We start from the raw sequence: 57018 nt of genomic DNA, 5'->3' as shown, positions 1-57018 counted from the left end.
CCCGAGGACTACTGGACCGGCGGCTCCACCGTCACCCTCAAGCTGAACCTCGACGGCGTCGAGGGCGCGAGCGGTGTGTTCGGTGTGCAGCAGAAGACGGTCACGTTCAAGATCGGCCGTAACCAGGTCTCGATCGTCGACGCCAAGACCAAGACCATGAAGGTCACGCAGGACGGCAAGACGATCAAGACCATCCCGATCTCCGCCGGTTCGCCCGAGAACAAGACGTACCAGGGCGTCATGGTGATGTCCGAGAAGTTCAAGGAGACGCGCATGAACGGCGCGACCGTGGGCTTCACGGACGACGACGGCAAGGGCGAGTACGACATCAAGGACGTGCCGCACGCCATCCGCCTGTCGGCCTCCGGCACCTTCATCCACGGCAACTACTGGGGCGCCAAGTCCGTCTTCGGCAGCGTCAACACCAGCCACGGCTGCGTGGGCCTGTCGGACACCAAGGGCGCGAACGACCCGAACACGACTGCCGCCTGGTTCTACAACCACTCGATGATCGGCGACGTGGTGGTCGTCCAGAACACCGGCGACAAGACCATCGCCCCGGACAACGGCCTCAACGGCTGGAACCTGGACTGGGCTGCCTGGAAGGCCGGTTCGGCCGCCTAGTACCCGGTGCCCCGCTTCATTCGAAGGCCCGCGCCCGCCTGGGTGCGGGCCTTCGTGCTGGGCTCCCGCACAGGCTTGCTCGGTGGCGCACAGGTGAAATCGTGCTCCGCCACAGCCTTCTCATCATTCTCTTATCTCGGCCTTATGCCTTCATCACGAGCCGTACCTAGCTTTCGGCCATGTTCTTCACCTACCTGAGGCGCGAACTGCGCCGCCGCAGAAAGGCGGCCCTCGTCGTCGCCTCCGGGCTCGCCCTGGGCATCGCCCTGGTCATCGTGGTCAGCTCCGTGTCCTCGGGCATGGAGAAGGCCCAGGGCAAGGTCCTCCAGTCGCTGTACGGACTGGGTACGGACATGACGGTCACCAAGGCCGCCGCGGCCCAGACGGACACCAGCCAGCGCCCGCGCTTCAACTTCGACGCGAACGACGGCGGCTCCGAGCAGAGCAGCGACCGTGTGATGGTCCAGGGCTTCCAGACCCTGGCCTCCAGCACCGTCACCAAGGTCGACTCCCAGGCGGGCGTCGCGGACTCCGTCGGAGGGCTGAGCCTCCAGGTCATCAAGGTCAACGGCCAGTTCCAGCAGGGCCAGTTCCAGCAGGACGAGGGCGCGTCGGCCGCCCCGGGCGGCCGTGGGGGCGGCACCGGTGCGCCGCAGGGCCGTGTCGAGGGTGGTGGCGCCGAGTTCGACGTCAACCAGTACACCGTCTACGGCACCGACGTCACCAAGCCGGAGCTCGGCCCGCTGACCTCCTCGAAGATCACCAGCGGCCGTACGTTCACGACGTCCGAGACGGATGCCAAGGTCGTCGTCGTCGACGCGGCGTACGCCAAGGAGAAGAAGCTCGCCCTCAACGGCACGGTCACCATCAAGAGCGTCAAGTACAAGGTCATCGGCATAGCGACGCCCGACAGCGGTGACGCGGCGGCCAACCTGTACATCCCGCTCAAGCAGGCGCAGACGCTCAGCGACTCCAAGGACAAGGTCACCACGATCTACGTCAAGGCGTCCGACTCGCAGCAGATCGACAGCGTCAAGAGCACCATCCAGAAGAACATCTCGGGTACGACGGTCACCACCTCCGCCGACCTCGCGAGCACCGTCTCCGGTTCCCTGTCGACCGCCTCCGACCTCGCCTCGAACGTGGGCAAGTGGCTGTCCATCGCGGTGCTCATCGCCGCGTTCCTGGTCGCCGGCCTGCTCACCTCCTCGGCCGTCTCCCGGCGTGTGCGCGAGTTCGGCACCCTGAAGGCGCTCGGCTGGAAGTCGGGCCGGGTGACCCGCCAGGTGGTCGGTGAGGCCATCGTCAACGGTCTGGTCGGCGGCGTGCTCGGTATCGCACTCGGCCTCGCGGGCGCGTTCGTCGTGACCGAGATCAGCCCCACCCTCCAGGCGGAGGTGGGGAGTTCGGGCGGTGCGGCGGCCGGTCCCGGCGGCGGTGGCGGCTTCGGGGGCGGCGGTGGTGGTGGTGGCTTCGGCGCCGCCCGGCAGACCGCGTCCCAGGCCCTCGACGTCGCACTCACCGCTCCTGTCAGCGTCAACACCATCGTCGTCGCGGTCGTCCTCGCCGTCGCCGGCGGTCTGATCGCCGGCGCCTTCGGTGGCTGGCGTGCCTCCCGGCTGCGTCCCGCGGACGCGCTGCGCCGCGTCGAGTAGTCCGGCCCCCGCACGGCTCACGCTCTCGCGGCCAACCCCCTTACGTACAACCAGGAGTTGTTCCATGTACGAACTCAGAGGCGTCATCAAGCGCTATGCGCGGGGCAAGGACACGATCAACGCCCTCGCCGGTGTCGACCTGACCATCGCGGACGGCGACCGGCTGGTCATCCAGGGCCCCACCGGAGGCGGAAAGTCCACCCTTCTCCAGATGCTCGGCGGGCTCGACCGGCCCACCGAGGGCAGCGTCGAGCTCGACGGCATTGACATGGCGAAGCTGTCCGAGGCGAAGCTCACCAAGGTGCGTGCCGAGAACATCGGTTTCGTCTTCCAGAGCTTCAACCTGATTCCCACGCTCACCGCGCAGGAGAACGTGGAGACCGCTCTCGTACCCCTCGGGGTGAAGGCGAAGGAGCGGCGGCAGCGGGCCGCCGACGCACTGGCGTCGGTGGGCCTGGATGAGCGGCTCGGGCATCTGCCCGCCGAGCTGTCCGGCGGTCAGCAGCAGCGCGTCGCGATCGCCCGCGCGCTGGTCAAGCAGCCGAAGGTACTGCTCGCCGACGAACCGACCGGCAACCTCGACGAGTCGATGCGCGACGAGATCATGGACGTACTGGAAACCATGTGGAAGGAGCACGGGCTCACTTTCATCATGGTCACGCACGACTCCTCTATCGCGAAAAAGGCCCCGCGAGTTGCGACGATCCGCAAGGGCAAGCTAACCGTCAAGGAGAACGCGGGGGCGTAGAGGAGCACAGAAGAGGGGCTTCGGGAGTGCGGCGGAAGATGGCGGTCAACTTCCCACCTGTGTCCCGCTATTGAGAAGCCGATCACCCCCCGGGCATACTTACGTATTCCGGGGGGTGCGCGTATGCGCGTGCGGAACTTCCTCCGGCCGGATGAATGGGGATTCGTCCGGATCTCATCTCAGGGGGAGTTTTGCGCAGACAAGTGAAAAAAGCGTGCCTGGCGACGGTCGCCACGGCGGCCGCTGTGGCCCTGGCGGCGGGAATGACCACCCCGGCGTCGGCGGAGTACGCGAGTGGCACAACTGCCACGGGGCATTCCAAGCAGGCCGCGCTCACGGCCAAGCACTACATCACGCTGATCACCGGTGACCGGGTGGCCGTCGACGCCAAGGGCCGTGTCGTCGGCGTCGAGCGTGCCAAGGGCCGCGAGAACATGCCCGTCCGGACCCGCGAGGCCGACGGCCACACCTTCGTGGTGCCGGCCGACGCGCAGCGTCTGATAGCCACCGGCAAGATCGACCAGCGGCTCTTCGACGTCACCGAGCTGAACACGGCGGCGTCCCTCAAGTCCCAGAAGCAGGGACTGAAGGTGATCGTCGGCTACAAGGGCACGGCGACGGCGGCCAAGGGCGACGTCCGTGACGCGGGCACCGTCCGCAGGACCCTCAAGTCCCTGAACGCGGACGCCGTGCTGACGCCCGAGCAGGACGCCACCGAGCTGTGGGACGCGGTCACCGAGGACGGCGGCACCGCTTCCGGCGTCGCGAACGTCTGGCTGGACGGCGTGCGCGAGGTCAGCCTCGACAAGTCCGTACCGCAGATCGGCGCTCCCAAGGCGTGGGCCGCCGGTTACGACGGCACGGGCGTCAAGATCGCCGTCCTGGACACCGGAGTCGACGCGACCCACCCGGACCTCGCGGGCCAGGTGGCCGAGTCCAAGAACTTCTCCACCTCGCCCGACGCGACCGACAAGTACGGCCACGGCACGCATGTCGCGTCGATCGCGGCCGGCACGGGCGCCAAGTCGAACGGCAAGTACAAGGGTGTCGCGCCCGGCGCGAAGATCCTCAACGGCAAGGTCCTCAGCGACCAGGGCTACGGCGAGGACTCCGGCATCCTCGCCGGCATGGAGTGGGCGGCCGAGCAGGGCGCCGACATCGTGAACCTCAGCCTGGGCGGCGGGGACACCCCCGAGATCGACCCGCTCGAGGCCGAGGTCAACAAGCTGTCCGAGGAGAAGGGCATCCTCTTCGCCATCGCCGCCGGCAACGACGGCCCCGGCGAGCAGACCGTCGGCTCCCCGGGCAGCGCGGCCGACGCGCTGACCGTCGGCGCCGTGGACGGCAGCGACAAGCTGGCGTCCTTCTCCAGCCGCGGCCCCGGCCTGGACGGTGCGATCAAGCCGGAGGTCACGGCCCCCGGCGTGGACATCACGGCGGCCTCGGCCGCGGGCAGCGTCATAGCCAAGGAGGTCGGCGAGAACCCGGCCGGCTACGTGACCATCTCGGGTACGTCGATGGCGACCCCGCATGTCGCGGGCGCGGCGGCGATCCTCAAGCAGCAGCACCCGGACTGGACGTTCACCGAGCTCAAGGGTGCGCTGACCGGCTCCGCGAAGGGCGGCGCGTACACGCCGTTCCAGCAGGGTTCGGGCCGGATCCAGGTCGACAAGGCCATCCAGCAGACCGTGATCGCCGAGACCTCGTCGGTGAGCTTCGGCATCCAGCAGTGGCCGCACACCGACGACACCCCGGTGACCAAGCAGGTCACCTACCGCAACTTCGGCACGGCCGACGTCACCCTGAACCTCGCGGCGACGGCGACCAACCCGAGCGGCCAGGCGGCTCCGGCGGGCTTCTTCACGCTCGGCGCGAAGACGGTCACCGTCCCGGCGGGCGGCACGGCCTCCGTCGACCTGACGGTCAACACGAAGCTGGGCGGCACCACGGACGGCGGCTACTCGTCGTACGTGACGGCGACCGGTGGCGGCCAGACCGTGCGCACGGCGGCGGCGGTGCAGCGCGAGGTGGAGTCCTACGACGTCACCGTGAACTACCTCACGCGCGCCGGTGAGCAGCCCATCCACCTCACCGACCTGTGGGCCTACTCGGGTCTGGCCAACGGGCGGGACTTCTACCGTGAGGGCACCGGCGCCACCGACACCGTCCGGGTGCCCAAGGGCACGTACATCCTGGACACCATCCTCGTGAAGGACCTCGTCACGATCGAGGGCGGCCTGGACTGGCTGGTCCAGCCCAAGCTGAGCGTCACCAAGAACACCACGGTGACGATCGACCAGCGCACCGCCAAGAGCGCCGACATCACGGTGCCTGATGCGGCGGCGAAGCAGCTCTCCGCAGGCGTCTCCTACTCGTACGACGCTGCCGGCGTCGGTACGGGCATCGGCGTGGGCTCCTTCGCGGACCTGCGGGTGGCGCACGTCGGCCCGGCGATCACCTCCGGTCTCAACCAGAGCTGGTCCGGCACCTGGGTCAAGGGCGCCGCCACCGAATACGACATCTTCACCGGCGGCAAGGTCACCAAGCTCCAGGGCGTCAAGACCAAGCACTACAAGGCGAGCGAACTCGCCACGGTGAAGGCGAACCTGGGGGCCTCGGTCTCCGGCAAGACGGGTGCGGTCGCCGCCTACGGAGAGCTGCCCAACGACTTCTCCTTCGGCGTCGCGGTCGAGCAGAAGCTGCCGGGCACGCGCACGCTCCACGTGTCCACCGGGGACAAGGTCAAGTGGGGTCTCGACTTCGCGCAGTACGGGCCCGTCGGCGCGGACGGCTACCCGAGCGTCGAGGCCTACTACACCCTGGGCGACCCGCTGACCTTCGCGGCGGGCAAGACCTACTCGAGGACCTTCAACACCGCGGTCTTCGGCCCGAAGCTCAGCAGTCTGTACGGCGTCTACCGCAGCGGCGACTACCTCTACGGCTACCTGCCGATGTTCGCCGATGGTGCGGGTCACGCCGGTGATTCGCTCTACACCTCGGTCAAGACGACCCTCTACCGCAACGGCACCAAGATCGCCGCGAACGCCGATCCGCTGGACGGCAGAGGCGAGTTCAAGGTGCCGGCGGCGGACTCGCTGTACCAGCTGTCCACCTCCATCACACGTTCCTCGAAGGTGGCCACGGCCGCCACGAAGATCAACGCGAGCTGGACGTTCCGCTCGAAGAAGGTCGCCGACGCGAAGCTGCCGCTCTCGACGGCCCGCTTCGGCGCCTCCGTCGGCCTGGACGGCCGTGTCACGGCCGGCAAGAAGGTGACCATCCCGGTCATCGTCCAGGGCTCGGCCGCCGGCAGCAACCTCAAGTCCCTTTCCGTGTCCGTCAGTTACGACGGCGGCAAGAAGTGGACCAAGGTCACCGTCAAGAGCGGCAAGGTCACCTTCAAGAACCCGGCGAAGGGCAAGGGCATCTCGCTCCACGCGACGATCACCGACAAGAAGGGCAACAAGTCGGCCGTCTCGATCTACAACGCGTACTACGGCAAGTGAGCCCGTACGTGAAGTGAGCCCACAGCGAACGGCCCGTCGGAGGGAGAGCCTCCGGCGGGCCGTCCGTGTTTGTGTGGGGGCATGACTGTTCAGACCGTCGAGTACATCCGGTACCGCATCCCCGAGCAGCAGTCGGCGGAGTTCCTCGCCGCCTACACCCGGGCAGCCGCCCATCTCGCGGCGGCGCCCGAGTGCGTCGACTACGAACTGGCGCGCTGCGAGGAGGACTTCGAGCACTTCGTCCTGCGCATCACCTGGACGTCGACCGAGGCCCACGAGGAGGGCTTCCGCAAGTCGGAGCTCTTCGCCGACTTCCTCGCCGAGATCCGCCCCTACGTCTCCAGCATCGAGGAGATGCGTCACTACAAGCCGACGGCGGTACGGGGCACGGGCGCGGCCGTGCCCACGCTGTACGCCTGGGCGGGCGGCGCCGAGGCCTTCACCCGCCTCACCGAGGTCTTCTACGAGAAGGTCCTCAAGGACGAGGTCCTGGCGCCGGTGTTCGCCGACCTGGCCCCCGAACACGCGGCGCATGTCGCGCTCTGGCTCGGGGAGGTCTTCGGAGGCCCCGCCGCCTACTCCGAGACGCAGGGCGGCCACGGGCACATGGTCGCCAAGCACCTGGGCAAGGGCATCACCGAGGTCCAGCGCCGCCGCTGGGTCAACCTCCTCCAGGACGCCGCCGACGACGCGGGCCTGCCGACCGATGCCGAGTTCCGCTCGGCGTTCGTCGCGTATGCGGAGTGGGGGACGCGGCTGGCCGTCTACTTCTCCAGCCCCGACGCGGTGGCTCCCGGGGAACAGCCGGTGCCGCGGTGGGGGTGGGGGACGGTGACGCCGTATCGGGGGTGACGGGGGTGGGTTTTTCGCCCCCTCCGCCCCTGCCCATTCCCGTCCCTTGGGGGCTCCGCCCCCCAAACCCCCGCTCCTCAAACGCCGGAGGGGCTGACCCCCCAGGAACAAGGGACGGGCAGGGGCGGAGGGGGCGAGCCGCATCCTTCAGCGGCTCCGCCGCGGGCTACGGCGGTGACCCCGCCCCGGCACGGGTCGCGTCCCGCCCCCAGCTGGCCAGCAATCGGAGCGCCTCCTCGGAGGCCGACCCGGGCTCCGCGTGATACGTGACCAGCACCTGCTCACTGTCACCGGCCAACTGGAAGGACTCGTACTGGAGGGAGAGGTCCCCCACCAGGGGATGACGGAGCCGCTTCACCCCGTGGGCCTTCTCCTTGACATCGTGTGTGGCCCACAGCCGCCGGAAGTCCTCGCTCTTCACGGAGAGCTCACCGACCAGCGCGGACAGCCGAGGATCGTCGGGATGACAGCCCGCGTCCATGCGCAGCAGACAGACGATGTCGATCGCCTTCTGCTCCCACTCCACGAACAGATCCTGGTACTCGGGCCGGAGGAACACCATCCGCGCCCAGTTCCGCTCCTGCGCCGGCAACTCCGCCCAGTCGCCGAACACGGCCGCGGCCATCCGGTTCCACACGAGGACGTCGGAACGCCGCCCGGTGATGTACGCCGGCACCCCGTCCAAGGTGTCGAGCAGCTGCCGCAAGGCACCCCGCACCTGCTGCGGCCGGGCCCCCTGCTTCTTCTTGTGCTGCTTGGGCTTCGCGAGGTGGGTGAGATGCGCGTGCTCGGCGTCCGTGAGCCGCAGGGCGCGGGCGATCGCGTCGAGTACCTCCGACGACACGTTCCGCCCGTTGCCCTGCTCAAGGCGCGTGTAGTACGCCACCGACACCCCGGCCAGCTGCGCCAGCTCCTCGCGGCGCAGCCCCGGCACCCGCCGGTGCCGTCCGAAGTCAGGCATCCCCACGTCCTCCGGCTTCAGCCGGGCTCGGCGCGTGCGCAGGAACTCGCTGAGCTCGGCGCGCTGGTCCAGCGGCTGCCCCGCCGCGCCCGCGGGCTGCTGAGAAGGCTGTGGGTCCATGCCTCCAGTATTCACGGTCCATTCCCGGTCGTACGCGCAGGAGGCTGACCCCGCCAGTAGTAGGACCAGCGAACGTACGTAAGGCGGTGACCTGGGTGAATGTCGCGCGAGCGGGCACGCTGGACGACGTACCCGGTCAGAAGGTCAGCAAGGTCAGAAGGCAGCCGGGTACACGACCACTCCTTAGGAGAACCCCGGCATGACCACTGTTGCTGCGTACGCCGTCCCCGCCCCCAAGGCGCCGTTGGAGCGCACCACCATCGAACGCCGCGAGGTCGGCGAGTTCGACGTCCTGATCGACATCAAGTTCGCCGGTATCTGTCACTCGGACATCCACCAGGCCCGCGAGGGCTGGGGCGAGGGCATCTTCCCGATGGTCCCGGGCCACGAGATCGCCGGCATCGTCACCGAGGTCGGCCCCGGCGTCACCAGGTTCCAGGTGGGCGACCGCGCGGGCGTCGGCTGCATGGTCGACTCCTGCCGCGAGTGCGAGAACTGCAAGGCGGGCCTGGAGCAGTACTGCGTCAAGGGCAACATCCAGACGTACAACGCCATCGGTGTGGACGGCACGCCCACCTACGGCGGCTACTCCACGCACATCGTCGTCGACGAGAACTACACCGTCCGCGTCCCCGACGGCATCTCCCTCGACGAGGCCGCACCGCTGCTCTGCGCCGGCATCACCACGTACTCCCCGCTCAAGCACTGGAACGCCGGTCCCGGCAAGAAGGTCGCCGTCCTCGGCCTGGGCGGCCTCGGCCACATGGGCGTCAAGATCGCGCACGCGCTCGGCGCCGAGGTGACCGTCCTCTCGCAGTCGCTCCGCAAGAAGGACGACGGCCTGAAGCTGGGCGCCGACCACTACTACGCGACCAGCGATTCGAAGACCTTCGAGGAGCTGGCCGGCACCTTCGACATCATCCTGTCGACGGTCTCCGCTCCGCTGGACTTCGGCGCGTACCTCTCCCTGCTGAAGACGGACGGCGCTCTGGTGAACGTCGGCGCCCCGGAGGAGCCGATCTCCCTCAACCTGTTCTCCCTGCTCTCGGGCCGCAAGACCCTCGCCGGCTCCGGCATCGGCGGCATCCAGGAGACCCAGGAGATGCTCGACTTCTGCGCCGAGCACGGCCTGGGCGCCGAGATCGAGGTGATCACCGCCTCCGAGATCAACGAGGCGTACGAGCGGGTCCTCGCGAGCGACGTCCGCTACCGCTTCGTGATCGACACGGCCACGATCTAGCCAGGCCTGCGGTAGGCCGCTGAACCCGGGTCCGGTTCTCCGGGCCCGGGGTCAGCGCCTGCCCGAACGCCCCAGCAGCCACAGCAGATACGGCCCTCCGACCAGGGACGTGAGCGCCCCCACCGGGATCTCCAGCGGCGGCAGCAGCGTACGGGCCACGAGATCCGCGGCGACCACGATGACCGCTCCCGTCAACCCGGAGGCGACGAGCGGCAGTTGAGGTGTGCGGGTGATGCGGCGGGCCAACTGCGGCCCGGTGAGGGCGACGAAACCGATCGGGCCCGCCGCACCCGTCGCGACCGCGGCCAGCACCACGCCCAGGAAGGTCAGCCCGAGTTGGGTGCGGTGCACGCGCACGCCGAGCGCGGCGGCCGTCTCGGGGTCCAGGCCGAGTGGCCGCAGCGCCCGGTTCGCCCACACCAGCGCGGGCAGCGAGAGGAGCAGGACCCAGCCGAGCGGCCCCGCCTGCTCCCAGCCGCGCCCGTTCAGGCTGCCGGTCAGCCACAGCTTGAGCGCTTCGGCCTGGGAGAGTTCGCTCTCGGTCAGATACAGCTGTACGACGGCCGAGAGCGCCACCCCGATCCCGACTCCCGTCAGCACGAACCGACTTGGCTGCATCCCGTGCCGCCAGGCCAGCACGTACACCAGCGCGGCGGCCACCAGACCGCCGGTGACGGCGACGGCGGGGAGCGCGCCCGGTGAGGCGACGGTTCCGGTGGCGAGCGCCAGGACGGTCGCGGCGGCGGCGCCGTGCCCGACGCCGATCACGTCCGGGCTGGCGAGCGGGTTGCGCGTGACGGTCTGCACGAGCGCTCCGGACAGCCCGAGCGCGGTGCCGACCAGCGCGCCGAGCACGATCCGCGGGACGCGCAGCTCACCGACGATCAGCTCGTACGGGCCACCCTGACCACGCAGCACCCGCCAGACCTCACCCGGCGGAATGTACGTCTGCCCGACGCACGCCGACAGCAGCATCACGCCCGCGAGGACCAGGACGAGTGCGCAGACGACGGCTGCCGAGCGCCGGTGCAGGAGGACGGAGAGGCCGCGGTGGCGGACGGCGGAGAGGCCCGCTGACTGGGGGTAAGTGCCGGTGCTCATCCGCCCACCGACTTCCGGCGTACGAGCACGATCAGTACGGGTACGCCCACGAGCGCGGTCATCACGCCGGCCGGGACCTCAGCTGGGGCGCGGACCACACGTCCTGCCACATCCGCCGCGAGCAGCAGGGCGGCGCCGAGAAGGGCGGACAGCGGGAGGGTCCAGCGGTGGCCGCCGGAGACGAGGCGTCGGGCGAGGTGGGGTACGGCGAGGCCGATGAAGGCGATCGGCCCGGCGGCGGCGACCGCGGCCGCGGTGAGCACGGTCGCGCCGAGCGCCGCACACCCTCGTACCAGCGCGACCCGGTGGCCCAGCGCCCGCGCCGTGTCGTCGCCGAGCGCGAGCGCGTCCAGGCCGCGGGCACAGGCAAGGACCAGGAGCGCGCCGGCGATCAGGAAGGGCAGCATCCGCCCGACGGTCCCCGCGTCCCGTCCGCTGAGCGCGCCCACCTGCCAGAACCGGAACTGGTCGAGGGTCGCCGAACTCGACGTCAGGACAACGGTGGTGGCCCCCGCCGTCATCGCGGACAGCGCGGTTCCGGCGAGCGCCAGCTTCACCGGCGAGGCGCCACCGCGCCCGCGCGAGGCGATGGCGTACACGACACAGGCGGCGGCGACGGCCCCGGCGAAGGCGTACCAGACGTAGCCGGAGAAGCCGTTCGCCCGGCCGAGCGCGATCGCGAACACGACGCCCGCCGCCGCGCCCTGGCTCAGTCCGAGGATCCCCGGATCGGCGAGCGGATTGCGGGTGACCGCCTGTAGCGCCGCCCCCGCGAGCCCCAGCGCCGCCCCCGCCGTCAGCCCGATCGCGGTCCGCGGCACCCGCAGCGACCGTACGACCAGCGCGTCCGGTGAACCCCCGCCGTGCACCAGGGCGTCGAGGACCGTGGACAGGGGGACGGGGCGGGTGCCGACGGCGAGACTGAGCGCGACGGCGGTGACCGTGAGGAGGAGGGCGGCGGTGAGCCAGGCGGTGCGCCTGACGGCCGTACGCCTGCCGACCGTGTGCCCGGCGGCCGTGCGCCCGCCGGCCGTCGTACGGCTGGTCGCTTGCCGGTTCACTTGCCGATGGTGTCCGTGAGCTGCTTGATGACGAGCCGCGCGGCGGTCGGACCGGCGTTGAGGTACCAGGGGTCGTCGTCCACCTTCACCGCCCGGCCCGCCTCGACGGCCTTCATCGACTTCCACAGCGGTCCGGCGAGCACGCTGCCCGCGTCGGTCTTGGACGCGTCGCCCTGTACGGAGTAGAAGATCCAGTCGCCGTCCGCGGTGTCGATGCTCTCCGCGCCGATGTCCTGCGAAATCGCCTTGAACTGCTGCGACTTGGGCCGGCCGAGCCCCATGTCGACGGCGATCGACCCGGTGAAGGAGGACACCCCGAACATCCGCGTACGGTCCGGCGTGAACCGCAGCATCGACACGGCCGGGTCGCCGAGGCTCTTGCCACTGGTGGCGGCGTCGTCCGCGATGTCGTCGAGCAGCTTCTGCGCCTGCTCGCCCTTGCCGACCGCGTCGCCGACGAGCAGCAGGTCCCGCTTCCAGTTGATGCCGTTGCCGGCCGTGACGACGGTCGGCGCGATCTTCGACAGCTTCGGGTACAGGTCACCGAGCGAGTCGTTGAGCAGGATCAGGTCGGGCTTGGCGGCGGCCAGCGTCTCCAGGTTCGGTGCCTGGCGGGTGCCCGCGTCGGTCATCTCCGCGAGCTGCTTCTTGTCCGCGGGGAAGGCGTCCGCCAGGTAGTCCGGGACGAGCCCGGCGTTGTCGGCGCGCGTCGTGACCGTCGGGACGATCCCAAGGGACAACAGGTCGTCCAGCTGTCCGGTGCTGAGCACGGCGATCTTCTCGGGCTCGGTCTTGATCTCCGTCCTGCCCTCGAAGTGCCCGACCGTCCGGGGGAACTCGCCGTCCTTGGCGCTCCCGGCGCCCATACCGGCTTCGACGGCGCTGGGGGCCACGGAGGGTCCCGCGGAGGCGCCGGCCACGAGATTGCGGTCCGAGTCGGAGGAGGCGCTCCCGCTCTGGGAGGAGGCCTCATCGCTGGATGAGCATCCGGCCAACAGCCCGCCGACGACGGCAACGGCCAGTACGGCCTTTGATCCCCAGGTGCGCACAGCGACTCCGATCGATGAATTAGGTAAGGCTTACCTTAAGCTCCCTTGTCGGGGTGGTCGGAACCGGGGGCCCAGCCAGAGCAACGTCGGAGACCGGCGTCAGGGCGCGTAGTAGGCGGCGTAGAGGGCTGAGCGGCTTTCGACGCTGAAGTCCTCGAAGTCGTCGGCCGCTTCGCATCGGAGCAGTTGTTGCAGCGCCGCTTCGGCTTCGGGCAGGTGCTGACTCGACAGGTACGCCTTGGTCGTGGCCAGGCCGCTGCCGCACAGCAACTGGACGTCGATCGAGCAGTGCGCGTCCATGCTGGCGGACTTCGCCTGCCAGATGAGGAGGATGTCTTCGAGCGTTCCGGCGTTGAACAGCTGTACGCAGCACAACTTCATCAACGCCGTGTCGCCATCTCCCTGAGCGCGCCCCTCCAACCGGGTTTGTACGGTGAGCAGAGCTCGTACTTCGTCGAGGTTCGCCCCGACGGGGTGCAGGCCGTACTGGCGCAAGCTGTCGTCTTCATCCATGGCCGTGCCTTCCTGTGGGAGAGCAGGACTCGGTCATTCGGCCAGGCCGGCGTGACGACATCCAGAGTCCAACCGTCCGCGGTAGTGGTGTGAGGCCCGCCGCCGAAAAGCCCTGCTGTCCTCTTCGGCCACTTCGTCACGGCGCCATGATCCACGCCTTGGGACTCGACCAACAGATTTCATGAACGGTGCAGCGTTCAGGCAGGTGCCCTTGTCACCTGTGAACGCCGCTTGATGACCCACGCCAAGACCAAGACTCGTTCACGGTCCTCTTCGCCGGACGTGGCCGGAGCAGTCGTAGGAAGCCGGGTCTGTTCTGTGACGTGGGGGATTCCGGGGTTGTGTGACCTGTACCGGCTATCAGTGCAGGTCACGGCGTATGCCGGTCAACTACCGGGATTCAGCCGGAGGGCGAGGTCGTGGGCGGTGGCGCTGGTGAGTTCCCCGGCGAAGGCCCCGACGATTTCGAGTCGACCGCCGGTGAGCGAGGCGGCCACGTAGGGATTGCCCCAGAGCTTGCCGTCGATGACGATGGCGATTCCGTTGAGCGGGGACGGTTTCGAGGCGAGGGAGCCCGTGAGGGCGGCGAAACGGGTCCGGTCGGCGGAGTTGAGGGTCACCTCGACCAGCCAGGCGCCCTCGACGCTGCTTTCGGAGGCCTTCGCGGAGGCTGCACGGACGTCGGTCATGCCGCCGGCCCGGTCGGCTTGGATGCAGAGCCCCGGGTGGCTCTCGCTCGCCTCCACGGTGTAGCCGCCGCTGCCTGGGGCGCAGGCGTGCTCCGTGGACGAGGTGACCGGAAGGATGGAGAGCAAAACCCCCTTCTCGGTGTTCCCCGTGCCCTCTGCGGCGGGCTGAACGCGGTGCGTCTGCTGGGTCGCGCCGTCCGGGATGGTCACCCAAGCGGTGGCGATCACCACGGCGGCGGCGATGCCGACCCCGGCGCGGGCCAGCCGCTGCCGCCGCCGGGCGACCCGCAAGGCGCCGTCGGCCAGGCCGACCAGATAGGGACCGGCGGCATTGCCCCCGCCCTGCTGGACATGGGTGTGCAAGGCATCGTGCAGCAACGTTTCGTGCAGCGGGTGTTCGGTCGAGTCGGTCATGCGATGACGCCCCTTCCGGAGACTGTGGAGGAGGAGGTGGCCGACGGCGCTGCCTCGGCCAAGGCGCTGCGGAGAGTGGCGAGGGCCTTGTGGGTCTGGCTGCGGACCGTCCCCTGGGCGACGCCCAGAATCGCGGCGATCTCGGCGTCCGGCTGGTCCTCGAAGTAGCGCAGCACGATCACCGCGCGCTGGCGCTTGGGCAGTCGCCGCAGCGCGGCCATGATGTCCTGCCGCTGGACCACGGTTTCGGCCCAGTCACCGCCGCCGACCTGCCCGGACGGCTGCTCCGGCAGGGTGTCGGTGACCGTCTCCCGTCCCCAGCTGAGCAGTCGGAAGCGGTCCACCTGAGCGTGGTAGATCGCCCGGCGTACATAGGTCTCCGGCTGCTGCCGGTCCCGCAGCTTCGACCAACGCCGAGCGGTGGAGGCAAGCGCGGTCTGGAGCAGGTCACGGCCCTGCTCCCAGTCCCCGGTCAGCAGATAGGCCGTGTGCAGCAGCGATTTCGACCGCGCCGCCACGAACTCGCGGAACTCACGTTCCTCGTCGGCGTTCAATGTGCCCTCCCTCGTTCCCCCGTAAAGAACGGGTGCGGAACGGAGTTCGACTGCCTTGCCGGTCAGACTTTTTCGACCACGATGCTGCCAGGCCCCTCGTGCGGTACGTCGTGGCGGTTCATGCGGCCTGGTCCTGTCGCGCGATCACGACCGACCCTCCCCGCTCTCCTCCTACCGGCCCCGAAGCTGTGACCCGGACCCGTTGGGGCGCTCTCGGCCAGCACGCCACGGGGTCCGTCCGCACCGTTCCCGCGGCTCCGCCCGCCAGTCCCCGGACCCGCTGGGGATCTGTCGGTGGCCGGTGTCGCGGGGGCCGTCCTCACCGCTCCGCGGCTCCGCCCGCCAGTCCGATGAACATCGTGCGGTGCAGTGTCCGAACGTGCCGGCACGCGATGTCCGCCGCCAGTGCGGCGTCGCCCGCGCGCACCGCCTCCACCAGCGCCCGGTGCTCTTCGTTGGACTCGCGCAGGGCGGCTAGGGGATAGGGGAGGTAGTACTCGTAGAGCTTGCGCAGGACGGTGCCGTAGGTCTCCACGGTCGAGTCGAGGCCGGCGGCGCCGGCCAGGGCGAGATGGAACCGTTCGTCGCAGGAGTGGAACTCCGCCCAGCTCTCCGCCTCGTCCATGGCGGCGACGAGCCGCTGGAGCTCATCAAGGGCGGCGGCGGTCGCGCCGCGGGCCGCGAGATGAGCGATCCCGCACTCCATGACGACTCGTTCGTCGATCAGGCGGTGCACCTCGGAGGTCTGACCGCGATACACCTCGGCCGCGTCGACCGCCTCCCGTGTCGGCTGCTCGGCCACCAGGGTGCCGCCGTTGCGGCCACGCCTGCGCTCCAGGACGCCGTCCGCGCACAGGGAGCTGAGCGCGCGGCGCACGGTGATCTCTCCGACGTCGAGCGCCCGGGCAATGGCACCGGTCGGCGGCAGCCGCTCCCCGGGGGAGAGCAGTCCGAGATCGACCGCCATGGCGATGCGGGCGCGCACCGTGTCCAGCGCCGTCAGCCGTCGAATGCCGTTCAGCTTGGGCGAGTTGAGAGAGAGAACGGTCTCCTCGGCACGGGCCGGTGCGGATTCGTTCGGGGTGCCAGCCATGCGCTCAAGGTAGCGGCCAGTTAAATCGCTCATAATGAGACCATTGTATAAGAGCTCATCTTGAGTTAATTTCCTGCGTATGTCCCGACCCCTCCCCGTCGCTCTGGTCCAGGCCCCTCCCCGCCTGGCCACGGACCCCCTGTCCGGATTCGCCGAAGACGTCGAGGGAGTGCTGGCGCGCTTCCCGCAGACCCGGCTGATCGCCTACCCGGAGCTGCACCTGTGCGGCGTCGACGGCCCGGCCGCCGAATCGGAGAGCCGGTTGCAGGCCGCGGCGGAGCCTCTCGACGGCCCGCGCGTGAAGCTGCTGGCCGAGCTCGCGGGTGATCTGGGCATCTGGCTGTTCCCGGGCACCGTGTGCGAGCGCGGTGCGACCGGCGAGCTCTTCAACACCGCCCTCGCCTTCTCACCGCAAGGGCACCTCGCCGCGCACTACCGCAAGATCTTCCCGTGGCGGCCCTACGAGCCGTACGCCGCCGGTGACCGCTTCGTCGTCCTGGACCTCCCGGAAGCCGGCCGCATCGGTTTCGCGATCTGCTACGACGCCTGGTTCCCGGAAGTGGCCCGTCACCTGGCCTGGATGGGAGCCGAGGTGATCGTCAATCCGGTCATGACCACCTCGTCGGACCGCGCCCAGGAACTCGTCATCGCCCAGGCCAACGCCATCGTCAACCAGGTCTACGTCGTCAGCGTCAACACCGCGGGCCCGATCGGCACCGGGCGCAGCCTGGTTGTCGATCCCGAGGGGCGCATCCGTGTCCAGGCGTCCGACTCCGGGCCGACCGTGCTGACCGACGTCCTCGACCTGGACGACGTCACGCGGGTACGCGCCTTCGGCACCGCCGGCCTCAACCGCATGTGGGACCACTTCACCGACACCGACGCCCCCATCGACCTGCCGCTCTACGACGGCCGCCTGGACCCCCGCCGCTGGCGGCCCGCGGACCACTGATCCGCTCCCCCCGGCGCCTCCTCCCCGTCCCCAGGCACAAGGAACACCATGTCCCCACCCACTCCCACCCCTGCTCCCACCCTCACCCGCAGCCTGACCCTGAGATCCGTCGTGGTCTTCGGGCTGGCCTATATGGCCCCGATCATCGTGCTGGGCACCTATGGCGTCGTCGCCGACACCACCCACGGCGCCGTACCGACGGCCTACCTGCTGGCGCTGGGCGCCATGCTCTTCACCGCGCACAGCTACGGAAAGATGGCCGCGGCCCACCCCGTCGCCGGGTCGGCCTACACCTATGTGCGGCGCTCCATCGACTCCAGGGTCGGGTTCCTCGTCGGCTGGGCGACTCTGCTGGACTACTTCTTCCTGCCCATGGTCATCTGGCTGATCGGCGGGGCCTATCTTCAGGCCGAGTACCCCTCAGTGCCGTTCTGGGTGTGGATCATCGCGTTCATCACGATCACCACCGCGCTCAACATCAGAGGCATCAAGACCGCGGAGCGCGTGAACGACCTGCTGATGGTCTTCCAGGTCCTGGTCGTCCTGATCTTCGCTCTGCTGTGCCTGCGGCATGTCTTCCAGGACCAGGGAGCGTCGGGACTCGTCAGCGCCACACCGTTCGCCAATCAGGCGACCACCCTCGCGGGAGTCTCTTCCGGCGCCGCCCTCGCCGCCTATTCCTTCCTCGGATTCGACGCGGTCACCACGCTGACCGAGGAGACCGTCCAGCCGCAGCGCACCATTCCCCGCGCCATCCTGCTCATCGCCGTGATCGGCGGCGGCATCTTCGTCGCGGTCGCCTACGCCACGCAACTGGCGCACCCCGGGTACGCGTTCACCGATCCCAGCTCCGCCGCGTTCGAGATCGCGAAGGAGATCGGCGGCGACCTGTTCTCCTCCTTGTTCCTGGCCGGCCTGGTCGTCGCACAGTTCGCCTCCGGAATCGCCGCGCAGGCAAGCACCTCGCGGCTGCTCTATGCGATGGGCCGCGACTCGGTACTGCCCCGGAAGATCTTCGGGCGGATCCACCCCAAGTACCACACCCCTGCCCTGAACATCCTCCTGGCGGGTGCGGTAGGCCTGATCGCGCTGCGCATGAATGTCGCCACGTCCACGTCCTTCATCAACTTCGGTGCCTTCACCGCCTTCACCTTCGTCAATCTCTCCGTCATCGCCACCTACGTCCGCGAGCGCCGTAAAGGCCACCGCCCCGCCCTGTGGTCCTACGTCCTGCTTCCCGCCGTCGGTGCCCTCGTCGACCTGTGGCTGCTGGTCCACCTCGACAGCAAGGCCCGTACCCTCGGCCTCATCTGGCTGGCCATCGGGATCTGCTACCTCGCCTACCTCACCAAGGGCTTCCGCAAAGCCCCACCGGAAATGACCTTCGACGAAGAACCGACCCCGGCATCGGAGCCACAGCCGACCGGCCGGCAAGCACAGTGACGGCGCTCCACACGGCACTGAGCTGCCCAGCGGTGTAGGGGGCCATGGCTGCTCCCATGGGCGCGACCGTCCACTCGTCCGCGTACCGTCGTACGGCCCACCGGGCGGCCCGAGTTGCAGGGAGCGAGCCGTACGGCGATGAGCAGTACGTCATCCGGGCGTCCGTGCCGCGCTCTCCTGGGCTTCGAGGAGCTCGTCACCGTGCTCGACGGCCCAGTGTCCGAGTGCCGTCATCGGGCCCTCGACGAGACTCCGGCCCAGACTGGTCAGGCCGTACTCGACACGAGGGGGCGCCTCGGCATGTGCGTGACGGTCGATCAGACCGGCGGCGAGCAGGCGGTGCAGGGTGTCGGTCAGCACCTTGTCGCTGATGCCGCCGATCGCGGCGCGCAGCGCGCGGCGTCGGCGCGGTCCCGTGCGAAGAGCCGCCAGCACAACGGGATCCCAGGTGTGGGCGAAGAGATCGGTGGCCGCACGCAGACGGCAATCGGCGACCAACTCGTAGCAGTGGGTTTCGGGATCAGTCATCTCGCCGCCCATCGTCGCGCGTTGGTCACGCACTGATCGGTGCGTAACGCCTTCCCTACCGTAACTGCCCTACTGGCTACGGCCTGCCATGGCCTGCTACGGCGCGAGAGAGGCAGCAACGATGCGCATCGGAATTCTGGGAACAGGGACACTGGCGGCGGCCCTGGGCGAGGGCTGGGCACGTGCAGGTCACGAGGTGCTGATCGGCGGGCGGTCGCAGGTCAGGGCGGAGAAGCTTGCCGAGCGGCTGGGCCACGGAGTGCTCGCCGTCGCGCCGCGTGAGGCGGTCACCGGGCGCGATGCGGTGCTGCTCGCGGTGTCATGGGACGGCGTCGAGGACATGCTGCGACTGGCCGGCGCGTCCGACGGTCTGCTTGAGGGGACGCCGTTGATCGATCCCACGAACGCTGTCGCGCATGGCGTCGGTGCTCTGCTCACCCAACCCGGTGAGCCGATGGCGAGGCGGATCGCCGAGCTCGCTCCGGGGGCCCACGTCGTGAAGGCGTTCCACCTCTTTCCCGCCGATCAGTGGACGAGCCAGTGGACGAGCCAGTGGACGAGCCAGTGGACGGGGCAGCGGGCGGGGCAGCGGGCGGCGCGGCGGACGAGCCCTCCCGGTGCTGCCGGGTCTCGCGTGACCGTCGCGATGTGCGGCGACGATACGGCGGCACTGCGCATCGTCGGCGAACTGGTGCGCGGCGTCGGCGGGACACCGGCGACCCTCGGGGCGCTGGATCGCGTCCACCAGTTGGAAGAGGTGGCGGGATTTGTCATCGGGCTGGCGTTCGCAGGATTCGACCCCAACTCCGCGATTCCGCGCGTTCCTTCGTCGCCTGCGGTGGACTGACCTGGCGTCCAGCCGATCCGTCGTCGACCGACAGCAAGTCGAGGCGGCGGTCGCGTTCTCCGGGGGGTTGTGCCCGTTCTATTGACATGGACCCGACGTGAGGAACACGCTCCTGAGAGCGCTCTCACCTCCACCCATAGGGACGCCGCCTGACGGAGCAGCGCCAAGTGGCCGCCCCTCGCCCCCCACGAGGGGAAGGAGCACGGATGTCCATCAAAGGCACGCGCTTGCACCTGTTTTCGAGCCGAAGAGGCAGGCGGCGAACGGGCGTTGGCATACTCGCAGCGGTATCGGCCGTCGCGACGGTCGCGTTGGCCGGTGCGCCCGCCGCCCAGGGAGCCTCCAGTCAGGGAGCCTCCGCTCAGCCCCCGGCGACGGCCATCGCGGCACAGCCCGCCGCGGCGGCCGCCCCCGCGGCCGTACCGACCGCACCCGCCGGATTCACCACCACGTGGAGCGACGACTTCACCGGCGCCGCCAACACCGGTCTGGACACCGGGACGTGGCGCTACGACGTGGGCGAGGGCTGGACCTTCGGCACCGGTGAGGTCGAGACGATGACCAACAGCACGGCCAACGTCTACCAGGACGGCAGCGGCCATCTGGTGCTCAAGGCCCTGCACACGGGCACCGACCCGGTAGCCGGCTGGACCTCGGGCCGGGTCGAGACGCAGGCCGACGGCTTCGGCGCGCTGCCCGGCGGCGCGGTGCGGATGCAGGCCTCCATCCAGCAGCCGAACGTCAGCACGTCCAACGGCCTCGGGTACTGGCCCGCGTTCTGGATGCTGGGCTCCCCGCTGCGGGTCGGAACGGTCTGGCCCGGCTCCGGCGAGATCGACATCATGGAGGACATCAACGGCCGCAGCTCCACGTTCGGCACCCTGCACTGCGGCACCGCTCCGGGCGGCCCGTGCAACGAGAACACCGGCGTCGGCAGCGGCGAACGCGCCTGCTCCGGCTGCCAGACCGGGTACCACACGTACGCCGTGGAGATCGACCGCTCGACCTCTCCCGAGCAGATCCGCTGGTATCTCGACGGCGCCCTCTCCTACACGCTCAGCTCCAACCAGGTCGACGCCACCGCCTGGTCCAACGCGGTCGACCACAGTTTCTTCATCATCTTCGACCTGGCCATCGGCGGCGCCTTCCCCGCCGCGTACGGCGGCGGCCCCACCGCGGCCACCGTGTCCGGCGGTTCGCTGAACATCGACTACGTGGCCGTCTACAACAAGGCGCCGGCCGGCACCACGGGCACCAACATCGCCCAGGGCAAGCCCACCACGGCGTCGACGGCGGAGAGCGCGTCGTTCTCGGCGGCCAATGCCACCGACGGCAACATCAGCACCCGTTGGTCGAGCACGTTCAGCGACCCGCAGTGGCTCCAGGTCGACCTCGGCGCCACCTACACCCTCACCCACGCCTCGGTGATCTGGGAGGCGGCGGCCGCATCGGCCTACCAGATACAAACGTCCACGAACGGCACTACGTGGACCACGATCTACTCCAACAACAACAGTCCCCAACTCCTCCAGGACACCGCGCTGTCGGGCTCCGGGAGATACGTGAGGATCTACGCCACGGCCAGAAACTCGACCTACGGCGCCTCTCTCTACGAGTTCCGGCTCTACGGCTCGACGTCCGGCGGGGGTACCGGCACGCTCCTGTCGCAGGGCAGGACGGCCACCGCCTTGTCCTCGGAGAACACCAGCTTCACCGCTCCGATGGCGGTCGACGGCAACACCGGCACCCGCTGGTCCAGCGCGTTCAGTGACCCGCAGTGGCTGCAGGTGGACCTCGGCGCCACCCACACCATCAGCTCGGTGGGGCTCAACTGGGAGGGCGCGTACGGCACGGCGTACCAGATCCAGACCTCGGCCGACGGGACGACCTGGACCACCGTCTACTCGACCACGGCGGGCAGCGGCGGCAACCAGACACTGACCGCCACCGGCTCCGGGCGGTATGTGCGGATGTACGGAACCGCGCGCGCCACCCAGTACGGCTACTCGCTCTGGGAGTTCCAGGTCTACGGCACCTGATCGCGCCCCGACTCGGTGGCGCGCCCTCGCGGACGCCCTGGTACCCGCCGACGTACCAGGGCGTCTGCCCCGTCCGCCCTACCGGCATTCCGTCCCGCAGAACCAGGCCGGTGCACCCTCCCGGCGGCCGACCGCAGGGCCTGCCCGGGCGGGCGCGGAATCGCTCGGAACCCTCACGCGTTGAGGGGAGTGGGTGAGATGCCGGTGGTGCGTGAGCCGAGCAGCCCGAGTGACCGAGCTGACAGATATTGGAGGGCCGCAATGGCTGCGCAGACGCAGAGGGCCGTGCTGGCGGGCGGATGCTTCTGGGGGATGCAGGACCTGATTCGCCGGCTCCCGGGCGTTACGGCGACCCGGGTCGGATACTCCGGGGGTGACGTGCCGAACGCGACGTACCGTAACCACGGCACGCACGCGGAGTCCATCGAGATCCTTTTCGACCCCGAGAAGACCGACTACCGAGCGATCCTGGAGTTCTTCTTCCAGATCCACGACCCGAGCACCAAGAACCGCCAGGGCAACGACATCGGCCTCAGCTACCGCTCGGCGATCTACTACGTGGACGACGAGCAGAAGCGGATCGCCGAGGACACGATCGCGGATGTGGACGCCTCCGGACTCTGGCCGAACAAGGTCGTCACCGAGGTAGAGCCGGTCGGCCCCTTCTGGGAGGCCGAGCCCGAGCACCAGGACTACCTGGAGCGCTACCCGGACGGCTACACCTGCCACTTCCCGCGCCCCGGCTGGCGGCTCCCCACCCGCACGGCGGGCTGACCCCGCAAGGCGGCCCGGCGGGGCACGGAGTCTGACTGACCGAACCTCCGCAGCCGGTCCGGGCCGCCCCTGCACCTGACCGGCGTTGCTGCTTCTCCCTCAGCGACCGCCCGGCCGACTGGACAGCCAGCCGGTGTGCGGACCGCGCAGCCGGCGACGGGAGGACCCGACGGACGCCGCTCCCTCCAGAAGGCCGCCAGGAGAGCGGGGGCTACGGCGAGACTCATCCCAGGAGGTGGGCAAGAGGTTCCTCTCCAGCGGGATAAGGGCGTTCCTGGGGCAGCAGCCGGGTGGCGGAGTCCAGGTCGCCGCCGCTGACGAGAGCGTGGATCTCGTGGGCGAGGGGAGTGACGTCGCGGATGGCGACCGTCCACTCGTCGGCGTAGCGTCGTACGGCCTCGCCGGAGAGACCCACTTGCAAGGACCGGTACGGCAGGGGCTGGAGGTGCAGGTCCCGCTCGGGGTCCCACTGCACGCGAGCGGGCGCACGCCTCAGCTGACGCTGCCAGGTGGCTCGGTCCGGGTGCACCCCGCGGACGTAGCTCGACAGACACGCGTGCCGCAGTGCCCACTCGAAGCCGTCACGGCGGATCTCGACAGCGAGGACGGTCTCCTGCCCCGCTTTCGCGCCCCAGCCACAGCGGTACATCATCCACAGGAACGACGGCTTGATCCATGTCATCCTGTCCCGCTTCCACCCGCCGGGAAAACGGCCCTCGCGGACCGCGGGCAGGCCGATCTCCGGCGAGTACGCCTGGTAGACGGTGATCGTGGATTCGGCGTAGGTAGCACGGATCCCGCGTTGGGGTTCTTCCATGGCTTGCAGCGTGGGGCCGGCCCGGTCAGAAGGCTACTGAATTTCGGCCGCCGCACACTGTGTCGGCCTGCGGTCTCAGTGCGGCAGCGTCGCCGGGCTCCCCCCGTTCGCCTCGTACCCCGCCACCGCCAGGGCCCGGTACACCGCGTAGTCCGCCGCAGGGTCGGACGTGAGGGTCCAGGGCAGGGCGCCGACGTGGCCGTCGATGTGCACCAGTTGGTTCATGGCCTCCGCCCAGCGCTCGCCGCGGACGAGGAAGAAGACCAGGAGGTGGCGGACGTGGGCGAGCATCGGGTCGTCGGGGCGGGCCGCGTGCACCGCGTAGAGGGCGCCGTGGACGGCCTTTGTCACGACCTCGCTCTGGTAGAAGCTGCGGATCAGATTGACCTCGGGGAGGTGCTCGAAGACCGCGAAGAGGGGCATGGCGGCCAGCAAGGACCCTTGTGGGGCGCGCGCTGCCGCCGCCTCCGCGAACGAGTACGACATCTCGCGCGAGCCGTGCCACTTCTCGCACCAGTAGTGCAGGGCCGCGAGATGCGCTCCCATGTGGGCGGGCGCGCGGTCCAGGATCTTCAGCCAGAGCTTCTCGAACTCCGGCTGGGAGTAGGCGAGTCCGCGGGCCACCGACAGCTCGATGATGTACGGGATCGGGTCACCGGGGGACAGCAGCGCGGCCTCGTCGCACGCCGACCTCGCCTCCTCCATGATGATCCGGAACTCGTCCGTCCCCGGCGTCGACGTACGCCACGCCTGCTGCACCAGGAACTCCGCGTGCACCGCCGCGCCGCCCGCGTCCTTGGGCTTCTCGGCCCGCCACACCCGCAGCCACTGCCCGCCGGGAGTCTCGCTGACTCCACCGGGGCGCTGCCGCAGCTCCAGCGACGCGGCGCCCGCGAAGGCCTGCACCCGCTGCCAGCGCCGCTCACCCTCTGTCTCCGTGCCCGCGAGCAGCTGTGAGGCGGAGCGGTAGTCCTGCGTGCGCTGCACCAGGTCCAGCACGTCCAGCAGGTCCCGGTCGGGGCCCGGCATGCGGATGTCCAGCTCCTCCTGGAGCAGGAACCCGTAGTTCGCCGGGTCCGCGGCGTCCGGGTCGCCCGGCGAGACCAGCTGTATACCGGCACGCCTGCGCCTCAACACCGGCAGCAGGACCAGACTGAACATGGCCAGCGCCATCAGGACCCAGAGAATCTCCATGCCTCAAGCGAACCAGACGGGTCGGACAATTGGCCAACTCGGTCGACGTACCGGCGGTCCGGAAAGCCGCTCGCCCCTCCGCTCCACCGGGACGGGACGCCATAAGCCCCGCGAGCGCATTACCCTCGGGACGCATGAGCGACAGGCACATCAGTCAGCACTTCGAGACCCTCGCGATCCACGCGGGCAACACCGCCGATCCCCTCACGGGTGCGGTCGTCCCGCCGATCTACCAGGTCTCGACCTACAAGCAGGACGGCGTCGGCGGGCTCCGCGGCGGCTACGAGTACAGCCGCAGCGCCAACCCCACCAGGACCGCCCTGGAAGAGAACCTCGCCGCCCTGGAGGGCGGTCGTCGCGGCCTTGCGTTCGCGTCCGGACTGGCGGCCGAGGACTGCCTGTTGCGTACGCTGCTCAGCCCCGGCGACCACGTGGTGATCCCCAACGACGCGTACGGCGGCACGTTCCGCCTGTTCGCGAAGGTCGTTTCCAAGTGGGGGGTGGAATGGTCGGTCGCCGACACCAGCGACCCCGCGTCCGTGCGGGCGGCCGTCACCCCCAAGACCAAGGTCATCTGGGTGGAGACCCCCTCCAACCCGCTCCTCGGCATCACGGACATCGCCGTCGTCGCGCAGATCGCACGCGACGCGGGCGCCAGGCTGGTCGTCGACAACACCTTCGCGACCCCCTACCTCCAGCAGCCGCTGGCGCTCGGCGCGGACGTCGTCGTGCACTCGCTGACCAAGTACATGGGCGGCCACTCGGACGTCGTCGGCGGCGCGCTGGTCGTCGGTGACCAGACGCTGGGCGAGGAGCTGGCGTACCACCAGAACGCGATGGGTGCGGTCGCCGGGCCCTTCGACTCCTGGCTGGTACTGCGCGGCGCCAAGACGCTCCCCGTCCGCATGGACCGGCACAGCGAGAACGCCGGCAAAGTCGCCGAGATGCTCACCCGGAACGCGCGCGTGACACGTGTTCTGTACCCGGGCCTCCCGGAGCACCCCGGTCACGAGATCGCCGCCAAGCAGATGAGGGGTTTCGGCGGCATGGTCTCCTTCCAGGTCGCGGGCGGAGAGGAGGCGGCCGTCGAGGTCTGCAACCGTGCCAAGGTGTTCACGCTCGGCGAGTCCCTGGGCGGTGTCGAGTCCCTGATCGAGCACCCGGGGCGCATGACGCACGCGTCCGTCGCCGGCTCCGCCCTTGAGGTCCCCGCCGACCTCGTACGCCTCTCCGTAGGCATCGAGAACGTCGACGACCTGCTTCAGGACCTTCAGCAGGCGCTCGGCTAGGTCCTGTCGTCGCGAGGCAGACGGGAAGGTGACGACAGGGCCTAGGACCTGGGTCGCCGGCCCGTCGGACCTGGGTCACCAGCCGGTCAGCGGTGGAGTCGTCTCCGACGGCGGCTCCACCCAGGGCTGTGCCATGATCGCCCAGACGACGAACGCGACCGCCGCGGCGAACAGCAGCAGCCACATCAGGCGGCGGGCCGCCGTCCTGCGGCGCAGGATGCGGCCCCCGCGACGTACGACGTCCGCGTGCAGTTCGGGCGGCACCGGGGGCGGCGTCTGCTCCAGCAGCCGGCGTACGGCCGCCTCGCGATCGCGAAGGCTCATGACGGCACCGCTTTCGCCAGGGCCGGGGCCGGGCCACGCGGCGGGTGCAGCAGGGTCGCCATCGCGCGGGCGCAGATCGCCCCTACCCGTTCCGTGGGCAGTCCCAGCAGCGCCGCCGTCTGCTCCTCGGCGACCCCTTCGTACAGCCTGAGGACCACGATCAGCCGCTCCTGGGGCGTCAGGAGGGCCAGCACGCTGTCCGGTGACGGGCGGGCCCGGCCGAGGCTCCCGTGCTGGTGCCAGGCGCCGTGCGCGAAGCGGTCGGCCAGGTGCTGGCGGGCGTGGTCGTACGGGTCCTCGCCGCGCAGGCGGTCCCAGGAGGCGTACGTCTGGGCCAGGGCGGATGTCAGCAGGCGCCGCGCGCGCGGGTTGGCGTTCGCGGGCTCCGCCGTGAGCAGCGTGGCGGCATGCAGCAGCCGCCCTGCCGCGCCCGCGACGAACGCTTCGAACTCCCGGGCCCGGCGGGCGCCTTGGGACGCCTGCCGATCTCGCACCACGCCTCCCGCCCGAGGACGACCCTGAGGGAAACGGGGCCCCGGCCGCGTACGAGATGCCGCACCGCGTATGCCGCACCGCGTATGCCGCACCGCGTACGACAGAGGCCCGATCTCATATGAGACCGGGTGTGGCCTTCCGGTCAAGAGCCCGGCGCACATGCACGCGCGCGTGGGGCACGAAACGATCCACGCGCGCGTGGGGCACGACAACGATCCACGCGCGCGTGGACGGGAGGCCAGCCTCGCGCACGCGCGCGCGTGTACAGGCGCCCGAGGGATTGAGGGATTTACGGATTGAGGGATCTGAACGCCCGACCCGGCCGCTGTCCCGCTCGCTCAGGAAGTCGGCTGCGACTCGTCCACCGGCACGCCCTGGGCGGCCTGGCGGGCCGAGAGCGCGCTGTTGAAGCGCGTCAGGAGCGTGCAGAACGCGTCGCGCTCCTCCGGTGCCCAGTCGTGTGTCAGCTCGGCCATCAACTGACGCCTGGAGGAGCGCACTTCGTCCAGGCGGGACTGGCCGCGCGGCGAGAGCTGAAGCACCACCGCGCGCCCGTCCTCGGGGTGCGACGTGCGCTTGACGAGTCCGGTGTCGACCAGCGGGGCCACCTGCCGGGTGACTGTCGAGGAGTCGATCCCCATGCTCGCGGCGAGCGCCTTGACGCCCATCGGGCCTTCCTTGTCGAGGCGGTTGAGCAGCAGGTAGGCGGCGCGGTCCATGGAGTTCCGCACCTGCCCCACTCCGCCGAGCCGGGTCTGTTCGGCACGGCGCGCGAATACCGCGACCTCGTGCTGCAGTGTGTCGAGGAGACCGGTGTCACCGACGGTCGTCATGTCCATCGACATCTCTGGTGTTGTGGGCATGGCCGGGGGCTCAATTCATGCGTGGGAGCTGGGTTGGGGGACAGGGTACGCGGCCGGGGGGCGGGCCGTACCGACGCTGCGTAAACCAGTCTCGGAGCGTGGTCACACCGGGAGGAGGCCCGTGTGAACTGCGAGACTGGTCGTCATGAGCTACAGCACGGCTGACCCCTTGCCCAGCGTGACTCTCGACGACGTACGCGGTGCGCAGAAGATGCTCACCGGTGTGGCGCGGATGACCGCGATGGAGGGCAGCAGGTATCTGTCCCAGCTGGTGGGCGCGCCCGTGCACCTCAAGTGCGAGAACCTCCAGCGCACGGGCTCGTTCAAACTGCGTGGCGCGTACGTGCGGATCGCGGGTCTGCTTCCCGAGGAGCGCGCCGCGGGTGTCGTCGCCGCGAGTGCCGGAAACCACGCCCAGGGTGTCGCGCTGGCCTCCTCGCTCCTCGGTGTGCGGTCCACGGTCTTCATGCCCACCGGGGCGCCGCTGCCGAAGATCGCGGCCACGCGCGACTACGGCGCCGAGGTGCGACTGCACGGGCAGGTGGTGGACGAGACGCTGGCCGCCGCGCAGGAGTACGCGGAGCGGACAGGGGCCGTGTTCATCCACCCCTTCGACCACCCGGACATCATCGCGGGGCAGGGCACGGTCGGCCTGGAGATCCTGGAACAGTGCCCCGAGGTGCGCACGATCGTCGTCGGGATCGGCGGCGGAGGCCTCGCCGCGGGCATCGCGATCGCGGTGAAGGCGCTGCGCCCCGACGTGCGGATCGTCGGCGTGCAGGCGGCGGGCGCGGCCGCGTATCCGCCCTCGCTGGCGGCCGGACGCCCGCTGTCGATAGAGAACCCGGCGACGATGGCCGACGGCATCAAGGTCGGGCGGCCGGGCGATGTGCCGTTCCGGATCATCGGCGACCTGGTGGACGAGGTCGTCACGGTGACCGAGAACCATCTGTCCAGCGCGCTGCTGCTCTGCCTGGAGCGGGCCAAGCTGGTCGTCGAACCGGCGGGCGCCAGCCCTGTCGCCGCGCTGCTGGCCGATCCGGGCGCCTTCGAGGGCCCGGTCGTGGCGCTGCTCTCGGGCGGCAATGTGGACCCGCTGCTGATGCAGCGCATCCTGCGGCACGGCATGGCGGCGAGCGGCCGCTACCTGGCGGTCACCCTGCGTCTGACGGACCGTCCCGGCGCCCTGGCCACTCTTCTCGGGGTGTTGTCAGTGGCCGACGCTAACGTCCTCGATGTGAGCCACGTACGGACCGATCCCCGGCTCGGGCTCACGGAGGTGGAGGTCGAGCTGCACCTGGAGACGAAGGGGCCCGAGCACTGCGCCGAGGTGCACCAGGCGCTGCGCGGGGCCGGTTACACGGTCATCGAGCTGAGGCCCGCTGCGGTCCGCTGAGCGCATCTGCGGGTATCTCTCCAGGTCAGGGCCATTGTCAGAGCGAGGTGGAAAAATCCGTTGAGTAACGCGATACATCGCGTTACTGTGTGTCTCTCGCCACACATGCCACCACAGGTCTGTCCGGGCGGTCCAACCCTTTTTGAACGCCGGCGGGACAAAACAGCAAAAGGCAAGCCCTTTCCTAGTAATTCCCCGACCACTTGGGAGACCCCACATGCCAGGCGCCATCTATGCCGAAGGCCTGGTGAAGACCTTCGGCGACGTAAGGGCTCTGGACGGCGTCGATCTCGATGTCCCGGAGGGCACCGTGCTGGGCCTGCTCGGGCCGAACGGCGCGGGCAAGACGACCGCCGTCCGCTGTCTGACGACCCTGTTGCGCCCCGACAGCGGCAAGGCGGTCGTCGCGGGCATCGACGTGCTCAAGAACCCCGACGCGGTGCGCCGCCGGGTCGGCCTGTCCGGCCAGTTCGCCGCGGTCGACGAGTATCTGACCGGCCGCGAGAACCTCCAGATGGTCGGCCAGCTCTACCAGATGAAGGCGAAGGCCGCGAAGGTCCGGGCGGAAGAGCTGCTGGAGCAGTTCAACCTCACTGACGCCGCCGACCGCACCGCGAAGACGTACTCGGGCGGTATGCGCCGTCGGCTCGACCTGGCGGCCGCGCTGGTCGTCTCGCCTCCGGTGATGTTCATGGACGAGCCGACGACCGGTCTCGACCCGCGCAACCGCCAGCAGCTGTGGGAGGTCATCAAGCAGCTGGTCTCCGACGGTACGACGCTGCTGCTGACCACCCAGTATCTGGAAGAGGCCGACCACCTCGCGCACGACATCTGCGTGGTCGACCACGGCCGCGTCATCGCCCGCGGCACCGCCGACCAGCTCAAGGCGCAGACCGGCGGCGAGCGCGTCGAGGTGGTCGTGCACGAGCGCGAGCACATCGAGACGGCGTCCGAGGTGCTGCGCGGCTTCGGCAAGGGCGAGACCACGGTCGAGGAGCACACCCGCAAGCTCACGGTGCCCGTCACCGGCGGCGCGAAGCTCCTCGCCGAGGTCATCCGCGAGCTGGACACCCGCGGCATCGAGATCGACGACATCGGCCTGCGCCGCCCCACCCTGGACGACGTCTTCATCTCCCTCACGGGCCACCTGGCCGAGGAGAAGGAAGAGGGCGACGCGGCGGCCGACAGCAAGGGCGACAAGGCCACCAAGGGCCGCAAGCGCAAGAAGGAGGACGCGAAGTGAGTGCCGTCACCGACGCCGTGCAGGTCACGGCGCCCACCAACCCCGTCGGTCAGTCCATCCGCGACTCGCTGGTCATCGCCCGACGCAACCTGATCAGAATGTCCAGGATCCCCGAGGTGGTGATCTTCGGGCTGATCCAGCCGATCATGTTCGTGGTGCTGTTCAGCTATGTCTTCGGCGGCTCCATGCAGATCGGCGGCAGCACCAGCTCCACCGACTACCGGAACTTCCTGATGGCCGGCATCTTCGCGCAGACCGTCACCTTCGCCACCGCGGGCGCAGGTGCGGGCATCGCCGAGGACATGCACAAGGGCCTCATCGACCGCTTCCGCTCGCTGCCCATGGCGCGTGGCGCGGTGCTGACCGGGCGCACGCTCGCCGACCTCGTGCAGACCGCGTTCACCCTGCTGGTCCTGGCGATCGTCGCCCTGCTGGTCGGCTGGCGGGTCGGGTCGGACACCGACACCAACGCCGGCAAGGTGCTCGGCGCCTTCGGCCTGCTGCTCCTGGCCGGGTACGCGTTCACCTGGATCGGCGCGCTCATCGGCCTCTCCGTACGCACCCCGGAGGCGGCCACCTCCGGTGGACTCATCTGGCTCTTCCCGGTCACGTTCATCTCGAACGCCTTCGTGGACTCCAGCAACATGACGCCCTGGCTGCGGCACATCGCGGACTGGAACCCGTTCAGCGCCACCGTGCAGGCCTCGCGTGAGCTCTTCGGCAATCCGGGCGTCTCACAGTCGGACGCCTGGCCCATGCAGCACGCGGTCTGGGCCTCGCTGATCTACTCGGTGCTGATCGTCCTGATCTTCAGGACGCTCGCCGTGCGCAAGTACCGGTCGGCCACCGCGTGACCCAGGCATTGACTCGGGCATTGATCCGGGCATTGCTCCAGGCGTGACGATGCCCCCGGCGCGCAGCCGGGGGCATCGTCGGAGTACGTGGGGTGCTGGACGCCGTCCTGGACACGGGTGGGCCCTGGACGTATGGGGTCCCGGACTCCGGGTGGGTCCTCGGGTCGGCCCTGGTAGGGCTCGCCCGGTTGATTCTCGGCTCAGCCCTGGTAGGGCACGGACTTGAGGATCTTCACCGAGGCGAGCTTTCCGTTCGGCAGCTCGTACTGGGCGTCCTCGCCGACCTTCTTGCCGCTCACGCCGGAGCCCAGCGGGGACTGCGGCGAGTACGTCTCGATGTCGGCGCTCGCGTACTCGCGCGATGCCAGCAGGAAGTCCAGGGTGTCGTCCTCGTCGCCGTCGAAGGCGATGGTGACGACCATGCCGGGCGCGACCACACCGTCCGCCGCCGGGGCCTCGCCGACCTTGGCCTTCTCCAGGAGCTGGGTCAGCTGGCGCACACGGAGCTCCTGCTTGCCCTGCTCCTCCTTGGCCGCGTGGTACCCGCCGTTCTCCCGCAGGTCGCCCTCCTCGCGCGCCGCCGCGATCTTGGTGGCGATCTCCGAGCGCGCGGGACCAGACAAATACTCCAGCTCGGCCTTGAGCTGGTTGTACGCCTCCTGGGTCAGCCAGGTGACGTTCTCGCTGGTCTGGGTCACAGGTGCTCCTCGTAGGTACTGGAAATACAAAGCATCGCCCTACCCAGAAGAATGTTCCTTCACAGGTGGGCGAAACCACGAGCCTAACAATTCAGCGGCTGAAGGGGGAGGACATAAGACATCAGAATTACGTCAACGCAGGTCAGCACGTAAGTGCTGGGGGTGATGTCAGTCGTCGTAGCAGCCCAGCAGCTCCGCGGTGGTGCCCTTGGCGGTCGTGCGCAGGGTGAGGACCTTGTCGATGCGGGACGCGTCCTGGTCGAAGCGGAAGTCCGCGCGGCCCACCTCGGCGCCGTCCGCGGCCTGTGAGCGCAGCGTGCAGTAGCCGTGGGCGTCCGCGTCCTTGCGTACTTCCAGGTGCACCTCGACCTCGGTGTCCGAGGCGCTGAACGTGATCACCTCGGCGCTGATCTTGGTCCCGGCGATGTGGTCGTACCCGTACCAGCCGATGAGCACGAGCAGGATCCCGCCCAGCACACCGCCGACGACCTTGAGTTTCCGGTCGGCGCGCTCGTCCGCGGAGCGGCCGTACCGGCCCTCGGGCAGCTGCGTGCTCGCCGTACTCATGGTCGTCCTCTCGGCGGGGGCGGCGGCATGGGTCCAGGAGGCCCAGGGGCCGGGCCCCGGAATTATTCGCCCCCCGATTCCGTCACTATAGAAGCCGCCCATCGAGCTGATTCACGCCGGGCGCCGACTTGCCGACTGGCCGACTTACTGAGGATTGAGTCTTGACTGACCAGCTGCGACTGATGGCCGTGCACGCCCACCCCGACGACGAGTCGAGCAAGGGCGCCGCCACCATGGCGAAGTACGTGTCCGAGGGGGTGGACGTGCTGGTCGTGACCTGCACGGGCGGCGAGCGCGGCTCCATCCTCAATCCGAAGCTTCAGGGTGACAAGTACATCGAGGAGCACATCCACGAGGTACGCAAGAAGGAGATGGACGAGGCGCGCGAGATCCTCGGCATCAAGCAGGAGTGGCTCGGCTTCGTCGACTCGGGCCTGCCCGAGGGCGACCCGCTGCCGCCGCTCCCCGAGGGCTGCTTCGCGCTGGAGGACGTCGACAAGGCCGCCGGCGAGCTGGTGAGGCAGATCCGCGCCTTCCGTCCGCAGGTGATCACCACGTACGACGAGAACGGCGGTTACCCGCACCCCGACCACATCATGACCCACAAGATCTCGATGGTGGCGTTCGAGGCGGCGGCGGACGCCGAGAAGTACCCGGAGTCGGAGTTCGGTCCGGCGTTCCAGCCGCAGAAGCTCTACTACAACCAGGGCTTCAACCGTCCGCGCACCGAGGCGCTGCACAACGCCCTCCTTGAGCGTGGCATGGAGTCCCCGTACGGGGACTGGCTGAAGCGGTGGTCGGAGTTCGAGCGCGCCGAGCGCACGCTGACCACGCACGTTCCGTGCGCCGAGTTCTACGAGATCCGCGACAAGGCGCTGATCGCGCACGCCACGCAGATCGACCCCGACGGCGGCTGGTTCAAGGTCCCGTTGGACCTCCAGAAGGAGGTCTGGCCGACCGAGGAGTACGAGCTCGTGAAGTCCCTCGTCGATACCTCCCTCCCCGAGGACGACCTCTTTGCGGGCATCCGCGACAATGCCTGACATGAGCGCAAGCCTGGCACTGACGCACCTCGTCCCCCTCGCCAAGGAGGTCGACGAGAACAAGGTCACCCCCGGCGTCCTCGGCTTCATCGTCTTCGCGGCGATGGCCCTGGCGGTGTGGGCACTGATGAAGTCCATGAACCGGCACATGGGGAAGGTCAACGACACCTTCGAAGCGGGTGCCTCCGGCAAGGGGGGCGGGGGTGGCTCCGGGGAGGCGCCCGGCGGCCCGGACGCCTCAGCCGGGGAAACCTCGCCCGCGAAGACCTCGCCCGCGAAGACCTCACCCGCGAAGGCCTCACCTGCGAAGGCCGAGAAGGGCTGATCTGACCGGCGCAGGCCGGGAGACGTGACCCGCGGTGAGCCGCCACGCCTCCCTGTGGCGTGGCCGGTGAGCGCCGGCGGTGGCTGAGCCGTCAGCGGGCGCGGGGGCGCGCGGGGCCGGTGGGTCCGTGCGGTGTTTGTCGGCGCACGGACGTACGACGAGGTGCCCGTCGGCGTGCGCTTCCGGTGCAGCCGTGGTGCCGTACGGAGTCGGTCGGTCGGTCCGGGAGCGGGGGGCTCAGCGGGTCCGTGAGGTGCTTATCGGGCGTACGCCGGTTACGCGCGGTGTTCGGCGGTGAGTCCCGTGTGCCGCGCGGGGCTCGGTGGCGTGAGTCGGAACGGTGCCGGTCTTGTCGGCGTGAGTCGGGTCCCGCCGCCGCCGTCACCCCCGCCCCGCGCCCACCGTCACCCCCATCACATCCCGGGCGTGCCGCTTGGGCACCATCTGTAGGCGCCAGGCCTGCCAGCCGGTTTCGAGGCTTACGCCTCGCTCCAGGAGGAGCTGGTACGCCTCGACGTAGTCGTCGAGTTTTGTGTCCCGGGTCGCGTGGCCGGTGCGGGAGAGGCGGCTGAGTTCCTCCTGGGCGACGGCGGTGCCGATCTCGGAGCCGCCGGGGGCGGCGAAGGGGAGCAGGGTGCAGCGCAGGAAGCGGGCCCAGTCCTCGCCGCGGCGGTCGCCGTAGGAGGTGAAGAGGGTGATGGCCTCGTCGCAGAGTTTCAGCGCCTGTTGGGTACGGGCGTTGCCGCCGTCGACCACGGCCAGCTCCAGGCACGTCCACGCCTCGCCGTGCGCGACGCCGATGCGCTGGAAGTCGGCACGGGCGTCGACGAGGAGCTGGCGGGCGAAGCCGGAGTTGCGCAACGAGCCTGTCTGGCCTGCCCGTTGGTCGCGGGTGACGCGGGCGGAGTGGTGGCGGGCGCAGGCCAGTCCGTACACGTCGCGCATGCGGGAGAACATCGTGCGGGAGTGCTCCAGTTCGCGCACCGCCTGGTCCAGGTTGCCGGTCTCCTCCAGGGCCTGGCCCAGGTAGTACAGCGTCCACGCCTCGCCGCGCGCGTCCTCGTTGTCGCGGTGCCGGGAGGCCGCCTGGCGCAGGCCGTCGACCGCGGGGGACGGGTCGCCGGCGACGAGGCGGGCGCGGGCCAGCTGGGTCAGCGCCCAGGCCTCGCCGCGGGGGTCGCGGGTGCGGCCGTACAGGTCGAGGGCCTCGCGCAGCTCGCGTTCCGCGCGCGGTACGTCGCCCATCCGCAGGCCCAGTTGGCCGAGGTGGAAGTGCGCCCAGGCCTCGCCGTGCACGGACTCGCTCTCGCGGTGCAGGACCAGGGCCTGGGTGAGCAGGTCCTGGGCCACGGCGAGCCGGGAGCGGTCGCGCTCCACGCCGGCCAGCGCGTGCATCGTCCAGGCGCGGTCCCCCGCCAGCTCGGGAGAGGCCTGGAGGTCCATGGCCTCCTGGAGCTTGGCCGCGGCCTCGGTGAGGTTGCCCTGGTGGTGGAGGGTGATGCCGAGGGAGCACAGGGCCAGGGCGGCGCCCGCGTCGTGGTGGGCCTCGAAGTAGAGGTCGACGACCGAGGAGAGTGTCGTACGGGCCTTGTCCAGCTCGCCCAGCTGGCGGGCCGCGATGCCCGTACGCCACTGGACCGAGCGGACCAGGAGGCCCTGGTCGACGGCCTGCGTCAACTCGCTGATCTCGCCCAGGCGGTAGAGGTCGCCGCGCAGCAGGCAGTAGTCGCAGAGGGCGCCCAGGAGATGGAGTACGGCCGCCTGGTCCACGCCCTCCGCGTTCCGCAGGGCCGCTGTGATGAAGCTCGACTCGTCGTCCAGCCAGCGCAGGGCCGCGTCGAGAGAGGTGAAGCCGTGCGGGCCGAACCGGTCCGCTCGTGTGGACGTCTTGCCGTCGACCAGCCGGATCACGGAGTCCGCGAGCTCCGCGTAGTTCACGATCAGGCGTTCCTGGGCCGCCGTACGCTCGGCCGGTTCCTCCTCGTCCAGGAGGCGGGCCTGCGCGAAGGTGCGGACGAGGTCGTGCAGGCGGTAGCGGCTGCCGCGGACGTGGTCGATGAGGCCCGCCCGGGAGAGCGCGGTCAGATGGCGGGTGGCCTCCGGCTCGTCGGTGGCGAGGAGGGAGGCGGCCGCGACCGCGCCGAGCGAGGCGCGGCCCGCGAGGGCGAGGCGGCGCAGGAGCCGGCGCGCTGTGTCCGTCTGGTCCGTGTAGCGCAGCCACAGGACGCGCTCGACCGGTTCGACCGGGCCGTACGCCGCCAGGTCCGAGGCCAGTTGGCGGGGTGTCCGGGGGCCGAGCGAGGAGCCCGCGATGCGCAGGGCCAGCGGCAGACCGCCGCACAACTCCCTTACGCGCTCGGAGGATTCGGCGTCGTAGGGGCCCGACTTGTCCTGTGCCGCGGCGTTCAGCAGTTCCTCGGCGCCCGCTGCCTCCAGCGCCTCGACCGGGAGCTGGTGCACCCAGGCGGCGAGGTCGGCGGGCAGGTCGAGGGGTTTGCGGGCGGTGACCAGGACCAGGCTGTCCGAGCGCTCGGGGACCAGGATGCGGACCTGTTCGGCGTCACTGGCGTCGTCCAGCACGATCGTCACCGGCAGGCCCGTCAGGTGCTGGTGGTACAGCTCGGTCAGCCGCCTGACCTGCTGGTCCTGCTGGTTCTGCGAGGAACGCTCGCGGAAGAGGAGCTGTTCGCGCGGTGCGCCGAGACGATTCAGCAGATGGAGCAGCGCGTCCCGTGTCGTGAGCGGCGACTCCTCGGGGTTGTCGCCGCGCAGGTCCACCACGCACGCGCCCCGGAACTGGTCCTTCAGGGCGTGTGCCGCCCGGATCGCGAGCGTGCTGCGGCCGGAGCCGGGCACGCCGTACAGCACCACCACCGTCGGCTTCGTCTCCGTGCTCGCGCGCGCCGCGTGCACCCACTGGGCGACCCGCGACAGCTCGGCGCGACGACCCGTGAACGGGCCTTCCAGGTCGGGCAGTTGACCGAAGGACTGCTCCAGAACACTGCGTCGCCGTGCCGCCGCGCTCTTGTCGGTGCGGCGCAGCTGGGGCCCGCCCTGCTTCGTGCCCGTGGAGGCGTTGAGCACGCGCTGCTGGTCGAGGAAGGGCCGGATCCCGCGTACCTCCAAGGCCGTCAGCCACTGCAGACGCAACTGCTCGGCGCCGCCCGGCTGCCCCAGTGCCCCGGCCCGGCGGCTCGCCGCCGGCAGATGCGAGGCCGTCACCTTGACCACGGTGGCCGCCGCGCCCACCACGCCCACCGTCGCCCCCGCACCGAACGCCGTCCCCGCGCCCGTACCGAGCGCCAGGTCCGCCGCGACGGCTGCGACCGCCGCAACGACCGCCACCAGCAAAGGAGTTCCGGCGCCGTCACGGGCGTACCGCTGCCCGAACGTCAGCCGTCCCGCCGCCGCCTCGTCGAGCGCTCCCGTGTACGCCCCGTACTCCTCGGCCGCCGTCTTTCCCATCGCCTCCAGCGCACCCCGGGCCCGCGAAAGAAGCACGCCCCCGTCGGTGCGTCCCCCCGACCGCCGTACCTCTTCCTCCACGGCCCGGGCCAACAGCCGCTCGGCATCCGCCCGGTGGCTGTCCCGCATGTCACGTCCCCCTCCGGCGGCAACATCTGTCGCCGCCAAGTGTCCTGCGTATGGGGCGTCCGCGCGAGGGTGCGCACGGATCATCACGGTGGCTGCGCTGATCCGTGGATCAGCACGGTGCCTGCGCGGCGATGAGGGGTGTGGTGCGCGAGGATGGAGGTATGCCGAACCGACTGGCCCACGAGACGTCCCCCTACCTTCTCCAGCACGCCGACAATCCCGTCGACTGGTGGCCCTGGTCGGCCGAGGCCTTCGACGAGGCGCGCAAGCGGAATGTGCCGGTACTGCTGAGCGTCGGCTATTCCAGCTGCCACTGGTGCCATGTGATGGCTCACGAGTCCTTCGAGGACGAGGCGACGGCCGCGTATCTGAACGAGCACTTCGTGAGTGTCAAGGTCGACCGCGAAGAGCGGCCGGACGTCGACGCCGTCTATATGGAGGCCGTGCAGGCCGCCACCGGTCAGGGCGGCTGGCCCATGACCGTGTTCCTGACCGCCGACGCCGAGCCCTTCTACTTCGGGACCTACTTCCCGCCCACGCCCCGCCACGGCATGCCGGCCTTCCGGCAGGTCCTGGAGGGTGTGCACAGTGCCTGGACCGAGCGGCGCGGTGAGGTGACCGAGGTCGCGGAGAAGATCGTGCGGGATCTCGCCGGGCGGGAGCTGAGTTACGGGGACGCGTCGGTTCCGGGGGAGGAGGAGCTCGCCGGGGCGCTGCTCGGGCTCACCCGGGAGTACGACGCGCAGTACGGCGGATTCGGCGGGGCGCCCAAGTTCCCGTCGTCCATGGTGATCGAGTTCCTGCTGCGGCATCATGCGCGGACCGGATCCGAGGGCGCGCTCCAGATGGCCGCCGACACGGGTGAGCGGATGGCGCGGGGCGGGATCTACGACCAGCTCGGTGGCGGGTTCGCGCGGTACTCCGTCGACCGCGAGTGGGTTGTGCCGCACTTCGAGAAGATGTTGTACGACAACGCGCTGCTGTGCCGGGTGTATGCGCACCTCTGGCGCTCCACCGGTTCCGATCTCGCGCGTCGCGTCGCCCTGGAGACCGCCGACTTCATGGTGCGTGAACTGCGCACGAACGAAGGCGGGTTCGCCTCCGCGCTCGACGCCGACAGCGACGACGGGAACGGGAAGCATGTCGAGGGGGCGTACTACGTGTGGACGCCCGAGCAGTTCGGGGAAGTCCTCGGTGCGGACGCCGAACTCGCCGCCGACTACTTCGGGGTGACCGAGGAGGGCACCTTCGAGGAGGGGGCTTCCGTTCTCCAACTTCCGCAGCACGAAGGTGTCTTCGACGCCGAGAAGATCGACGGGATCCGTGGCAGGTTGCTCGCCGCCCGCGCGGAGCGCCCCGCCCCCGGCCGGGACGACAAGGTCGTCGCCGCCTGGAACGGGCTCGCCGTCGCCGCCCTCGCGGAGACCGGCGCCTACTTCGAACGCCCCGACCTCGTGGAGGCCGCGATCGGCGCCGCCGACCTCCTCGTACGGCTGCACATGGACGACCGGGCGCGGCTGGCCCGTACCAGCAAGGACGGCCAAGTCGGGGCGAACGCAGGAGTGCTGGAGGACTACGCGGATGTCGCCGAGGGGTTCCTGGCGCTGGCGGGGGTCACCGGTGAGGGGGTGTGGCTGGAGTTCGCCGGGTTCCTGCTCGACCATGTGCTCGTACAGTTCACGGACTCCGAGTCGGGCGCCCTGTACGACACGGCCGCCGACGCCGAGCGGCTCATTCGGCGTCCGCAGGATCCCACCGACAACGCGACACCCTCGGGGTGGAACGCGGCGGCCGGCGCGCTGCTCTCGTATGCGGCGCAGACCGGGGCGGAGCCCCATCGGACCGCGGCGGAGCGGGCGTTGGGGGTCGTGAAGGCGCTCGGGCCGCGTGTGCCGCGCTTCGTCGGCTGGGGGCTGGCCGCGGCGGAGGCGCTGCTCGACGGGCCGCGGGAGATCGCCGTGGTGGGTCCGACGGAGGATCCCGCGACCCGGGAACTGCATCGGGCGGCGCTCCTGGGCACCGCGCCGGGCGCCGTCGTCGCCGTCGGCACTGCGGACAGTGACGAACTTCCGCTGCTCGCTGACCGTCCGTTGGTCAACGGTGAGCCCTCCGCTTATGTTTGCCGTAACTTCACCTGCGATGCTCCGACCTCCGATGTTCAGCGGCTGCGCGAGGCCGTGGGAGGCGGAAATGCCGTCTGACATGGGGCTACAGGGACCGTAAACCTCCGACGTAGCGGGATACGTCCGGGTACTTGCCCTTACTCGACGGAGGATTCCGAAACACTCTATTTATCTGATGAGCTTTCCGGCTTCACAGTTCCCCCATAGTCTCTGCACGTTGACGCGGCAGGAGCGAGACTCCCTGTCGCGACAGGGGGCTTTTGGGGATCTGGGGGGATCTGTTGCTCACGTCTGTCTTTATCGCTGCCGTTTCGCTGGCCTTGTTCTGGATGGCAGCCTTCACCTTGTGGTGGCAGATGCACGCGTGGCGTACGCCCGAGGTGCTCGCTTCCACCCGATTCAGCAGTCCCGACGGCGGCGACGGCCTGTCGTTCTCGCTGCTGCTGCCCGCTCGGCACGAGCAGGCCGTACTCGACCACACCATCCAGCGGCTGCTGGAGTCGAGCCACGACGACTTCGAGATCATCGTCATCGTCGGGCACGACGACCCGGAGACCACCGAGGTGGCCCGCAGCGCCGAGGCACGCGACCCGCGCGTCCGGGTCGTCGTCGACCATCATGAGAAGAAGAACAAGCCGAGGGCCATGAACACGGCGTTGCCGCACTGCCGCGGCGATGTCGTCGGAGTCTTCGACGCCGAGGACCAGGTCCACCCGGAGCTCCTCGCCCACGTGGACCACGCGTTCCGTACGACGGGTGCGGACGTCGTCCAGGGCGGCGTACAGCTCATCAACTTCAACTCCAGCTGGTACAGCCTGCGCAACTGCCTGGAGTACTTCTTCTGGTTCAGGTCCAGGCTCCATCTGCACGCGCAGAAGGGGTTCATCCCGCTCGGCGGCAACACCGTCTTCGTACGGACGAACGTGCTCCGGGAGGCGGACGGCTGGGATCCCGACTGCCTCGCCGAGGACTGCGACCTGGGTGTGCGACTGTCCAGCATCGGCAAGAAGGTCGTCGTCGCCTACGACTCCGACATGGTGACCCGGGAGGAGACCCCGAGCACCCTGATGTCGCTGATGAAGCAGCGCACCCGGTGGAACCAGGGCTTCCTTCAGGTCTACCGCAAGAAGGACTGGAAGCAACTTCCGGGATTCGGGCAGCGGTTGCTGGCCCGGTACACCCTCATGACGCCGTACCTCCAGGCGGTCTCCGGCGTGGTCATTCCGCTCAACGTGGCCATCGCGCTCTTCCTGGACGTGCCGGTGGGCGTCGCGTTCATCACGTTCCTGCCGGCCGTGACCGCGCTGGTCACCTTTGTCTTCGAGCTTGTCGGTCTGCACGACTTCGGCAAGCAGTACGGGCTTCGCGTCCGCTTTGTCCACTACCTGAAGCTGATCGTCGGTGGCCCCTTCTACCAGGTGCTGCTGGCCGGCGCCGCCGTTCGTGCCGTCTGGCGCGAGCAACGGGGGCGCAACGACTGGGAGTTGACCAGCCATGTCGGCGCGCACCTTACCGAAGTCGAAGTGGCCCGCTAGTTCGCGAGATCGTCAGTTCAGGAGATCGCCAGTTCGTGAGATCGCGACTTCGCCCGTTCGGTAGTCCGGTAGTCCGGTAGCTCGAGAGTCCCGAGAGGACATTCCCGCGTGACCTCCACCCTTCCCGCGGTGGCCACCTCCACGGTCCCCGCGCAGCGGCCCCCTGCGTCCAAAAACGTCCCCGATCCCCGTCCGCCGCTGCGGTTTCGCAGCTCGCGCCCCGATCTGCTGCTGTGCCTCGCGCTCCTCGTGGCGATCATGCTCGTGCAGGGCTGGAACATCGCCGACTACCCGACCCTCAGCGATGACGAGGGCACCTACCTCGCCCAGGCCTGGGCCGTGCAGGAGGGCACCGGCCTGGCCCACTACACGTACTGGTACGACCACCCGCCGCTCGGGTGGATCCAGATAGCCGCACTGACCTGGATACCCGCCCAGATCAGCCCCGGGCTGATGACGGTCGGCTCGATGCGCGTCGCGATGCTCCTGGTCAGCGCCATCAGCGCGATCCTCGTCTACGTCCTCGCGCGCCGTCTCTCGCTGCCCCGGTGGGCGGCCGGGCTCGCGATGGTGCTCTTCGGGCTCTCGCCGCTGTCGGTGGTCCTCCAGCGCGAGATCTTCCTGGACAACATCGCGGTGATGTGGACGCTGCTCGCGTTCTGCCTCGCGGCCTCCCCGAACCGCCACCTCTGGCACCACTTCGGTGCGGGCATCGCGGCCGCGGCGGCCGTGCTCACCAAGGAGACGATGCTCGTCATCCTGCCCGCGCTCCTGGTCACCATGTGGCGGCACGGCCACCGCGACACCCGGAAGTTCGCGCTCACCGGAGCCATCACCGCCTGCGTCCTGATCGGCCTGTCGTACCCGCTCTTCGCCCTGCTCAAGGGCGAGTTGTTCGCCGGGGCCGGCCATGTCTCGCTCTGGGACGGCATCAAGTACCAGATGAGCCGCCCCGGTTCGGGCTTCATCCTCGACTCGGGTACCGGCTCGTACGGCGTTCTGCAGTCCTGGCTTTACTACGACCGCGTGCTGCCCCTCGGCGGCCTAGCCGGAGCGCTGCTGCTCCTGGTCACCTGGCGCTGGTCGGTGACGGCCCGCGCGCTGGCCGGACCCGCGCTCACCGTGGCGATCCTCGCCCTGGTGGCCATGCGCCCGAGCGGCTATCTGCCCGCGATGTACGTCATCCAGGCCCTGCCGTTCCTCGCGCTCGTCCTCGCCGGCGGCACCGCCAGCGTCGCCCACGCGGTGCTGCGCAGAGGGCGCCGCGAGGACGAGAAGCGGTACGTCCTGTGGGGACGGCGGGTGACGGCGGTCCTGCTCGTGGCGGGCGCCGCCGCCTACGTCGTACCGCGTTGGTACGACGGTAACCGCACCGCCGTCACTCTCGACGCCAACGCCCCCTACCGGGCGGCCTCTTCGTGGCTCAGCACCGAGGTCGACAACCCCGGGAAGACGCGGGTCCTGGTCGACGACGCGCTCTGGCTGGACCTCGTGCACGCCGGCTACAAGCCGGGGCTCGGCGTCATCTGGTTCTACAAGGCGGACCTCGACCCCGCGGTGACCAAGACGATGCCGCACGGCTGGCGCGACATCGACTACGTCGTCGCCTCCCCGACCGTACGGCGCGACGCGGTCGACCTGCCCAACGTCAAGGCCGCGATGGAGCATTCGACGCCCGTCGCCACCTTCGGCAAGGGCGAGGACCGGATCGAGATCCGGCGAATCGAAGGCAGCACGGGCAGTACCACCACAGCGACCGACGGAGGCAGTCGATGAGCAGCTTCGAGAGCACTGTCCCCGATGAACTGGGCGATCCCGCCGTACGCGCCGCGCCCGCGAGTGAGCCGAAGGGGCGCGCCGGTGTCGAGAGTGCGAACGCGCGGAGGCCCGAAGGATTGAGCACGATCGCGCTCTCGACACCGGCTGGAGCGCCCCGGAGACGAACCGAGCCCGAAAGAGCGGTGCCTGAACCCGGCGCCGTCACCATCGTCGTACCGACGTTCAACGAGGCAGCGAACATCGGGGAGTTGCTGCACCAGATCACCGAGTCGGTGCCCGCGCGGCTGCCCTGCGAGGTCGTCTTCGTGGACGACTCCACGGACAACACCCCCGAGGTGATCCGGGAGGCCGCGCAGGACTGCCCGTTCCCCGTCACCGTGCTGCACCGCGCCGAACCCGTGGGCGGGCTCGGCGGCGCGGTCGTCGAGGGACTGAAGGCGGCGACCTCCGACTGGATCGTCGTCATGGACGGCGATCTGCAGCATCCGCCGTCGCTGGTACCGGAGTTGGTCGCCACCGGTGAGCGCTCCTCGGCGGGACTCGTCGTCGCCTCGCGCTACATCAAGGGCGGCAGCCGCGAAGGACTCGCGGGCGGCTACCGCATCGCCGTCTCGCGCGGCGCGACCTGGCTGACCAAGACGCTCTTCCCGCGCAAACTGCACGGCATCAGCGACCCGATGAGCGGCTTCTTCGCGATCCGCCGCAGCGCGGTCACCGCCGATATCCTCCAGCCGCTCGGCTACAAGATCCTCCTCGAACTCGCGGTGCGCAGCCGCCCCCGCGAGGTCACCGAGGTGCCGTTCGTCTTCCAGGACCGGTTCGCGGGCGAGTCCAAGTCGACCGCGCAGGAGGGTTTCCGCTTCCTGCGCCATCTGGTCGGGCTGCGCACCGCCTCGCCCGTCGCGCGCATGGTGGTCTTCGGCCTGATCGGCGCCACCGGCTTCGTACCGAACCTGCTGGGCCTGTACGCCCTCACCGTCATCGGCATGCACTACCTGCCGGCGGAGATCCTCGCCAACCAGCTCGGGGTCGCCTGGAACTTCCTGCTCATCGAGCATCTCCTGTTCCGCGAGCGCCGCAAGCACCGCCACTGGTGGGACCGCGTGGGCCGGTTCGCCCTGATCGCCAACGCCGATCTGGTGCTGCGCATCCCGCTGATCGCCCTGTTCGTGAGCCACTTCGGGATGGGCGCACTCCCCGCCACCGCGCTGGCCCTGGTGACGACCTTCGTCCTGCGTTTCGTCGGAACCGAAGCGCTGGTCTATCTGCCGCGCCGCAGCAATGAGCTCGCGGGCGGGAGCAGCAGCCACACAGCAAGGAGAGCCGCGTGAGACACACCGTACGACCACGGAGGAGAACCTCGCTCCTGGCGATCGCAGGCCTCGCCGCCGGCCTGCTGCTCATCTCGCCGCAGCCCGCCTCCGCCGCCAACCTCGTCACCAACCCGGGCTTCGAGACGGCCGGCACGGACGGCATGCCGTACTGCTGGGAGAAGTCGGGCTGGGGCGACAACGACTTCACCTTCTCCACGGTGGCCGGCGCCCACTCGGGCACCAAGGCCATGAAGGTCGAGCTGACCCGCCGGGTCGACGGTGACCGCAAGGCGCTGATCACCGAGTCCGCCACCTGTGCGCCGCCGGTCACTCCGGGCAAGCAGTACGACCTGGGTCTCTGGTACAAGTCGACGACCCCGGACACCTCGCTCACGCTCTTCCGGCACGACGTGACGGCGGGCTGGCAGTACTGGTCCGACCTGAAGACGCTGGAGATGCAGGGGAGTTGGACCCAGGCCACGGCCCGTACTCCTGCGGTCCCCGCGGGTACCGACCGCATCACCTGGGGCGTCTCCGTCTACGGCACCGGCTCCGCGACCACCGACGACTACACGATGGAACAGGTCGCCGACACGCTCCCGCCGGCCACCTGCACCGGCACCGCCGAGCAGTGCGCCAACGGCAAGTGGGACGTGCTGCCCACGCAGAACCCGGTCCGCTCCATGCACTCCGTCGTCCTCAACAACGGCAAGGTGCTGTTGATCGCGGGCTCCGGCAACAGCGAGGAGCAGTTCAACGCGGGCACGTTCACCAGCGCGGTCTACGACCCGGTGGCCGGCACGTACAAGACGACCCCGACGCCCAAGGACATGTTCTGCTCGGGGCATGTGCAGTTGCAGGACGGGCGCGTGCTCGTGATGAGCGGCAACAAGGCGTTCCCGATCGCGGGCGGGCACGGCTACGAGGGGTACAAGGACTCGTACATCTTCGACCCGGTCACCGAGACGTACAGCAAGACGAACGACATGAACGACGGCCACTGGTATCCGTCGGCGACCGAGCTCGGCAACGGTGACATCATCTCCTTCGGTGGTCTGCGCGAGGACTCCACCGGCTCGGTGACCGCCGAAGTCTGGTCGGACGACGAGCAGAAGTGGCTGGCGCTCTGGCAGGTCAACCAGACCTGGTCGTACTGGGGGCTGTACCCGTCGATGATCCTGATGCAGGACGGCCGCCTCTTCTACTCGGGCAGCCATGTGTTCGGCAACGGCACCCCGGGCACGGGGTCGGCGATCTACGACTACGGCGCGAACACGGTGACGTCGGTCCCGGGGCTCCAGAACAAGGACGAACGCGACCAGTCCGCAAGCGTGTTGCTGCCCCCGGCCCAGGACCAGAAGGTGCTGACGGTCGGCGGCGGCAACATCGACTCGAACCCGGACGCCAACCGGTTGACGGACATCATCGACCTCAAGACCGCCAACCCGTCGTACACCGTCGGCCCGCCGCTGCCGCAGGGCACGGTGGACCTGGGCGCCGGTGCGGTGGCCGAGACGGGCAACCAGGGCAAGATGTACGTCTCCGCCGTACTGCTGCCCGACGGCAAGGTGTTGGAGACGGGCGGCGCCCTGCACAACCGCGCCAACCCGGTGTACGAGTCGTCGATCTTCGACCCGGCGACCTCGACGTTCGACCCGGTGGCGCCCGACCCGGAGGAGCGCGGCTACCACTCCTCCGCGTTCCTGCTGCCCGACGGCCGGGTGATGACGACCGGCGACAACCCGGGTAACGGCACCTGGAACCACGACGTGTCCATCTACACCCCGCCGTACCTCCTCAAGGGCACCCGCCCCACGATCACTTCGGTGATCGACAACGAGTGGGTGTACGGAGACACCCAGCGCATCACCGTCGACCGGCCCATCGCCAAGGCCGAGTTGATCCGCCCTGCCGCGGTGACGCACTCCTCCGACCCGAACCAGCGGTTCGTGGACCTCCCGTTGTCCGTCGACGGCAACAACATCGACCTGAACGTGACGAGCAACCCCAACCTGGCGCCGCCCGGCTGGTACATGCTCTTCGCGGTCGACGCCAACGGGGTGCCGTCGGTGGCCAAGTGGGTGCATCTGCAGGGCCCGTCGGCACTGGCCGCCGAGTCGACCGCCGACGCACACGTCCACTCCTTCGCCGACTCCCTACAGGGCGCGGTCACCGAGCCCGGCAAGAAGCGGACCTCGCAGCCGGTCAGCCCGACGATCTCCGGGTGCGACCGGCACTACGGCTCGATCAACGTGTGCGTGCCGACCGTCTTCCCCGACGAGGTGAAGAACACCACGGCCGCACGCTGCGCCTGGCTGAAGACGAACGACTACGGGCGCCTGAAGATCAACGGAAAGGACGATCCCCTGAAGCTCGACCCGAGCAAGGACGGGGTGGCCTGCGGGGCGAAGGACCTGAAGAAGCGGTAGATACCTGAGCGGGCGTCAGTTCCACTCCGTGGTTGCCCTTGTCGGCTCCGAACTCTGTGGGGGCGCGCCCGTGTCGGGCGCGCCCCCACAGAGCCCTGCCCCGGGCCTCAGGGCGTCAGCCCCTTCTCCATGACGTCCAGTGCCCGGTCGACGAGGTCGGCGAGGTCCCCCTCGTGACCGCTCTCGGCCCAGTACATGGAGGTCTCCATCAGGCCGCCGATCAGGGACATCGCCAAGACGCGTACTTCGAGGCCGTCGGGGTCCTTGCCGGTGCGCTCCGCGAGGACGCGGCACAGCAGGCGGCCGGTGACCGACATGCTCTCCATCATCCGGGAGCGCACGGCGGGCACCTGGACCATCAGGTGGGTCCGCAGCCGCGTCACCTCGGGGTCCTCGGTGTTCCCGGGGCCGATGGCCTTCCTGAGGATGTGGCGCAGGGAGTCCATCCACGGCTCGTCGGCGGGCCGCGCCCGCAGTTCCTGCTCCAGGATCGGGTCGAACTCGTCGGTGAGGACGATGTCCTCCTTGGCCGGGAAGTAGCGGAAGACCGTGGACGGGGACACCTCGGCCGCCTCCGCGATCTGCTCGACGGTCGTGGCGTCGTACCCCTGTTCCTTGATCAGTCGGTACGTCGCGTTGCGGATCGCGATCCGGGTCTTCTGCTTCTTCCGCTCGCGAAGTCCGAGCCGGGGCTCCGCGGGGGAGGCGGAGCTGTGTGCGGTGGCGGCCATGGGGCTCATTGTCCGGCATCGGCATCGGCGGCGGTATTGGCATTGGCGGCGGCCGGGGCCATGTCGGTGTCCTTCCCGGGCGCGGGGCGGTCGGTGGGCTCGGCCGGCTTGGCGTTCGGCAGCAGCGCCGCCGCCAGCAGCGCGGTGACGAGCGCCGCGATGCCGCTGACCAGCAGGACCAGGCTCATGCCGTGGACGTATGCGGCGTCGGCGGAGGCGGCGAGCGCGCGGTCGCCGAGCTGGGCGGCGACGAGATGGGCGCCGACCACCGAGTCGGAGGCGGAGTCCGCGGCGGCGCCCGGCAGGCCGGAGGTGTCGAGCCGGTGGCCGTATGCGCTCGCCAGCAGCGAGCCGAGCAGGGCGATTCCTGTCGCGCTGCCCACCTGGCGCACCGTCATGAGGAGCCCGGAGCCGCTGCCGGCGCGGTCACGGGGCAGGGCGCCGAGTGCGGCGGTCATCGCGGGGACCACGGCGAAGCCGAAGCCGAGCCCGGCGATGGACAGCCACAGGGCGGTGAACCCGTAGCCGTCGCCGACGGACGTACGACTGCCGAGGATCGCGGCGAAGGCGAGTGCGACCAGGCCCCCGCTGATCACCGCGCGCGCCCCGAACTTCGCCAGGAGCGGTGGTGCGCCACGTGAGGCGATCAGCAGTCCGCCCATCATCGGCAGCATCCGCACCCCGGTGCCGAACGCGTCGTACCCGAGCACCGCCTGGAGGTACTGGGGCAGCACGAACATCAGCCCGGACAGGACGAACAGGACGAGGGTCGCGGCGAGCGTGTTGAGGAGGAAGGCGCGCTGGGCGAGCAGGGAGAGGTCCAGCATCGGGCGGACGCTGCGGCGTTCGCGCAGGACGAGCAGCGTGATCAGGATCGCGGAGACCGCGAACAGGGCGAGGAGCAGCGGGTCGCCCCAGCCGCGCTGCGGGGCCTCGATGATCGCGTAGATCAGGATGCTCAGGCCGGCCGCGGTGTACGCGGTGGACACGGCGTCGACCTTCGGAGAGGCCGGGTCACTGGTCTCGGGGAGGAGGAAGACGCAGGCGGCGATGCCGAGCGCGGCCATGGGCACGTTGACCAGGAAGACAGAGCCCCACCAGAAGTGGTCCAGGAGCCAGCCGCCGACGATCGGTCCGAGCGGCAGACCGAGCGCGGAGGCGGCGGACACCGCGCCGACGGCCTTGGCGCGCTCGTCGGCCCCGAACAGGGACGGCAGTACGGCCATCGCGAGCGGCATCACGAGTGCGCCGCCGACGCCCATGACGGCGCGGGCGGCGATGACGAGCGTGACGTCGTCGACGAGGGCGCCGAAGAGCGAGCCGGCCAGGAAGATCCCGAGTCCGGTGATGAGCATCCGGCGCCGCCCGAAGCGGTCGCCGAGCAGGCCGGCGGGGAGCATCAGCGCGGCGAAGACGACGACGTACGCGTCGGCCGTCCACTGCTGCTCGCCCGTGGAAGCGCCCAGGTCACGGGCCATTGTCGGCAGCGCAACATTGAGGATCGTCATGTCGAAACCGAGCACGAGCATGCTCGCGACCAGGGCCCCGAGGGCCCACCAGCGGCGGGGGTCGTGCTGTACGGCGTTGCCCTGAGTGGTAGTGGCCATGAAGTGATAGTAGCTGTCAAAAGATGGTAGCTGTCAATCAAAAGGGAGCGGGTGCTGTCGCGGCAGGTGCATTGTCAGTGCGGCATGTCACTCTGAGATAGGGCTGATTTACGTTCTGTGAGGCTGAGGGGGGAGGAGGGGCTCGTGAGGGGCAGTTTTAGTGCGCAGGCGTTTGTGGCGGCGTTGTTGTGCGTGGCCGGATTCCTGGTCGGCGGCGCGGCTGTCGTGCTGGGGATCGTCGTGGTGGGCGTCGCCGCCCTGACATGCCAAGTGGCCGCGGCTTCGAAGCCACGGCCACTGAGGGGGAGTCGGTCCGGAAGGTCGAGGGGGTTCAGAGGGAAGGCGCGAAGTGCTTCCCGGGAAGGGGGTGGCGGGAGACGGGCGGGCGATCAGCCGTGCTGATAGGCCACCAGTGAGATCCCGACATAGTGCACGACGAACGCCCCGACGGTGAGGGAGTGGAAGACCTCGTGGAAGCCGAACCAGCTGGGTGACGGGTTGGGTCGCTTGATCCCGTAGATCACGCCGCCCGCGCTGTAGAGCAGCCCGCCGACGACCACCAGGACGAGCACGGCGATTCCGCCTGCCCGCATGAAGTCGGGGAGGAAGAAGACGGCCGCCCAGCCCATCGCGATGTAGCAGGGGGTGTAGAGCCAGCGCGGGGCGCCGACCCAGAACACCCGGAAGATGATGCCCGCCGCCGCCGCGGCCCAGATGCTCCACAGGAGCCACTGTCCCTTGGCCTCGGGCAGCAGCAGCATCGTCAGCGGTGTGTACGTGCCCGCGATGATCAGGAAGATGTTCGCGTGGTCGAGTCTGCGCAGTACGCCGTCCATGCGCGGGCTCCAGTTGCCCCGGTGGTAGAGCGCGCTCACCCCGAACAGGAGGCAGGCCGTCAGGGCGAAGATTGCGCAGGCGATGCGGGCGCGGGTCGAACTCGCGAGCGCCGTGAGCACCAGCCCCGAGACCAGGACGGCCGGAAACATGCCGAGGTGCAGCCAGCCGCGGAGCTTGGGCTTGATCTCGTCCGGCAGATGCGGGTGCGGCAGGGACAGGTGCGACGGGGACGAGTGCGACGCGGAGTGCGCAACGGAGCTGTGGCCGGTGGCCGGTGAGTCCGTGGGCGCGTCGGGGACGGACGCAGTCATGGGCCGGATTCTACCTACGGAACCGTAAGTTACCTATCAGTGTGGCCAGATGACCGGTCAATAGTGGCCATGGTCTCACGGCCTCCCGGGGTGCCGTACGTCGCGGTACGTCGCGATATCGGCGGTGAACCCAAAGCGACGCGGAGAAAACCCGGAGAAGACCCGGAGATGAGTGGCGATGGTCACTCCGCTCAGCTGTGAGGCCCTCTGGACATATGCGCGGTCTAGTCGGATGATCAAATGAGTGCGGTCGGCACCGGATGAGCGCCAGGGCATGAGCATCGTGAAGCATCCGGGTCGCAGCCCCCACGGGGCACAACAAACAAAACCCCTCATTTAGGAGCAATCGTGGCGCGCGACATCGCGGCTCCCACCGTCGTACCCACCAACCACAAAGCACTGATCTCGTGGGTGAACGAGATCACCGAACTGACCCAGCCGGACAGCGTGGTCTGGTGTGACGGATCCGAAGCCGAGTACGAGCGACTGAGCGAGGAACTCGTCCGCAAGGGCACCTTCAGGAAGCTCGACCCGATCAAGCGCCCCAACTCCTACTACGCCGTCTCCGACCCGACCGACGTCGCGCGGGTCGAGGACCGGACGTTCATCTGCTCCGAGAAGGCAGACGACGCCGGTCCGACGAACCACTGGAAGGCCCCTGCCGAGATGCGGGAGATCTTCCAGGGGACGGACGGCAGGGGCGGTGTCTTCCGCGGCTCGATGCGCGGCCGGACGATGTACGTCGTCCCCTTCTGTATGGGCCCGCTCGGCTCGGACCTCTCCGCGATCGGCGTGGAGATCACCGACTCGGCCTACGTCGCCGTGTCCATGCGCACCATGACCCGCATGGGACAGCCGGTCCTGGACGAACTCGGCACCGACGGCTTCTTCGTGCGTGCTGTGCACACGCTCGGAGCGCCGCTGGAGTCGGGCGAGGCGGACGTGCCGTGGCCGTGCAACTCCACGAAGTACATCTCGCACTTCCCGGAATCCCGCGAGATCTGGTCGTACGGCTCGGGCTACGGCGGCAACGCGCTGCTCGGCAAGAAGTGCTACGCGCTGCGCATCGCCTCCGTGATGGCGCGCGACGAGGGCTGGCTGGCTGAGCACATGCTCATCCTCAAGCTGACCCCGCCGCAGGGAGAGTCGAAGTATGTCGCCGCCGCCTTCCCGAGCGCCTGCGGCAAGACGAACCTCGCCATGCTGGAGCCGACGGTCGGCGGCTGGACCGTCGAGACGATCGGCGACGACATCGCGTGGATGCGGTTCGGCGAGGACGGCCAGCTGTACGCCATCAACCCCGAGGCCGGCTTCTTCGGCGTCGCGCCCGGCACCGGTGAGCACACCAACGCCAACGCGATGAAGACGCTGTGGGGCAACTCCGTCTTCACCAACGTGGCGCTGACCGACGACAACGACATCTGGTGGGAGGGCATGACGGAGGAGACTCCGGCCCACCTGACGGACTGGAAGGGCAACGACTGGACGCCGGAGTCCGGCACGCCCGCCGCCCACCCGAACGCCCGCTTCACCGTGCCCGCCGCACAGTGCCCGATCATCGCGCCCGAGTGGGAGGACCCCAAGGGCGTGCCGATCTCGGCGATCCTGTTCGGCGGCCGTCGTGCCACGGCGGTCCCGCTGGTGACGGAGTCCTTCGACTGGAACCACGGCGTCTTCCTCGGCGCCAACGTGGCCAGCGAGAAGACCGCCGCCGCCGAGGGCAAGGTCGGCGAGCTGCGCCGCGACCCGTTCGCCATGCTGCCGTTCTGCGGCTACAACATGGGCGACTACATGGGCCACTGGATCGACGTCGCCAAGGACAAGGACCAGGCGAAACTGCCGAAGATCTACTACGTGAACTGGTTCCGCAAGAACGACGCGGGCAAGTTCGTGTGGCCGGGCTTCGGCGAGAACAGCCGGGTCCTGAAGTGGATCGTCGACCGGCTGGACGGCCGGGCCGAGGGCGTCGAGACCCCGATCGGCATCCTGCCGGCCAAGGGTGCCCTCGACACCAACGGTCTCGAACTGTCCGAGTCCGAGCTCGACTTCCTGCTCACCGTCGACAAGGACGTGTGGCGCGAGGAGGCCGCGCTCGTGCCGGAGCACCTCAACACCTTCGGCGAGCACACCCCCAAGGAACTGTGGGACGAGTACCACGCGCTGGTGCAGCGCCTGGGCTAGGTCTCGCAGGAAAGCTCCGCGGCCGGTCTGGCTTGCCCTGACCTGCGACGTCGTCAAGGCCGGCCGCGGTGACAGCAACACGAGAGGGGCGGGGGGCCCCCCCCCCCCCCGGGGGGGGGGGCCCCCCCCCCGGGGGGGGGGGCCCCCCCGCCCCTCTCGTGTTCTCCGGTATCGGCCCCGCCGTTATTTTTCGCATCGACTCCGCCCCGACCGGGATTTCGCGGGACACTCGGGACAATCCTGCAACGAACCCTGGAGTGAGGTGAGCGGGGTGCGCACGCCCGTCAGTGATCCCCTGAAGATAGGGCCCTACCGCATCGTCGGACGGCTGGGCTCCGGCGGGATGGGGTGGGTGTATCTCGGCCGTTCGCCGGCCGGGCGCGAGGTGGCGGTGAAGGTGGTGCGGGCCGAACTGGCGGCGGAGCAGGAGTTCCGGGAGCGGTTCGCGCGCGAGGTCGCGGCCGCGCGGGTGGTCAGCGGCGCGTACACCGCGGCCGTGGTCGACGCCGACACCCGGGCCGAACTGCCCTGGCTGGCCACGATGTACGTGCCGGGTCCCTCGCTCGCCGAGGCGGTCCGCACCGACGGACCACTGCCCGAGTCGCAGGTACGGCAACTGGGCGCGGGCCTGGTCGAGGCGCTCCAGGCCATCCACGCCGCCCGCGTCGTGCACCGGGACCTGAAACCGGCGAACGTGCTCCTCGCCTCCGACGGTCCGCGCGTCATCGACTTCGGGATCTCCCGGGTCGACGGCGTACCCGGGCTCACCCAGACCGGCATCGTGGTCGGCACACCGCCGTTCATGTCGCCCGAGCAGATCCAGGGGGCGCCGGTGGGGCCGCCGACCGATGTCTTCTCCCTCGGCGGGGTGCTGGTGTACGCCCTGACGGGCCGGCCGCCGTTCGGGAGCGGGGAGGCCGTGCGCTTCCGGGTCGTACAGAGCGAGCCCGAACTCGACGCCGTACCCCCGGGAACACGCGAGCTGATCGCGCGCTGTCTGGCCAAGCGGCCCGAGGACCGGCCCCAACTGGACGAGTTGCTCGCCGCGTTGCTGGAGGAGACCCCCAAGCCGGCGTCCTGGCCGCCGCCCACCGTGGCCCACAGCATCAAGGTGCGCACCAGTGATCTGGCCGACCGCCGCAAGGCCGCGGCGGCGGGCCGAGGTGCCGGTACGAGCGTGTCGGTGCCCTCCTGTCTGCTGCTGCACGCCCAGGCGTTGCTGGACGCCGGGCTGACCGATGCGATGGTCGCCGAGGCGGTGGGCCGTGGCGACGCCTGACTCCTCGCCCACGCGCTTCCCCGGCCGGGGACCCGAGGCACTCGAAATCGGCGTGCACTGGCGGGGGTTGGTGCAGACATGGGTGGCCGGACGGAATTACCACACCATGACCGACACCGTTTCCGTTTCCATGCAGTTCGATCTCCAGGAAACGGGCCGGATGGTCACCGTGAGATTCATGACCACCAAGCGGCTTCTTGTCGCCTTCGCGACCGATGGTCATTATCTGCTCCAGGATCAACTGGCCGTAGCCGCGGCCGCGTCGAACGCGTGGAATACCGAACAACTGAATCCGATGCTCTCCGTGTGGGACGTACGGGGGCCGCGGCCCTGTCTTGCCGGGGTCTGTGATCTGCCGCTGACCTGCCGGATGACGCAAACGGATTTCGATGCTTTGGCCAGTGATTGGGTGGAACGGGCGAGGCAGATGTTCACCCGTTGCCATCAGGTGTTCAAGTTGTAGAAGTGAAACCCGTGGTGTGCCCAAACCTCTTCCGGGTGCGCGCCGGTTGGCCTCACTATGGGCGAGTGCCTTTTAGGCCACGGGGGGTTGCCCATGAGGCGTTCACTATTGTGCGCGGTGTTTTTCGGAATGGTTGTCGCTCTGCTTCCGACGGGGGTGGTGGCGGCCGACGCATGCGACAAGGACTTCGGGGCCCGGCTCAAGTGCTGGTCCGATGCCATCGGTTCGGGAGACGCCGTCCTGATCACCCTGGACGACGAGCTGTCGTACGACGGCAAGGCGACCGCACTCAGGGACGCCGAGAAATCCTTGTGGAACAACAGCAACCGCAAGAACCTCACGGTTGAGGTGCCCAAGGGCGGCAGTACCGGAGAGGGCGGAACCGTACTCCTCCTGTTGGCGGGCACCGGCTGGATCGCGCAGGACACGACGATCGACAAGCTGCCGGGTGCCGCCCTGAAGGACCCTGAGAACCGGCCCGTCTGCGGTGGCTCCGCCCCGGACCTCAAGGCGGTCTGCGACAAGCTGGCCATTGGCCCGCTCAGCGGCCGGCAGTTTCTCGATGCGGCACCGGACACCTACGGCCGCCAGCAGTCGTACTCCGTCGCCTCCGACGAGTCGGGCAGCAATCGCCTCCTCATCCTCGCAAGCGCCCTCCTCGTCATCCTGCTCGCCGCCCTTGTGGTCGTCATCCGCCGCTCCTCCCGCGCGGCGCCCGGCCGCGCCCTCGCCGCAGCGGGCGGCGGCACGATTCCCACCGCGCAGACCCGCGTGGCCGACGAGCAGACCACGCATCTGAGGACCACGCCGAGCCCCCGCTACGGACGCCGGGTCGGCAATGTTCCCGGCCCCGCGAAGTCCGCCGTCGTCCGCACCGAACTGCACCCGCAGGGCTACGTCGAGCTCGACCGCGTGCTGTACCGCGCGGTGTGGGCGGAGCCCGGCCGCCCGCCGCCCGCACCCGGCGGACTCGTCGACGTCACGGACGCGCGCGAGCGCGACTCCGACGTCCTGTACGCCTTTCCGCCCACCACGGGACGGCACGCCAAAGGCGCCCGGTCCTGAGACCCGTATGACCGTCAGTCCCGCATGACCCTCAGTCCCGCATGACCCTCAGACCCGCATAACCCTCAGACCAGGAGAAGAGACACAGAGATGCACAGCGAACACCCGCCCACCATGCCGGCGGAGTACGCCGACATCGAGTTCGAGAACAACGCGCAGAGAATGCCGCTGGTGCTCTGCCTCGACACCTCCAGCTCCATGGCGGGCCCGCCCATCCAGACGCTCAACAACGCCCTGATGGAGTGGACCCGGGAACTGCACGACGACGTCAGTCTCAGTTACAGCGTCGAGGTCGCCGTCGTCACCTTCGGCGGCCAGGGTGTCGCCGCCTGGCGAGGGCCCCAACTCCTCGACTCCCGCGCTCCGGTGAGCCCCTTCGTGCCCGCCCACATGTTCCGGCCGCCGCAGCTCACCGCCGCCGGGGTGACCCTGATGACGGAGGCGCTGGAGCTGTCGATGCACATCGTCGCGGCCCGCAAGGCGGAGCTGCGCGCCTCCGGACTTCAGTACTACCGCCCGCAGATCTGTCTGGTCACCGACGGTCTGCCCACCGACGGCACCGGCCATCTCACCGACTCCTGGCACCGGTTGATCCCCGTGCTGGCCGACGAGCAGAGCGCCCGCCGCTTCCGGCTGTACGCGATAGGCGTCGGCGGCATCACGGACAGGGGCGAGCAGGTGCTCCAGGCGTTCGCGCCGAAGTTCAACGCACGGCTTCAGGGATTCCCGTTCCGCGAGCTGCTCCAGATGATGTCGGCGAGTGCGAACGCCGAGCAGAAGGGCGCGGGCGACGAGGTCTTCGAGAAGATCTTCAGCCAGTTCAAGACCCAGCGCCCGGCCTGGGAATCCTGACCGATGACCGGATGGGGGCCCTGACTCGTGGCCGGAGCGGAAAAGCGGGAATCGTCGTGGCGCATCCACGGCATGAGCGTCGAGGGTTACCGCCACCGCCGCCAGGGCCTGCCCTGCCAGGACGCCTGCGCGTACAAGGCGTCGGAGTACACGGCGGTCCTCGCCGTCGCGGACGGTGCGGGTAGCCGCCCCCGCTCCGAGGAGGGGTCGAGGCTCGCGGTCGAGCTGGCTGTCGAGCACTTCGCGCGGCGGGCCGACGTGGTGGCCGACCGGCAGCCCGGGGAGGACGTGCACGAACTGCTCCAAGACGCCTTCCACGAGGTCAGCAAGATGTTCCTGGACACCACCGGCGCCGACGCCGCCGACTTCGCCACCACCCTCACCGTCGTGGTGCTCGCCCCGGGCTGGCTGGGCCATCTCACCGTCGGCGACGGCTTCGTCGTACTGCGAGCCGGTACGGAGGACGGGGAACGGCAGTTCCATCTGCTGCCGCAGGCGCGGGCGGCCAGCGAGTACAGCAACGAGACGGTCTTCCTCACCTCGCCGGACGCCGCCCGCTGGGTGCACACCGACTGTGTGTCCGACGAGGGGATCGACGGGGTGCTGCTGTCCACCGACGGGCTCGTGCAGGCCGCGCTCACCCGGGGCGGCAACGGGGCGCATGCGCCGAACGCTTCCTTCGCCGACGCCGTGTTCAGGTCCCTCGACACGGTGAGCGACGACTCCCACGAGGGACTCGCCACCCTGCTCAGGTCGGACCGTCTCACCGCCCTGAACGCCGACGACAAGACCCTGCTGCGGGCCGTGCGCACGGTGCGGCCATGAGCGGCCGCACGGTGTTCCTGGACGGAAAGCCCGTCGTCCTGGCGGAACTGCCGCTGAAGGGCGGCGGGCAGGCGGCCGTCTTCCCGGTCGTCGGCGACGACGGCATCGTCGTCAAGGTCTACCGCGAGCCCCCGGGTCCCGAACAGGAGCGCCGGCTGGCCCGGATGCTGACCATGTCACCGCTGGCCGCCCGCCCCACCAACGCCTCCCAGCCGGCCGAACT

At 69.5% G+C, this 57018-nt stretch carries 49 protein-coding genes (2 of these 49 running past the window's edge); 29 read left to right on the top strand and 20 right to left on the bottom strand.

Annotation, left to right across the window (positions count from 1 at the left end; genetic code table 11):
* The 5 genes from ACIPC1_RS09330 to ACIPC1_RS09310 all read left to right on the top strand — a co-directional run.
* Positions 1 to 624, top strand: the final stretch of a protein-coding gene (locus tag ACIPC1_RS09330; protein ID WP_402514784.1) for an Ig-like domain-containing protein. It extends 645 nt beyond the left edge of the window; 624 of the gene's 1269 nt are visible here — the last part of the coding sequence; the start codon falls outside the window, past its left edge; the stop codon is at positions 622 to 624.
* 179 nt (positions 625 to 803) lie between these two features.
* Positions 804 to 2279, top strand: a complete 1476-nt coding sequence (locus tag ACIPC1_RS09325; RefSeq protein WP_402514782.1) for an ABC transporter permease — start codon at positions 804 to 806, stop codon at positions 2277 to 2279.
* 64 nt (positions 2280 to 2343) lie between these two features.
* Positions 2344 to 3027, top strand: coding sequence for an ABC transporter ATP-binding protein (locus ACIPC1_RS09320; RefSeq protein ID WP_402514780.1), 684 nt, complete (start codon positions 2344 to 2346; stop codon positions 3025 to 3027).
* 263 nt (positions 3028 to 3290) lie between these two features.
* Complete coding sequence (locus tag ACIPC1_RS09315; protein ID WP_402514891.1) at positions 3291 to 6533, top strand: S8 family serine peptidase; 3243 nt, start codon at positions 3291 to 3293, stop codon at positions 6531 to 6533.
* A gap of 81 nt (positions 6534 to 6614) precedes the next feature.
* Positions 6615 to 7385 carry a group II truncated hemoglobin gene (locus ACIPC1_RS09310; RefSeq protein ID WP_402514777.1) on the top strand — a complete coding sequence of 257 codons (771 nt, stop codon included), beginning with the start codon at positions 6615 to 6617 and terminating at the stop codon, positions 7383 to 7385.
* A 166-nt stretch (positions 7386 to 7551) separates the two neighbouring features.
* On the opposite strand, the gene ACIPC1_RS09305 is transcribed toward ACIPC1_RS09310, so the two are convergent.
* Positions 7552 to 8466 (bottom strand): helix-turn-helix domain-containing protein, encoded by a 915-nt coding sequence (locus tag ACIPC1_RS09305; RefSeq protein ID WP_402514774.1) that lies wholly within the window; start codon positions 8464 to 8466, stop codon positions 7552 to 7554.
* 199 nt (positions 8467 to 8665) lie between these two features.
* Here ACIPC1_RS09305 and ACIPC1_RS09300 point away from each other — a divergent pair, with 199 nt between their 5' ends.
* Positions 8666 to 9706 carry an NAD(P)-dependent alcohol dehydrogenase gene (locus ACIPC1_RS09300; RefSeq protein WP_402514772.1) on the top strand — a complete coding sequence of 347 codons (1041 nt, stop codon included), beginning with the start codon at positions 8666 to 8668 and terminating at the stop codon, positions 9704 to 9706.
* Positions 9707 to 9757: 51 nt separating this feature from the next.
* On the opposite strand, the gene ACIPC1_RS09295 is transcribed toward ACIPC1_RS09300, so the two are convergent.
* The 7 genes from ACIPC1_RS09295 to ACIPC1_RS09265 form a co-directional block, all read right to left on the bottom strand.
* Complete coding sequence (locus ACIPC1_RS09295) at positions 9758 to 10807, bottom strand: FecCD family ABC transporter permease (protein ID WP_402514770.1); 1050 nt, start codon at positions 10805 to 10807, stop codon at positions 9758 to 9760.
* Entirely contained in the window at positions 10804 to 11868 is a 1065-nt protein-coding gene (locus tag ACIPC1_RS09290; protein WP_402514767.1) for a FecCD family ABC transporter permease, read from the bottom strand. Before ACIPC1_RS09290 ends, ACIPC1_RS09295 begins: the two co-directional genes overlap by 4 nt.
* Complete coding sequence (locus ACIPC1_RS09285; protein ID WP_402514764.1) at positions 11865 to 12917, bottom strand: ABC transporter substrate-binding protein; 1053 nt, start codon at positions 12915 to 12917, stop codon at positions 11865 to 11867. The genes ACIPC1_RS09290 and ACIPC1_RS09285 overlap by 4 nt, the downstream gene beginning before the upstream one ends.
* Before the next feature lie 99 nt (positions 12918 to 13016).
* The gene (locus tag ACIPC1_RS09280; RefSeq protein ID WP_402514762.1) at positions 13017 to 13430 is read right to left on the bottom strand and encodes a hypothetical protein; all 414 of its coding nucleotides are present in this window, start codon (positions 13428 to 13430) and stop codon (positions 13017 to 13019) included.
* Between the two features lie 386 nt (positions 13431 to 13816).
* The gene (locus ACIPC1_RS09275) at positions 13817 to 14533 is read right to left on the bottom strand and encodes a SecDF P1 head subdomain-containing protein (RefSeq protein WP_402514759.1); all 717 of its coding nucleotides are present in this window, start codon (positions 14531 to 14533) and stop codon (positions 13817 to 13819) included.
* Complete coding sequence (locus ACIPC1_RS09270; RefSeq protein ID WP_402514757.1) at positions 14530 to 15087, bottom strand: SigE family RNA polymerase sigma factor; 558 nt, start codon at positions 15085 to 15087, stop codon at positions 14530 to 14532. The genes ACIPC1_RS09275 and ACIPC1_RS09270 overlap by 4 nt, the downstream gene beginning before the upstream one ends.
* A gap of 319 nt (positions 15088 to 15406) precedes the next feature.
* A complete protein-coding gene (locus ACIPC1_RS09265; protein WP_402514754.1) occupies positions 15407 to 16180 on the bottom strand; it encodes a FadR/GntR family transcriptional regulator in 774 nt (257 codons plus the stop codon).
* 79 nt (positions 16181 to 16259) lie between these two features.
* Here ACIPC1_RS09265 and ACIPC1_RS09260 point away from each other — a divergent pair, with 79 nt between their 5' ends.
* Positions 16260 to 17132 carry a carbon-nitrogen hydrolase family protein gene (locus ACIPC1_RS09260; RefSeq protein WP_402514752.1) on the top strand — a complete coding sequence of 291 codons (873 nt, stop codon included), beginning with the start codon at positions 16260 to 16262 and terminating at the stop codon, positions 17130 to 17132.
* 48 nt (positions 17133 to 17180) lie between these two features.
* Positions 17181 to 18575: an APC family permease gene (locus ACIPC1_RS09255; protein ID WP_402514749.1), complete on the top strand. Its 1395-nt coding sequence runs from the start codon at positions 17181 to 17183 to the stop codon at positions 18573 to 18575.
* 150 nt (positions 18576 to 18725) lie between these two features.
* Here the strand turns inward: ACIPC1_RS09255 and ACIPC1_RS09250 are convergent, their stop codons facing one another.
* Positions 18726 to 19103 (bottom strand): winged helix-turn-helix transcriptional regulator, encoded by a 378-nt coding sequence (locus tag ACIPC1_RS09250; RefSeq protein WP_402514747.1) that lies wholly within the window; start codon positions 19101 to 19103, stop codon positions 18726 to 18728.
* A gap of 121 nt (positions 19104 to 19224) precedes the next feature.
* On the opposite strand from ACIPC1_RS09250, the gene ACIPC1_RS09245 reads away from it, so the two are divergent.
* The 3 genes from ACIPC1_RS09245 to msrA all read left to right on the top strand — a co-directional run bounded on the left by ACIPC1_RS09245 (position 19225) and on the right by msrA (position 22763).
* Positions 19225 to 19950 (top strand): NADPH-dependent F420 reductase, encoded by a 726-nt coding sequence (locus ACIPC1_RS09245; protein WP_402514744.1) that lies wholly within the window; start codon positions 19225 to 19227, stop codon positions 19948 to 19950.
* 311 nt (positions 19951 to 20261) lie between these two features.
* The gene (locus ACIPC1_RS09240; protein ID WP_402514742.1) at positions 20262 to 21989 is read left to right on the top strand and encodes a discoidin domain-containing protein; all 1728 of its coding nucleotides are present in this window, start codon (positions 20262 to 20264) and stop codon (positions 21987 to 21989) included.
* A gap of 261 nt (positions 21990 to 22250) precedes the next feature.
* Positions 22251 to 22763, top strand: coding sequence for a peptide-methionine (S)-S-oxide reductase MsrA (gene msrA, locus ACIPC1_RS09235; RefSeq protein WP_384386242.1), 513 nt, complete (start codon positions 22251 to 22253; stop codon positions 22761 to 22763).
* A 223-nt stretch (positions 22764 to 22986) separates the two neighbouring features.
* Here msrA and ACIPC1_RS09230 read toward each other — a convergent pair whose 3' ends face one another.
* Entirely contained in the window at positions 22987 to 23580 is a 594-nt protein-coding gene (locus ACIPC1_RS09230) for a DUF4291 domain-containing protein (protein ID WP_402514740.1), read from the bottom strand.
* A 75-nt stretch (positions 23581 to 23655) separates the two neighbouring features.
* Positions 23656 to 24774, bottom strand: coding sequence for a hypothetical protein (locus ACIPC1_RS09225; protein WP_402514737.1), 1119 nt, complete (start codon positions 24772 to 24774; stop codon positions 23656 to 23658).
* 134 nt (positions 24775 to 24908) lie between these two features.
* On the opposite strand from ACIPC1_RS09225, the gene ACIPC1_RS09220 reads away from it, so the two are divergent.
* Complete coding sequence (locus tag ACIPC1_RS09220) at positions 24909 to 26063, top strand: cystathionine gamma-synthase (RefSeq protein WP_402514734.1); 1155 nt, start codon at positions 24909 to 24911, stop codon at positions 26061 to 26063.
* Between the two features lie 75 nt (positions 26064 to 26138).
* Here ACIPC1_RS09220 and ACIPC1_RS09215 read toward each other — a convergent pair whose 3' ends face one another.
* From ACIPC1_RS09215 to ACIPC1_RS09205, 3 genes are all read right to left on the bottom strand, one after another.
* Positions 26139 to 26387 carry a hypothetical protein gene (locus ACIPC1_RS09215; RefSeq protein ID WP_402514731.1) on the bottom strand — a complete coding sequence of 83 codons (249 nt, stop codon included), beginning with the start codon at positions 26385 to 26387 and terminating at the stop codon, positions 26139 to 26141.
* Positions 26384 to 26881, bottom strand: a complete 498-nt coding sequence (locus ACIPC1_RS09210) for a sigma factor-like helix-turn-helix DNA-binding protein (protein WP_402514728.1) — start codon at positions 26879 to 26881, stop codon at positions 26384 to 26386. Before ACIPC1_RS09210 ends, ACIPC1_RS09215 begins: the two co-directional genes overlap by 4 nt.
* Positions 26882 to 27220: 339 nt before the next feature.
* Positions 27221 to 27727 carry a MarR family winged helix-turn-helix transcriptional regulator gene (locus ACIPC1_RS09205; protein ID WP_402514889.1) on the bottom strand — a complete coding sequence of 169 codons (507 nt, stop codon included), beginning with the start codon at positions 27725 to 27727 and terminating at the stop codon, positions 27221 to 27223.
* A 163-nt stretch (positions 27728 to 27890) separates the two neighbouring features.
* Here ACIPC1_RS09205 and ilvA point away from each other — a divergent pair, with 163 nt between their 5' ends.
* From ilvA to ACIPC1_RS09190, 3 genes are all read left to right on the top strand, one after another.
* A complete protein-coding gene (gene ilvA / locus ACIPC1_RS09200; RefSeq protein WP_384386204.1) occupies positions 27891 to 29141 on the top strand; it encodes a threonine ammonia-lyase in 1251 nt (416 codons plus the stop codon).
* Positions 29142 to 29358: 217 nt separating this feature from the next.
* On the top strand, positions 29359 to 30384 hold the full coding sequence (locus tag ACIPC1_RS09195; protein ID WP_402514725.1) for an ATP-binding cassette domain-containing protein: 1026 nt from the start codon (positions 29359 to 29361) through the stop codon (positions 30382 to 30384).
* A complete protein-coding gene (locus ACIPC1_RS09190; RefSeq protein ID WP_402514723.1) occupies positions 30381 to 31238 on the top strand; it encodes an ABC transporter permease in 858 nt (285 codons plus the stop codon). The genes ACIPC1_RS09195 and ACIPC1_RS09190 overlap by 4 nt, the downstream gene beginning before the upstream one ends.
* A gap of 200 nt (positions 31239 to 31438) precedes the next feature.
* Here ACIPC1_RS09190 and greA read toward each other — a convergent pair whose 3' ends face one another.
* On the bottom strand, positions 31439 to 31936 hold the full coding sequence (gene greA, locus ACIPC1_RS09185) for a transcription elongation factor GreA (RefSeq protein ID WP_402514721.1): 498 nt from the start codon (positions 31934 to 31936) through the stop codon (positions 31439 to 31441).
* A 168-nt stretch (positions 31937 to 32104) separates the two neighbouring features.
* Positions 32105 to 32503 carry a DUF4307 domain-containing protein gene (locus ACIPC1_RS09180; RefSeq protein ID WP_402514718.1) on the bottom strand — a complete coding sequence of 133 codons (399 nt, stop codon included), beginning with the start codon at positions 32501 to 32503 and terminating at the stop codon, positions 32105 to 32107.
* Between the two features lie 161 nt (positions 32504 to 32664).
* Here ACIPC1_RS09180 and mca point away from each other — a divergent pair, with 161 nt between their 5' ends.
* Entirely contained in the window at positions 32665 to 33546 is an 882-nt protein-coding gene (gene mca, locus ACIPC1_RS09175) for a mycothiol conjugate amidase Mca (RefSeq protein WP_402514715.1), read from the top strand.
* A 1-nt stretch (position 33547) separates the two neighbouring features.
* Positions 33548 to 33871: a hypothetical protein gene (locus ACIPC1_RS09170; RefSeq protein ID WP_402514712.1), complete on the top strand. Its 324-nt coding sequence runs from the start codon at positions 33548 to 33550 to the stop codon at positions 33869 to 33871.
* A gap of 381 nt (positions 33872 to 34252) precedes the next feature.
* Here the strand turns inward: ACIPC1_RS09170 and ACIPC1_RS09165 are convergent, their stop codons facing one another.
* Positions 34253 to 37465, bottom strand: coding sequence for a tetratricopeptide repeat protein (locus ACIPC1_RS09165; RefSeq protein ID WP_402514710.1), 3213 nt, complete (start codon positions 37463 to 37465; stop codon positions 34253 to 34255).
* 161 nt (positions 37466 to 37626) lie between these two features.
* Between ACIPC1_RS09165 and ACIPC1_RS09160 the strand changes: the two genes are divergently transcribed.
* From ACIPC1_RS09160 to ACIPC1_RS09140, 5 genes are all read left to right on the top strand, one after another.
* Positions 37627 to 39666 carry a thioredoxin domain-containing protein gene (locus ACIPC1_RS09160; RefSeq protein WP_402514708.1) on the top strand — a complete coding sequence of 680 codons (2040 nt, stop codon included), beginning with the start codon at positions 37627 to 37629 and terminating at the stop codon, positions 39664 to 39666.
* Between the two features lie 203 nt (positions 39667 to 39869).
* Complete coding sequence (locus ACIPC1_RS09155) at positions 39870 to 41123, top strand: glycosyltransferase (protein WP_402514705.1); 1254 nt, start codon at positions 39870 to 39872, stop codon at positions 41121 to 41123.
* A gap of 108 nt (positions 41124 to 41231) precedes the next feature.
* Positions 41232 to 42899, top strand: a complete 1668-nt coding sequence (locus tag ACIPC1_RS09150) for an ArnT family glycosyltransferase (RefSeq protein WP_402514703.1) — start codon at positions 41232 to 41234, stop codon at positions 42897 to 42899.
* Positions 42896 to 44233: a glycosyltransferase gene (locus tag ACIPC1_RS09145; RefSeq protein ID WP_402514700.1), complete on the top strand. Its 1338-nt coding sequence runs from the start codon at positions 42896 to 42898 to the stop codon at positions 44231 to 44233. Before ACIPC1_RS09150 ends, ACIPC1_RS09145 begins: the two co-directional genes overlap by 4 nt.
* Positions 44234 to 44376: 143 nt before the next feature.
* On the top strand, positions 44377 to 46644 hold the full coding sequence (locus tag ACIPC1_RS09140) for a galactose oxidase-like domain-containing protein (RefSeq protein ID WP_402514886.1): 2268 nt from the start codon (positions 44377 to 44379) through the stop codon (positions 46642 to 46644).
* Positions 46645 to 46751: 107 nt separating this feature from the next.
* Here ACIPC1_RS09140 and ACIPC1_RS09135 read toward each other — a convergent pair whose 3' ends face one another.
* The 3 genes from ACIPC1_RS09135 to ACIPC1_RS09125 form a co-directional block, all read right to left on the bottom strand.
* Positions 46752 to 47384, bottom strand: a complete 633-nt coding sequence (locus tag ACIPC1_RS09135) for a TetR/AcrR family transcriptional regulator (RefSeq protein WP_402514697.1) — start codon at positions 47382 to 47384, stop codon at positions 46752 to 46754.
* Positions 47381 to 48982: an MFS transporter gene (locus ACIPC1_RS09130; protein WP_402514695.1), complete on the bottom strand. Its 1602-nt coding sequence runs from the start codon at positions 48980 to 48982 to the stop codon at positions 47381 to 47383. The genes ACIPC1_RS09135 and ACIPC1_RS09130 overlap by 4 nt, the downstream gene beginning before the upstream one ends.
* 389 nt (positions 48983 to 49371) lie before the next feature.
* On the bottom strand, positions 49372 to 50130 hold the full coding sequence (locus tag ACIPC1_RS09125) for a hemolysin III family protein (protein WP_402514692.1): 759 nt from the start codon (positions 50128 to 50130) through the stop codon (positions 49372 to 49374).
* A gap of 348 nt (positions 50131 to 50478) precedes the next feature.
* Between ACIPC1_RS09125 and ACIPC1_RS09120 the strand changes: the two genes are divergently transcribed.
* The 7 genes from ACIPC1_RS09120 to ACIPC1_RS09090 form a co-directional block, all read left to right on the top strand.
* A complete protein-coding gene (locus tag ACIPC1_RS09120; protein ID WP_384387601.1) occupies positions 50479 to 52311 on the top strand; it encodes a phosphoenolpyruvate carboxykinase (GTP) in 1833 nt (610 codons plus the stop codon).
* A gap of 271 nt (positions 52312 to 52582) precedes the next feature.
* On the top strand, positions 52583 to 53590 hold the full coding sequence (locus ACIPC1_RS09115; protein WP_402514690.1) for a serine/threonine-protein kinase: 1008 nt from the start codon (positions 52583 to 52585) through the stop codon (positions 53588 to 53590).
* 106 nt (positions 53591 to 53696) lie between these two features.
* A complete protein-coding gene (locus ACIPC1_RS09110) occupies positions 53697 to 54053 on the top strand; it encodes a hypothetical protein (RefSeq protein WP_402514687.1) in 357 nt (118 codons plus the stop codon).
* A 129-nt stretch (positions 54054 to 54182) separates the two neighbouring features.
* Positions 54183 to 55118 carry a hypothetical protein gene (locus tag ACIPC1_RS09105; RefSeq protein ID WP_402514685.1) on the top strand — a complete coding sequence of 312 codons (936 nt, stop codon included), beginning with the start codon at positions 54183 to 54185 and terminating at the stop codon, positions 55116 to 55118.
* A gap of 90 nt (positions 55119 to 55208) precedes the next feature.
* Positions 55209 to 55970, top strand: coding sequence for a hypothetical protein (locus ACIPC1_RS09100; RefSeq protein ID WP_402514682.1), 762 nt, complete (start codon positions 55209 to 55211; stop codon positions 55968 to 55970).
* A gap of 27 nt (positions 55971 to 55997) precedes the next feature.
* Complete coding sequence (locus ACIPC1_RS09095; RefSeq protein WP_402514679.1) at positions 55998 to 56795, top strand: PP2C family serine/threonine-protein phosphatase; 798 nt, start codon at positions 55998 to 56000, stop codon at positions 56793 to 56795.
* A protein-coding gene (locus ACIPC1_RS09090) for a hypothetical protein (RefSeq protein WP_402514676.1) crosses the window boundary here: on the top strand, positions 56792 to 57018 show its 5' end (the start). It continues 940 nt past the right edge of the window; only the first 227 of its 1167 coding nucleotides appear in the window; its start codon is at positions 56792 to 56794; its stop codon lies beyond the right edge, outside the window. The genes ACIPC1_RS09095 and ACIPC1_RS09090 overlap by 4 nt, the downstream gene beginning before the upstream one ends.

The organism is Streptomyces sp. NPDC087263 (assembly GCF_044744645.1).
Taxonomy (GTDB): Bacteria; Actinomycetota; Actinomycetes; order Streptomycetales; family Streptomycetaceae; genus Streptomyces.
The sequence above is the reverse complement of the archived record's forward strand: the minus strand, read 5'-3'. Positions and strand labels throughout refer to the sequence as shown.

What these genes read in the sequence shown, in the direction of transcription:
- ACIPC1_RS09325 (WP_402514782.1), top strand. Translation starts at nt 804, where the DNA reads ATGTTCTTCACCTACCTGAGGCGCGAACTGCGCCGCCGCAGAAAGGCG.
- ACIPC1_RS09320 (WP_402514780.1), top strand. Translation starts at nt 2,344, where the DNA reads ATGTACGAACTCAGAGGCGTCATCAAGCGCTATGCGCGGGGCAAGGAC.
- ACIPC1_RS09315 (WP_402514891.1), top strand. Translation starts at nt 3,291, where the DNA reads ATGACCACCCCGGCGTCGGCGGAGTACGCGAGTGGCACAACTGCCACG.
- ACIPC1_RS09310 (WP_402514777.1), top strand. Translation starts at nt 6,615, where the DNA reads ATGACTGTTCAGACCGTCGAGTACATCCGGTACCGCATCCCCGAGCAG.
- ACIPC1_RS09305 (WP_402514774.1), bottom strand. Translation starts at nt 8,466, where the DNA reads ATGGACCCACAGCCTTCTCAGCAGCCCGCGGGCGCGGCGGGGCAGCCG.
- ACIPC1_RS09300 (WP_402514772.1), top strand. Translation starts at nt 8,666, where the DNA reads ATGACCACTGTTGCTGCGTACGCCGTCCCCGCCCCCAAGGCGCCGTTG.
- ACIPC1_RS09295 (WP_402514770.1), bottom strand. Translation starts at nt 10,807, where the DNA reads ATGAGCACCGGCACTTACCCCCAGTCAGCGGGCCTCTCCGCCGTCCGC.
- ACIPC1_RS09280 (WP_402514762.1), bottom strand. Translation starts at nt 13,430, where the DNA reads ATGGATGAAGACGACAGCTTGCGCCAGTACGGCCTGCACCCCGTCGGG.
- ACIPC1_RS09275 (WP_402514759.1), bottom strand. Translation starts at nt 14,533, where the DNA reads ATGACCGACTCGACCGAACACCCGCTGCACGAAACGTTGCTGCACGAT.
- ACIPC1_RS09265 (WP_402514754.1), bottom strand. Translation starts at nt 16,180, where the DNA reads ATGGCTGGCACCCCGAACGAATCCGCACCGGCCCGTGCCGAGGAGACC.
- ACIPC1_RS09260 (WP_402514752.1), top strand. Translation starts at nt 16,260, where the DNA reads ATGTCCCGACCCCTCCCCGTCGCTCTGGTCCAGGCCCCTCCCCGCCTG.
- ACIPC1_RS09255 (WP_402514749.1), top strand. Translation starts at nt 17,181, where the DNA reads ATGTCCCCACCCACTCCCACCCCTGCTCCCACCCTCACCCGCAGCCTG.
- ACIPC1_RS09250 (WP_402514747.1), bottom strand. Translation starts at nt 19,103, where the DNA reads ATGACTGATCCCGAAACCCACTGCTACGAGTTGGTCGCCGATTGCCGT.
- ACIPC1_RS09245 (WP_402514744.1), top strand. Translation starts at nt 19,225, where the DNA reads ATGCGCATCGGAATTCTGGGAACAGGGACACTGGCGGCGGCCCTGGGC.
- msrA (WP_384386242.1), top strand. Translation starts at nt 22,251, where the DNA reads ATGGCTGCGCAGACGCAGAGGGCCGTGCTGGCGGGCGGATGCTTCTGG.
- ACIPC1_RS09230 (WP_402514740.1), bottom strand. Translation starts at nt 23,580, where the DNA reads ATGGAAGAACCCCAACGCGGGATCCGTGCTACCTACGCCGAATCCACG.
- ACIPC1_RS09225 (WP_402514737.1), bottom strand. Translation starts at nt 24,774, where the DNA reads ATGGAGATTCTCTGGGTCCTGATGGCGCTGGCCATGTTCAGTCTGGTC.
- ACIPC1_RS09220 (WP_402514734.1), top strand. Translation starts at nt 24,909, where the DNA reads ATGAGCGACAGGCACATCAGTCAGCACTTCGAGACCCTCGCGATCCAC.
- ACIPC1_RS09215 (WP_402514731.1), bottom strand. Translation starts at nt 26,387, where the DNA reads ATGAGCCTTCGCGATCGCGAGGCGGCCGTACGCCGGCTGCTGGAGCAG.
- ACIPC1_RS09205 (WP_402514889.1), bottom strand. Translation starts at nt 27,727, where the DNA reads ATGTCGATGGACATGACGACCGTCGGTGACACCGGTCTCCTCGACACA.
- ilvA (WP_384386204.1), top strand. Translation starts at nt 27,891, where the DNA reads ATGAGCTACAGCACGGCTGACCCCTTGCCCAGCGTGACTCTCGACGAC.
- ACIPC1_RS09195 (WP_402514725.1), top strand. Translation starts at nt 29,359, where the DNA reads ATGCCAGGCGCCATCTATGCCGAAGGCCTGGTGAAGACCTTCGGCGAC.
- ACIPC1_RS09180 (WP_402514718.1), bottom strand. Translation starts at nt 32,503, where the DNA reads ATGAGTACGGCGAGCACGCAGCTGCCCGAGGGCCGGTACGGCCGCTCC.
- ACIPC1_RS09170 (WP_402514712.1), top strand. Translation starts at nt 33,548, where the DNA reads ATGAGCGCAAGCCTGGCACTGACGCACCTCGTCCCCCTCGCCAAGGAG.
- ACIPC1_RS09165 (WP_402514710.1), bottom strand. Translation starts at nt 37,465, where the DNA reads ATGCGGGACAGCCACCGGGCGGATGCCGAGCGGCTGTTGGCCCGGGCC.
- ACIPC1_RS09160 (WP_402514708.1), top strand. Translation starts at nt 37,627, where the DNA reads ATGCCGAACCGACTGGCCCACGAGACGTCCCCCTACCTTCTCCAGCAC.
- ACIPC1_RS09145 (WP_402514700.1), top strand. Translation starts at nt 42,896, where the DNA reads ATGAGCAGCTTCGAGAGCACTGTCCCCGATGAACTGGGCGATCCCGCC.
- ACIPC1_RS09140 (WP_402514886.1), top strand. Translation starts at nt 44,377, where the DNA reads ATGCCGTACTGCTGGGAGAAGTCGGGCTGGGGCGACAACGACTTCACC.
- ACIPC1_RS09135 (WP_402514697.1), bottom strand. Translation starts at nt 47,384, where the DNA reads ATGAGCCCCATGGCCGCCACCGCACACAGCTCCGCCTCCCCCGCGGAG.
- ACIPC1_RS09130 (WP_402514695.1), bottom strand. Translation starts at nt 48,982, where the DNA reads ATGGCCACTACCACTCAGGGCAACGCCGTACAGCACGACCCCCGCCGC.
- ACIPC1_RS09125 (WP_402514692.1), bottom strand. Translation starts at nt 50,130, where the DNA reads ATGACTGCGTCCGTCCCCGACGCGCCCACGGACTCACCGGCCACCGGC.
- ACIPC1_RS09110 (WP_402514687.1), top strand. Translation starts at nt 53,697, where the DNA reads ATGACCGACACCGTTTCCGTTTCCATGCAGTTCGATCTCCAGGAAACG.
- ACIPC1_RS09105 (WP_402514685.1), top strand. Translation starts at nt 54,183, where the DNA reads ATGGTTGTCGCTCTGCTTCCGACGGGGGTGGTGGCGGCCGACGCATGC.
- ACIPC1_RS09100 (WP_402514682.1), top strand. Translation starts at nt 55,209, where the DNA reads ATGCACAGCGAACACCCGCCCACCATGCCGGCGGAGTACGCCGACATC.